This window comes from Streptosporangium sp. NPDC048047, from assembly GCF_040653115.1.
Taxonomy (GTDB): Bacteria; Actinomycetota; Actinomycetes; order Streptosporangiales; family Streptosporangiaceae; genus Streptosporangium.
Window position 1 is genome coordinate 56,637 of record NZ_JBEZNH010000024.1, and the last position, 52,076, is coordinate 108,712.

A 52,076-nucleotide genomic window follows, 5' to 3' on the forward strand; every position below is an offset into this window, starting at 1 on the left:
GGGTCCAGTTCTTCCAGCTGATCTGGGTGGCGGTGTAGGTGGTCCGGAACCGCAGCGCCTTGTCGAACCGCTCGAAGGCGCACGACCTGGTGAAGGTCCGGGCCCGGGAGTCCCAGTCGTCGCCGAGCGTGTAGTAGACCTTGTAGCCGCCGTCCCGCACGCCGCGGACCTTGAACTTCGACTTCTTGCGCACGTAGACGGTGACGGCCTTCTTCTTCCCCCGCACCAGGACGACGACGGCGTCCTGACGGTTGCCGTTGCGCAGCTCCAGGTAGCCGCGCCCGGTGCGGCTCTCGGACCGGATGTAGCGGCCGTTGGGCAGGCGGCGGGTGCGCTGCGCGGCGGCCTTGACCGGCACGACGTCGGCGGGGTACCCGCTCAGCGAGCGCGCGGCCTCGCGCACCGCCGGCAGCTCGTCCTCGCGCTCCATCCTGGTCAGCACGGCCGGGCCGGTGCAGACCTCCTGGTTCTGCGCCTCCTGACGCGCGGTGTCGAAGGCGGCGGCGAACCGGCGCAGCGCCGTCAGGTAGGCGTCGTGCCCGGCCCTGACCTCGGCGGGCGGCGTCAGCTCAGCCAGCCGGGTCACCGCGTCGTTCACCGTGGTCGAGGCCCGCTCCAGCCGCCCGTCGAGGCTCTTCGGCCCGTCGGCCGCGGCGAGTTTCCGCAGCGCGTCGCGCACCGGGCCGCGCGCCTTGTCCAGCTCGCTCCGGTACGCGTCGGCGGTCAGCGCGACGGGGGCCGGCGTTCCGGGAGAGGAGGCCGTCCCGCCGGTCGCGGGCGGGCCGGCGGCGGGCTCGCGCTCGCCGGCGGTGCAGGCGCACAGGGCCAGGGCAGTGATCACGACGCAGGAGAGCAGCCGGGGGGTGGTCACCTGTCCCACTATCGCCTGCTAGATCATCGCACGTCAATGGCGGCGTCCCCGGCCGCGTCCGGCCACAGCCGCCGGACGGCCAGCCCCGCCGCCATGCCGGTGGCCGCCCCGGCGAGCACGTCGCCCGGGTAGTGGACGCCGGTGTAGACGCGGGAGAAGCAGACCCCCGCGGCCAGCGCGCAGATCGGGACCGCGACCGCCGCGGGCGCCTCCAGAGCCACGGCGGTGGCGAACGCGGCGGCGGAGGCGGAGTGGCCGGAGGGGAACGAGGTCGACACCGGCATGCGGATCAGCCGCTCCAGCGGCAGCCCCTCGGCCGAGGGGCGGGTGCGGCCGAAGATCTGTTTGCCCACCAGGTTCACCAGCGGGCTGGCCAGGCTGATCGCGAGCAGGCCGCGCGTCGCGGCGCGGCGCAGCGGCCGGCGCCCGGTGGCCGTCAGCGCCCCGGCCAGTCCGGCCCACAGCAGCGAGTTGTCGGCGGCGCGGGACAGCGCGGGCACGAAACGCTCCAGGCCGGGCAGGTGCGCCCCCGCGACCGCGGCGAAGAGCCTCCTGTCCAGCCGGCTCAGCCATGGCCTGACCCTCATGCCCCTCATGCGCACCACCTTCCCGTACGGCCTCTCGCCTTCCCGCGCGGCCCCTCGCCTTCCCACGTTGCCGGCCGTATCACCGTCCTCCCGCACCGTTTCCCGTACGGCCGGCCGTCGGCTTCCCGTACGGCCGTCAGCCGACGGCGATCCGGAAGAGGGCGTCGCCCGAGGCGCGCCTGCTCACGTCGTCCGGGGGCGTCCGGCCGTCCGGGCAGCGGCGGCAGTTGGAGATCGTGACGGTGGTCGTGCCCGGCCGTTTGGCGTTGAAGACGAAGTAGCGGGCCGGACCCGCGGCGCCGGAGGCGGGGCCGGACTCCTCGCTGATGAAGGAGGCCACCGCGACGTCGGGCAGGTCGCCCATCTCCCAGTCGTCACCGGCCGGCCGGTCGTCGTCCACCGCCAGCGCGAAGCGCGCGCCCGGGGCGACCCGGACGTCCACGGTCCTGCCGACGCTCCCGTGGAAGACCGTGCCGACGTCCTTGACGGCGCTCCCGGAGCCGCAGCCCCCGGCCAGCGCCACCAGCAGCAGGGCGGCCAGCCCCGTTCGGTACATCACCCGGCTCAGCGTAGCGAGCCTGCGGGGGTGTCGTCCCGGAGGGCACCGCCGTACGGCCCGGCGTCCGGAGGGTCCCCGCCCCGGCGGACGGCGCCGGGGCGGGGGTGAGCCGGGACGGGAGTGAGCCGGGGGCCGGGAGCCGCCGGCCGGGCGGTCAGCCGCCGGCGAGGCGGGAGCGGTAGACGCGCCGGGCGCGCTCGTAGAGGGCCAGGTGGTCGTCGAGCTGCCCCGGGCGGTCGAAGACCCCGAGGTCGCGGACCATCGCCTCCAGGCCGTCCAGCCAGTCCAGGCACCAGCGGACGTCCTCGGGCCTGGCCACGTGGCGGCCCGCCACGTCGAGGTAGACCGGGCTGGTGTGGGCGTACACGCCCTCGCCGGTCAGCGAGCGCTCGTGCGGGCCTCCGACGGCCACCGCGACGACGTAGGTGGGGTCGCCGGCGACCAGCTCCGCGGTCAGCTCGCCGGGCGGTCCCTCGGCCAGGACGCCGTCGGCGGTACGGATCTCCAGCCGCTCCACCTCGGGGCCGATCGAGCGCACGACGATCGGGATCCGGTCGCCGGGTGAGAGGTCCAGGGTGTCGCCGGGGCCCCGGCCGCCGGCCGACAGCTCCAGCCAGGGGCCGGTGGTGCCGAAGGTCCGGCCCCGCCGTACGGCCTCGGCGAACGAGGCCGCGGTGAGCGGCCCGTCCACCCGTGCGTAGACGCGGGCCCAGCCGGGCGGGTTGGACTGGTTGCCCCGCCGGGCGAAGGAGATCATCGCGTCGGTGCCCGCGGTGACCGCGAGCCGGTTGCCCGCGCCGATCAGCCGCCGGTAGATCGCGGCGGGCCCGGTGATCGTGGTCTGGCTGAGCACGTCGAGGCTGTCGACCAGACCGAGGGCGGCGTCGGCGACGATCTCCCGGGCGGTGCAGTTGCGGCCCGAGGCCAGGCCCGCCTCGGGGCCGTCGGCGTCGGTGACCGCGGCGTGGAAGGGGTGGCTGTAGCCCAGCAGCGCGCCGAGCCGGCGCAGCTCCTCGCAGCCGGCTGCGTTGGGCGGCCAGTCCGCGTCGCCGGCGAAGCCGGTGTGGAACCGTTCCGGCGGGGCCGAGACGCCGAAGGCGTACAGGTGGCCGAGCAGGTCGTTGCGGTACTCGACGCCGATCCTGGCCAGGTGGGTGGCGTCCGACCACGGCAGGTCCTGTCCCGCCCAGTGCCCCAGCGCCTCGGAGTCGTAGACGCGCGGGGTGGAGACGTTCCCGGCGACCAGGTTGAGCACGTGCAGGTCCTCGCCGTGCTGGATGGCGGCGGCGTGCTCGGGCAGGCCGACCATGTCCCCGGCCCAGTTGAGGTGGACGTGCATGTCGCCGCCGTACCAGCCGCGCGCGGCGGCGTCGTAGAGCCGCTCGGGGGTCAGCTCGACCAGGGTCTCCTCGCCGGCCGCCGGGGTGATCTCCACCTGGGCGGCGCCGTACTCCATGCCCCGGGTCACCCGCACGGTCAGGGGTTCGGCGGGGACGTCCAGCACGACGTCGTCGCCGTGGAAGTAGGGCAGCACGTGGTAGTCGCGGCGGGCGGGGACGCCCTCGGGGTACCAGCCCTGCTCGTGCCCGCCGTGGACGCTCCACCGGCAGGGGAACCCGGCGCGCAGCCGCAGGCGGGCGGCGGCGGCCGGGCGGGTCAGCGCGGAGAGGTCCACGCGGCGGCCGTCGGCGACGACCTCGCTCGCGCTGGTGATCCCGACCAGCCGGGCCCCGCGCGGGGCGATCTCGCAGGTCTCGCCGTCCACCGTGACGGTGGTCCTCTCGTCGCGGGCGGAGTCGAGCAGCAGGGTCGTGCGCAGCGGCCGGTCGTCCAGCACGGCCTGCGGTAGCGCCTCCAGGGTGTGGCCGCCGGGGGTGAGGCGGAGCGCGGCGAGGTTGTCGCGGACCCGGCCGTCCAGGACGCCGCGCACGATCTCGTCCATGTCGAGCCGGACCAGGCGGGTGCGCCGCTCCTGGGGGGACAGCTCCGGGTGGCGGGCGGCGACCATGGCGTGGCAGACGTCCCAGAAGGTGTCGGTGCCCATGAGGTAGGCGTCGGTCGCCATGGACTTGACGTAGAAGATGGGGTTCTCACCCCAGGTGACGCCGTGCTCGGCCAGCAGCCGGCGGTACTCCTCGGTGGCCCGGGCGACGGCGGGCGGCAGGAGTGGGTCGTGACACATCGTTTCTCCCCGTGAGAAGGCGCCTGACGATCGCCGTCATCGTGGCACCCGGACACGGACCGCCACGGCCCCGTCACACTCATTGGGAGGATTTATCACTACTTAGAGGGAAAGAAGCCAACCCATAACGGCCGATCCTCCTCCGGTTCCGGCGGCCCCGGCCAGGGGTGGCCGGCGCCGCGCGGTCCTGGGGGGCCGCGCGGCCGGGAGCCCGGCTCAGCGGCTGCTCGGCGCCGGGCCCAGACGCATCCGCATCGCGTGCTCCACCAGCGTGATCAGGACCTCCTTGCCGGACTCCCGGCGGCGGGCGTCGCACATCACGATGGGGATGTCCTCGTGGAGGGTCAGGCCGAGCCGTACCTCGTCGAGGTCGTAGCGGCGGGCGCCGTCGAAGCAGTTGACCGCGACGATGAAGGGCGTCTCGCGCCGCTCGAAGTAGTCGAGGGAGGGGAAGCAGTCGGCCAGCCTGCGGGTGTCGGCGAGCACGACCGCGCCCAGCGCGCCGAGGGCCAGCTCGTCCCACAGGAACCAGAAGCGCTCCTGGCCGGGCGTGCCGAACAGGTACAGCCGGTAGTCGTCGCCGATGGTGATGCGGCCGAAGTCCATCGCGACCGTGGTCGTCTTCTTGCCCTCCACCCCCGACAGGTCGTCGATCCCGATGCCCTGGTGGGTCAGGGTCTCCTCGGTACGCAGCGGCTCGATCTCCGACACCGACCCGACCAGGGTCGTCTTGCCGGCTCCGAAGCCTCCGGCGACCAGGATCTTGATCGCCTTGGGCAGCGTGACGCGCCCCGCTTCGCGGTCAGAGCGCACGGAGGCCATCCAGCACCGCCTTGTAGAGCTTCTCGTCGTGCATGTCCGTCTCCGAGTGAGGTTCTTGCGTGGCGATGAGTCCCTGGTCGAGCAGGTCGCTGAGCAGGACGCGGACCGTGCCCGCCGGGAGGTTGATGTGCGCGGCGATCTCCGCCACCGACTGGGGCCGGTGACAGAAGCGCACGATGGCCTGGCACTCCGGATCGAGACCGCCCGCCCCCGCGTGGGCGGGGCCCACGGCCACCGCCAGGGTGATCAGGTCGAACCGGCCACGGGTGGGCTCGGTCCTGCCGCGGGTGAGGACGTAGGGCCGGACGATCGCGCCGGCGTCATCCCCCACCCACTGCGTGTCGGGATGCTCGTCGGAGGCGGGCATCACGAACCGTCGTCCCCGGCGAGGTCGGAGCGCGCGGGTGAGGTGAGGTACTGGCCGACGCGGGTGACGAGCATGGCCATCTCGTAGGCCACCAGGCCGACGTCGGCCTGGTGGGCGCAGAGCACCGCCAGGCAGGCCCCCTGCCCGGCCGCGGTCACGATCAGGTACGCCGACCGCATCTCGATGATGGTCTGGCGCACCGCGCCGCCCTCGACGCGGTCGCTGACCCCCCGGCCCAGGCTCTGGATCGCCGACCCCACCGCGGCCAGATGCTCGGCGTCGGCCCGGTCGAACCCCCGCGAGGCTGCCAGCAGCAGGCCGTCGGTGGAGAAGACGATGCCGTGCTCGGCCTCCTCCACCCTCGCGACCAGGTCGTCCAGCAACCAGGCCAGGTCGGTGAAAGATCCTGTTCCCTGCACCACTCGTTGTCCTCTTTCTGCTTAATTCTGCTGAAAGGGCGGTAAATCACCCGCCGCGGCGGCCCCCGACGCCGACGCGGATCGGAGTCGTCACGGAACCGTCATCGGTCTCGTTCCCGCGACGGGCCGCCGGCCGGATCGTCCTCTTCGGAGAGCAGCTGGGCGGCCTCGGACCGGCCCCGGCGCGTGCCGGCCTGGAAGGAGGCCATGGCCGCGCGGATCGCGTCCGGCGAGGGCTCGCCCTCGCCGGGCTCGGCCGGCTCCGCGGGCTCGGCGGACCACTGGCGCTCCTCCTGGAGGGGGGCCGCGAGGTTGGTCTGCGGGACGCGGCGCGGCAGGCCGCCGGGCGTGTGGCTGGTGTCGGGCGGCGGCAGGAGCGGCGGCGCCGCGGGCGTGGCGGGCGCGGCGGCGGCCGTACGGCGCGCCGCCGATCCGCCGGCTCCGCCGTCCATGTCATCCTCGACGCCGGCCGGAGCGGCCGGGGTTGCCGGGGCGGCTCCGACGGCCCCGACGGCCCGGCGCACGGCCTCCCGGGCGGGGCTCTCCCGGAAGGCGGGGCCCGGCGCGGAGGAGGGGTCGGGCACGGAGGAGGGATCCGCCAGGGACGGCCCGGCGGGGAGTCCCGCCCGCGGGGCGGCGGAGAAGACCGCCTCGGGCACCCGTACGGCGTTCTCCATCGTGACGTCGGCGGGGATACCGGCGTCCCCGGGCCTGTCCCGCCCGCCGTTCCCGCCTTCTCCGCCCTCGCTCACCAGCTCCTGGGGGATCAGGACGACGACCGTCGTGCCGCCGTACGGCGAGGTCTTGAACGCCACCCGGATCTCGTGCCGCTCGGCCAGCCGGCTGACCACGTACAGGCCCAGGCGGGCGTTGCCGGCGAGCTTGAGCTCGGGGGGGTTGGCGATCCGCTCGTTGGCGGCGGCGATGTCCTCCGTGCTCATGCCCAGGCCCCGGTCCTCGATCTCCAGGGCGTAGCCGTGGGCCACGACGCCCCCGCTGACCTGCACGGTCGTGTAGGGCGGGGAGAAGGACGCGGCGTTCTCGACGAGCTCGGCCACCAGGTGGATGACGTCGCCGACCGCGCGCCCCTCCAGTTCGGCGTCGCCCAGGGGCAGCACGTCCACCCGGGTGTAGTCCTCGATCTCGGCCAGCGCGCCGCGGACCACGTCGATCATCGGGACCGAGTCGCGCCAGGCGCGGCCGGGTGAGGCGCCCGCCAGCACCAGGAGGTTCTCGGCGTAGCGCCGCATGCGGGTCGCCAGGTGGTCGAGCCGGAACAGGTCCCGCAGCTCCTGCGGGTCGTTCTCCCGGCGTTCCATGACGTCCAGCACGCTGAGCTGGCGGTGGACCAGCGACTGGGTACGGCGGGCGAGGTTGCGCAGGATGTCGGCGATGTCGCGGCGGAGCTGGGCCTGCTCGGCGGCGACCTTGATGGCGGTGCGCTGCACGGCGTTGAACGCCTGGCCCACCTGGCCGATCTGGTCGCTGCCGAACTCCAGCTCGGGGGCCTCGGCCGCGACGTCGACCTCCTCGCCGTGGCCGATCCGCTCGACGACCGAGGGAAGCCGTTCGTCGGCGAGCTCCCGGGCCGCGTCGCGCAGCTTCTCCAGCTGCCGGATCAGGGCGCGGGCGGTGGTGATGGACAGCACGATCGAGGCGATGACGGCGAGCAGGCCGAGTCCTCCGGCCAGGACCAGCCGGACGATGACGCCGGTGGCGACCGGTCCGGACCGCTCGACCACGCCGGCGCCCGAGGCGAGCACGACCTCGGCCAGCCGGGAGTGCGCCGGCTGGGCGACCGCGCTCCACTGCTGGGCGTCGATCAGCCCGGAGGACACCGCCTGGTCGTTGCCGATCAGCAGGGTCTCCAGGGAGCGCAGCCGGGTGAACTGCTGCCCTTCGGACAGCCGCCGGTAGGCGTCCTGGTCGGAGGCGGGCAGCTCGTCCATCGACTGGGTGACCAGAAGCTGCCGGTTGCCGACGAGCTGGGTGAGCTGGACGCGCTCGGCGCCGGTGAGCCGGCCCGCCGTCAGGGCGCCGGCCACCAGGGCGTCCTCCTGGGCCAGGAGGTCGCGGGCCCGGTTCATCCTGATCAGTGCCCGGGTGTCTCCGGCGATCTCCTCGTCGTCCAGCGTCGCCATGGAGTCGTAGACGCGGAAGACCGCGTCGACGGCGCCGGTGAACATGGCGACCGCGTGGGCGCGGTCCATCTGCCCGTCGTCGATCGCCCCGCGCGCGGCGGTCAGGTCGTCGAGCAGCCGGCGGACCTCGCCGATGTGCCTGCCGAGCGTGTCGCTTCCCAGCAGCTCCACGGCGCGGCCGGAGGTGAGCGTGCGGAAGTTCGCGGCGGCGTCGTCGGTGCGCCCGCGCTGGGCGGCCAGCGCCTGCTGCCGCTGGCGCGGCCCGCCGGCCCTGCCCAGGGTGACCGCGGTGAGGCGGCGCTCGGCCTGGAGGGCGACGATGAGCTGCTCGCCGGGGTCGGCCACCTCGGTGCTGAGCGTGGCAACGCCCAGCATGTTGACGCCGTCCCGGACGGTCACCCACGCGGTGAACGCCCAGAGTGCGACAAGTGATACCAGCAGCGCCGTCACCTTGGTCCGCAGGCGTGGATCACGCACGCGCATAGCATCAACCCCGGAAAAAAGCAGAAAAATGGCTGTTTCGTCGCGGACCGATCAGCACATATACGTCGCCGTCGCCGCTTTGCAGGGATAAGTGCTACATCCCCAATGCACCCGCCAAACCCTAGCAATATCCCCAAATACCCTCAAGGCGAGGCATGAGCAAAAATGCCCGTCTGTCCTTTTCGAGAGGTTCACCAGTGGTTTTTCCGGTGCTCACTCCGGCATGGCCCCCGACTCCCTCCCGGAGAGGTGGAGCGCTCCCAGGACGGCCGCCCGCACGATGGCGACCGGCAGGTAGAGGTCCTTGTCGACCCAGAGCGGCGGCGGCCGGTGATCCCGGGCGGCCAGCAGCGCCTCGCGGCCGCGCCGTACCGCGTCCCGCTCCCGCCGTGCCGCGGCCGGCTCCCGCCCGCGGGCGGCGCCGGTCAGCAGCAGGGTCTGCAGCGCGTAGGCGGTCTCCTCGGCGGTGCCCTCCCAGCGGCCCCAGGAGCCGTCCGGGCGCTGGGTGGCGAGCACCCACTCCGCGGCCCGGCCGACCGCCTCCCGCGACTCCGGGCCGCCGAACTCGGCCAGGGCGATCGCGCAGCAGGCCGTGGCGTAGTACGGCGAGACGTGCCAGCGGTCCGTCCACCTCCCCTCGCCGTCCTGGCGGTCGCGCAGCCAGGAGACGAGCTTGGCGACGACGGCCGCGTGCCGGGGCTCGCCGCCGCGGCGGCGCACGTACTCGCCGAAGGCGTCGAGCACGTGGGCGTTGGTCGTCGGGGACATCCCCTCCTCGCCGCGCCAGGTGCAGAAGTGGGTGTCCAGCTCGAACGGCCACAGCCCCTCGGGCTCGCACGGCTCGCCGAGCAGCGCCAGCGCGTGCAGCGCCACGGAGGTGGTGTCGGCGTCGGCCGGCAGCCCCGGCCCGGTGGCGATCCCGTCCGGTCCCAGCCTCTCGCGCAGGCTCGCCGCCAGCTCCGGCGGCGCCTCCACGGGGAGGCCGGCGCGCAGCAGCCAGCTCAGCGTCCAGCCGCGCTCGAACACGGTGATGGGGAGGGCGCACGGCACCGGCCCGCCGGAGACCGACACCACCTCCTCCAGGTACCGCCGCACCGGGGCCGCCGCGCCGGGCGGGCGCGCGCCGTTCCCGGGGCCGCCCGCCGGGGCGTCCCCTTCCGGCCCGGCGCCCGGCGGGGCCGCGGCCAGCCAGGCGGCGCTCGCCGCGGGCGACGCGCCCACGGCCGCCATGCCCGCGGTCATCGGCGTCGGGGCGATCCCCTGCGCGGCCGCCCCTTCCGGGCCCGCCGCCTCCAACGCGTGGACCAGCTTCTGCGGAACGGCCGCGCCGGAGGCCATCCACCGCCTGACCGCGGCCAGCTTGGCGCCGTCCGCGCCCGGGAACGGCCCCGGCGCCGGGCCGAGGCGGCCGGCGGTGTCCGGGTCCTCCGCGTCGAGGTGGCCGCCGATCAGGGAGAGCAGGCAGGGCACGATGAGCTCGATCGCCGGCATGTCCGGCAGCGGTTCCTTCCGGCCCGGGGCCGCCTGGGACCGCACCAGCGCGAGGCCCCGGGCGGCGGCCTTGGCCAGCAGGTCGCGGTCGGCGGAGGACTCCCGGCGGCGCTCGGCCAGCAGCGCCTCGACCGCGCTGAGGGTGGGGACGAGGCCGTGGTGGCCCGGAGGGCCCCAGCCGCCGTCCCCCCGCTGGGTGGCGATCAGGAAGTCGATCCGCCCGGCGTGCCCGGACAGCCACGGCGCCAGGCTCACCACCCGGCCGGTCTCGTACGGCGAGGGCGACACCTGGCCCCAGGGCTCGGCCAGCAGGCCGGCCACCAGCTCCCGCGCCGCGGCGGGCAGGTCGCCGGGGGCGTGGGGCCGGCCGGGCGTCTCCGGGGCGGGCCGGCCGGCGGCGCTCACGGCGCTCACGGCGCTCACGGCGCTCACGGCATTCACGGCGCTCACGGCATTCACGGCGCTCACGGCGCCCGTAGTGCTCACGACGCCGGTCACAGCGTCCCCCAGTAGTCGCCGACCCGGTAGAACCCGGCGCAGAAGTCCATCTGACGCTCCATGTAGCGGGCCAGCTCAGGGTGGGCGTCCAGCGCGGCCAGGAGCTCCCTGGCGTCGGCGGCGAGTTCGGCGGTCCGCCGTTCGATCCCGGCGCGGCCGCCGCCGAGCGGGATCGCGTTGAGGTCGCCCCAGGCGACGTCCCGCTCGTAGGTGCCGAGGTCGTTGAGGAGGCGGATGACCCGCTGCACGGCCCGGCTCGCCTCGCGCAGCGGCTCGGCGTCCGCCACCGCCCCGCCGTCCGCGACGTGGATCCAGTGGGCGGCGAAGACGAAGGAGAAACCGAGGTTGTCGGCGTTGGCGAGATACTCCTCCAGCGTGGGCCGGGCCTTCTCGCTCTTCCAGCGCCACTCGGTGAGCATGCCGTCCAGCATCCGCCGCAGTTCGTCGCGCCAGACCGGCCCGAGCACGCCGTACGCGGGCGAGGCGGACAGCTCGGCGCGGATGTCCGCCAGCATGCGGGTCAGGTCGTCGCCGGGGATGGGCGGGGCGCCCGCGGCCACGTCCGCGCAGCGCCGGGCGATGCCCTCGACCTCCTCCCGGGAGTCGGCGACGTAGTCGACGAGCCAGTCCAGGCCGAAGGCCCACAGGGTGACCTTGTTGGCCATCCGCAGCCGGTCGGCGTCGAGCCACGGCCCGCTGAAGGCCATCGCCAGGGAGAGCGTGCTGTACAGGGCGGCGTCGAACGGCTTGGCGGAGAACAGTTCCGGGTAGGCCGCCGCCCACCCGCGCATGTCCCGCTGGGCGCGGCCGGCCCCGGCGCAGATCGCCCCGCACTCCGCGGCCGGCGGCCAGGCGTCCCGGGCGGGCGCGGCCGTCATCGCCCGGCCCCGACCCGGTCGCGTCCGGCGAAGGACACCTTCAGCATGACCTTCTGCTTCGGGCGCAGCGAGGCCGCCCAGCCCATGGGGTACGGCCCCGGGGTGGGCACCGACACGCGGTACCGGCTGAGGATGGAGGCGACCACGAGCGGCGCCTCGACGTAGAACAGGTGCTCGCCCAGGCACTTGTGCGGCCCGCCGCCGAAGGGGAAGTAGGAGTACCTGTGCCTGCGCTCCCCCTCGGCGGGCGCGAACCGCTCGGGGTCGAACTCGTCCGGGCGCTCCCAGAACGCGTCCAGCCGCTGCGTGGCGTAGGGGGAGATGAACACCGTCGAGCCGCGCCGGATCCGCACGCCGCCGATCTCCGCGTCCTCCATGACCTGCCGCGGCAGCAGCCAGCCCGCCGGGTACATGCGCAGGGTCTCCAGCAGCGCCATCCGGGTGTAGGTGAGCCGCGGGAGGTGCTCGGGCAGGGCCGGGCCGCCGCCGACCACCTCGTCGATCTCGGCCTGGAGCCGGGCCTCGACCTCCGGGTGCTCCTTCAGCAGCAGCCACAGCCAGGTGATGACCATCGCGGTGGTCTCCGAGGAGGCGGCGTAGACGCTGACCAGGGCGTCGCGGATCTGCTTGGCGGTGAGCGGGTCGCCGTTGTCGTCGGTGGCGCGGCAGAGCATCGAGATGACGTCGGTGCTGTCGTCCGGGTGCTCCATGGCACGGCGCACGATCGGGTACACGACGTCGTCGATCCGCTGGACGGCCCTCTCCAGGGCCCGGTCGCGGGGCACCCGGATCGTGTAGGGCATGAACGGCATGAGGAACCGGTAGACGAGCGAGTTGGCGACCGTGTCGAAGGCGGGGATGATGTCCTCCCCGTCCTTTCGGTCCAGCTTGTCGCCGAACAGCACCCGGTTGACGATGTAGGTGAGGATGGTGGACATCTCTGTGGCGGCGTCGAAGCTCTGCCCGGACCGGGCGAGGTCGTCCCACTCCTCGATGCGGCCGGCGACGCGCCGGGAGACCTCCTCGGTGATCGTGGCGATGTACCGGGTGGTGAACATCGGCTGCAGGATCTTCCGGCTGACGTGCCACTGCTCGCCGTCGCCCATGATGCTGTGCCCGAAGAGCCGGTCCAGGGGACGCCAGAACATCCCCACCCGCTGGTAGTTCGTCCACTCCAGGCGCATCACCTGCTGGACGTGGTCGGGGTGGGAGACCAGGTAGGGCCGGAACGGTCCCAGCCCCAGCCGGACGACCTCCCCGCCCGACCGGCGGGCGAGGTCCGCCAGGGCGACCGCGGGGTCGCGGAGCAGGACCGGAAGGGCCCGGTGCATCGGAACGGACCTCGCCCGTCGAGCGGATGAAACGGCCACATCTGTCGGCATCGCCAAGGTCTCCCCACCCGCGCCCCGAATCCGCGCAGCACGAGACCGCCCATGGCGGTGCGAGCCGTACGGGATCCGGGAGCGGGGTCCGGCCACCTCGCCACGGCCGGTTCCCGCGCGGAAGGAACAGGTCAGGACCTGCCGGAGGGCAGCCCTCGCGCGACCTTCCCGCGCACCGTCATGCGCTTTCCGTCCTTGCGGTATTCACTGAGCGCACTATTACGACATTTGCAACTCTTGGCGCGAAACATTACATGATCCACTACTTGTGATCAAGTGGTGGTAAAACCATAAACTGCATCAGTACCGACAACTCCGGGCATTGGCCCCGAATTAACAAGACGGAAACCCCTATATGTCAACTTTCGCCTTGACATTCCACCACATCCAGTGGTCATCTGAGGTCCGGCCCGGACGGTGCCGCCGCCGGGCGTGACCGGCCGGCCGTCGCGGCGGGCCCCCGGCCCGCGGGTCCCCGGCCCATCGGCTCACAGGCCCGGTCCGCGGGGTCCGCTCACTCGCGGAAGGCCGCCAGGATCCGGTCGGCGGCCAGGGACGGCGTCAGCGTCCCGGCCCGCACGTCCCGCTCGATCTCGGCGGTGATCCCGGCCACCCGCGGATGCCCGTGCAGCGCCGCCAGCAGCCGGTCGGTCACCAGCGACCAGGTCCAGCGGACCTGCTGGCGCCGGCGGCGCTCCTCCAGCTCGCCCGAGGCGGCCAGCGCGTCCTGGTGGGCGACGACGTGCGCCCACAGCTCGTCCAGTCCGGCGCCCGACATCCCGCTGCAGGTCAGCACCGGCACCGTACGCTCCGAGCGCAGCAGCCGCAGTGCCCCGGCCAGCTCCCGGGCCGCCTTGCGGGCGTCGGCCTCCCCCGGCCCGTCGGCCTTGTTGACCGCGATCACGTCGGCGAGCTCCAGCACGCCCTTCTTGATGCCCTGGAGCTGGTCGCCCGTCCGCGCCAGGGCCAGCAGCAGGAAGGTGTCGACCATGTCGGCGACGGCGGTCTCGGACTGGCCCACGCCGACGGTCTCCACCAGCACGACGTCGTAGCCGGCGGCCTCCACCACGACCATCGCCTCCCGCGTCGCCCGCGTGACGCCGCCCAGGGTGCCGGAGGTCGGCGAGGGCCGGATGAAGGCGTCCGGGTCGGCGGCCAGGCGTGCCATCCTCGTCTTGTCGCCGAGGATGCTGCCGCCGGTCCTGGTGGACGACGGATCGACGGCGAGCACCGCCACCCGGTGCCCCTGACCGGTCAGCCGCACGCCGAGGGCGTCGATGAACGTCGACTTGCCCACCCCCGGCACGCCGGTCACGCCGACCCGGCGCGCCCGGCCGGCCGACGGGGTCAGCTCGGCCAGCAGCCGCTGCGCCAGCTCCCGGTGGTCGGGGCGGGAGGACTCCACCAGGGTGATCGCCCGTGCGATCCACGCCCGGGAGCCCTCCTTCACCCCGGCGGCGTAGTCGTCAAGCGTCCGCGCCATGGCCCAGCCGGGTGAGCAGGTCGGCGAGCAGCCCGCGGGCGGCGTCGGCGATCACGGTGCCGGGCGGGAAGATCGCCGAGGCCCCGGCGGCGCGCAGCGCGTCGAAGTCGCCCGGCGGGATCACCCCGCCGACCACGATCATGACGTCCTCGGCGCCGAGCCCGGCGAGCGCGTCGCGCAGGGCGGGCACCAGCGTCAGGTGCCCCGCCGCCAGCGAGGAGACCCCGACCACGTGCACGTCGGCCTCGACCGCCTGGCGGGCGACCTCCTCGGGCGTCTGGAACAGCGGGCCGACGTCCACGTCGAACCCGAGGTCGGCGAAGGCCGTGGCGATCACCTTCTGGCCCCGGTCGTGGCCGTCCTGGCCCATCTTGGCCACCAGGATCCGGGGGCGTCGCCCCTCCAGCCGCTCGAATCCGGCGCACAGGTCGCGGACCTCGTCCACGCCGGAACCCACCTCCTCCCGGTACACCCCGGAGATCGTGCGGACCTGGCCGGCGTGCCGGCCGAAGACCTTCTCCAGCGCCTCGGAGATCTCCCCGACGGTGGCCTTGGCGCGGGCCGCCTCCACCGACAGCGCGAGCAGGTTCGCGCCGCCCTCCGCGCCCTTCGTCAGTGCCGCCAGCGCCTCCTCCACCGCGCGCGGGTCGCGCTCGGCGCGCAGCCGGCGGAGCTTGTCGAGCTGCCGGGCCCGCACCGCGGTGTTGTCGACCTTGAGCACCTCGATGGGCTCGTCGGCGTCGGGCCGGTACTTGTTGACGCCGATGACCGGCTGCGCCCCGGTGTCGATGCGGGCCTGGGTGCGGGCGGCGGCCTCCTCGATGCGGAGCTTGGGCAGTCCCGCGTCGATCGCGGCGGCCATGCCCCCGGCCGCCTCCACCTCCTCGATGTGCCCCCACGCCCTGCGCGCCAGCTCGGCGGTGAGCCGCTCGACGTAGTAGGAGCCGCCCCACGGGTCGATCACCCGGCAGGTGCCCGACTCCTGCTGCAACAGCAGCTGGGTGTTGCGGGCGATCCGCGCGGAGAAGTCGCCCGGCAGCGCCAGCGCCTCGTCCAGCGCGTTGGTGTGCAGCGACTGGGTGTGCCCCTGGGTGGCGGCCATCGCCTCCACGCAGGTGCGCACCACGTTGTTGAAGACGTCCTGGGCGGTCAGCGACCAGCCGGAGGTCTGCGAGTGCGTCCGCAGCGACAGCGACTTGGGGTTCTCGGCCCCGAACCCCGACACCAGCCTCGCCCACAGCAGCCGGGCGGCCCGCAGCTTGGCGACCTCCATGAAGAAGTTCATGCCGATGCACCAGAAGAACGACAGGCGCGGCGCGAACGCGTCGACGTCCAGGCCCGCGCCGACGCCGGCCCGCAGGTACTCCAGGCCGTCGGCGAGGGTGTAGGCCAGCTCCAGGTCGCAGGTCGCCCCGGCCTCCTGGATGTGGTAGCCGGAGATCGAGATCGAGTTGAACTTCGGCATCCGCTCACTGGTGTAGGCGAAGATGTCGGAGATGATCCGCATCGACGGCCCAGGCGGGTAGATGTAGGTGTTGCGGACCATGAACTCCTTGAGGATGTCGTTCTGGATGGTCCCGGCCAGCTGTTCCGGCGCCACCCCCTGCTCCTCGGCGGCCACGATGTACAGCGCCAGCACCGGCAGCACCGCGCCGTTCATGGTCATCGACACGCTCATCCTCTCCAGCGGGATGCCGTCGAAGAGCTGCCGCATGTCGTAGATCGAGTCGATCGCCACCCCGGCCATGCCGACGTCGCCGGCCACCCGGGGGTGGTCGGAGTCGTAGCCCCGGTGGGTCGCCAGGTCGAAGGCGACCGACAGGCCCTTCTGCCCGGCGGCGAGGTTGCGCCGGTAGAAGGCGTTGGACTCCTCGGCGGTGGAGAAGCCGGCGTACTGCCGGATCGTCCACGGCTGGGTGGCGTACATCGTCGGGTACGGCCCGCGCAGGTACGGCGCCACGCCCGGGTAGGTCACCGGGAAGTCCAGCCCGTCGAGGTCGGCGGCGGTGTAGAGGGGCTTCACCCCGATCCCCTCGGGGGTCTCCCACACCGGCCCGCCCCCGCCGTTTCCGGAGGCACGCCGTACGGCCGGCCCGGCGGCGCTCCCACCGCCGTCCGGTGGAACCGAGGAGGCGCTCTCACCGCCGTCCAGCGGGACCGAGGAGAAGTCGGGAATCATCGGGTCACCCCCAGGTCGTCGAAGGTCGTGCGGAGCACGCCGAGCGCGTCGCACCCGGCGTACAGGTGGTCGTCCACACCCGGGTACTCCCCCCGCCCGGCCAGCCAGATCCTCCTGGCCCCGGCCGCGCGCAGCGCGGCGGCCACCGGGGCGGCGTGCTCGCCGTACAGGCGGTCGCCGGAGCACAGGCAGGCGACCCGCGCGCCGGAGGCGGTGAACGCGGCGGCGATCTCCTCCGGGTCGGTCAGCGGGCCGCCCGGCACGGTGGCGATCCCGCCGGCCTGGAACAGGTTGGCCGCGAACGACGCCCTGGCGTTGTGCGCGGCCACCGGCCCGATGGTCGCCAGGAACACCTGAGGGCGGACCGGCTGGGCGTCGGCCAGGTCGCGCAATCGCTCGAACTCCCCGGCGTAGTGGACGCCGGAGGCGGGACGCGGGTGCGGGGGGCGCCGCAGCGGGCGCTCGGCCGGGTCGGGGAACTCGCTCACCCCGGTGATCGGGTCGCGGCGGTGCGCGACGGCCTCGGCGCGCCGCTCCCGGGTGGCGGCCAGCCGCCGGGCGACGAGGTCGTCCCCGCCCTCCGACCCCGCGCCGCCGGCGCGCGCGATCTCCCGGAACCACTCCCAGGCCCGCTCGGCCAGGTCGCGGGTGAGGCGCTCGACGTAGTAGGAGCCGCCGGCCGGGTCTGTCACCCGGGCCACGTGGGCCTCCTCCAGCAGCAGCGAGTGGGTGTTGCGCGCGATGCGGCGGGCGAAGGCGTCCGGCAGGCCCAGCCGGGCGTCGAATGGCTGCACGGTCACCGCGTCGGCCCCGCCGGTGCCGGCCGCGAAGCAGGCGAGCGTGGTGCGCAGCATGTTCACCCACGGGTCGCGGGCGGTCATCATGGCCGAGGAGGTCACCGCGTGCTGGCGCTGCCCGGCGTTCCGCGTCACCCCGCACACCTCGGCGACCCGGGCCCACAGCAGGCGCGCGGCGCGGAGCTTGGCGATGGTGAGGAACTGGTCGGCGGTGGCGGCGTAGCGGAACTCCAGCTGCCCGAACGCCTCCTCCTCGCCCAGCCCGGCGCCGGTCAGCACCCGCAGCGCCGCGACGCCCGCGGCCAGGGAGCAGCCCAGCTCGTCGGCGTCGCCGCCGCCGGCGTCGTGGTACGGCGTGGCGTCCACGACGGCCGCGCGCAGCCCGGGGAACTCCGCGGCGCAGCGCCGGGCCAGGTACGCGGCGATCTCCGGGTCGCGCAGCGGGTCCGCGCCCAGGGTGCCGGTCAGGAGACCCGCCGCCGGCCCGCCGCCGTTGCCGGCCGCGGGCTCGCCGGGGCCGCTCCCGGCGGGGCGCTCACGGGCGGCCTGCCCGGCGGCCAGCGTGAACAGGGTCTCGGCCGCCTCGCGGGTGCGCTCCCCGGCGTCCAGCGCGACCGAGATCAGCTCCAGGCGGACCCGTTCCAGGACGCGCGGCAGGTCCTCGGGGCCGACGGCGAGCCACAGCGAGGTGACGCCGTTCTCCAGGTCGGCGAGCACCGCCTCGGGGTCGGCCGTCTCGTGGAGCTGCCGCGTCTCCCAGCCGCCGCCCCCGGGCCGGGAGCCGCGGACGTAGGGGGCGGCTCCCGGCAGACCGGGATCGCCGGGCAGGTCGGAGGCGTCGTAGAGCGGGGCGATGGTCACACCGTCGTGGGTCGTCACGGCCAGCGCCTCCTCGGGCGAGGCCGCCTCCACGCCCGACCTGCGCAGGACCCCGAGCGCCAGTTCCCGCCACCGCTCCCGCGTGGCCGGAGGGAAGCCGGCGGTCCATCGAAGTTCCTCAGGCGGCACCGTCATGCCTGGGATCGTAAGCCCCGCGGCCCGATGACGGCGTCCCGGGGTCCCCGCCCGGGTGTGTCCCGGCCGCCGGCGGCGGGGCTCCCCCGCCCGTCCTCCCCGGCCGGCCGGGGTCCGGACCTGTCAGGTGACGGGCTCCTCCCAGGCGGCGTTCCAGGTGGCGCGGTCGACGGCGCCGGTGGCGGGCAGGCCCTTCTCCTCCTGGAACTTGCGGCAGACCCGCTGGGACTCCTCGCCGTACAGGCCGTCGGCGTCGAGGTCCCAGCCGCGCTCGCGCATCTGGCGCTGCCAGGTGCGGACGTCCGCGCCCTCCATGACCGGCGGGTACTTCAGGACGCGCCCGGGGAAGACCGGGTGCGGCTCCGGCGGGGCGGGGGTGCCGCCGGGACGGGGCGCGCCCCGCTTCACCCACGCGTACAGCGGCTCGCCGGGGCAGTCGGTGGCGTACCCGTCGCGGTGACCCTTGATCTCCCGGCCCGCGCCGCCCTCGGCGCGCAGGTACTCGACCGCGTCGAGGACGGCGTGCAGGATGCCGTCGGTGGGCTTGGTGAGCCCGGTCGAGCCGACCAGGCCCAGCACCGCGTAGTGGCCGCTGTTGAGGCCGGGGCCGTTGGCCGCGGGCAGGTGGTGCAGCCCCCTGCCCTCGAACACCTTCCGGTGCGGACACGCCACCATGCTGTAGCCGATGTCCAGCCAGCCGTTGCCGTCCATGTGCTGGTTCTGGATGGACCTGACCAGGGCGACGCACTTGGCGTGGTCGTCGACGATGCCGGGGTCGACGCGCCCGCCGGTGTAGTGGACCTTCACGCCCTTGGTGGAGGAGATCCGCGAGTACGAGCCGCGGGGGGCGCGGGCGCCCCATGAGCGGCGGGTCACGATGTCGGCCACAGGTGTCTCCAGGGGGAACGCGAACTGCTCGATGTACCGCGCGACCGACGTTATCCGTAGCGTCCCGCGAAGCGGGGCGGGTTTCGCAAATACCACCAGTCGCATCTTCGCCACATGCGGGGCCAATGACGGTTACACCCCGAACATGGACGTATCACTTCCACATCCGGAGAGGTCGAAACCACCGGGCCGGAACGGATCGCCCGGCTACGGCGTCTCGCCCCGGTCGGGGCGGATGACCCGGCGTTCGGTGACGATGGCGGTGATCAGGTCGCGCGGCGTCACGTCGAAGGCCGGGTTCAGCACGGCCGCGCCCTCCGGCGCCAGCCGTACCCCTCGCACGCCGAGCACCTCCTCCGGGTCGCGGTCCTCGATCTCGACGCGGTCCCCGGAGGGGGTCGCCAGGTCCACGGTGGACTCCGGGGCGACGACGACGAACGGCACCCCGGCGCGGCGGGCGCCCAGGGCCAGCGCGTAGGAACCGATCTTGTTGGCGGTGTCGCCGTTGGCGGCGATCCGGTCGGCTCCGATCAGCACGGCGTCGGCCTCTCCCCTGGCCAGCAGGAACGGTCCCGCCGAGTCGACGACCAGCCGGTACGGGGCTCCCATCCGGCCCAGCTCCCAGGCGGTGAGCCGGGCGCCCTGCAGCAGCGGCCGGGTCTCCAGGGCCAGCACCCCGGCCAGCCGTCCCCGCTCGTGCAGGGTCTGCGCGACGCCGAGCGCGGTGCCGCGCTCCACCGCGGCCAGGCCGCCGGTGTTGCAGACGGTCATGATCCGCGGCCGGTCACGGCCGGTCAGCTCGCACACCAGGTCAGCACCCCGCTCCCCCATGGCGCGGCAGGCCGCGATGTCGGCGTCGCGGATCTCCAGCGCGCGGCCGAGCACCGCCTCGAACCCCCCGCCGAGGTGCTTCAGCGCCTCGTCCACGCCCCAGGCGAGGTTGACCGCGGTCGGCCGGGCGGCCCGCAGCCGGGCCGCGGCGGCGGCCGGGTCCGGTTCGGTGGCCGCCGCGAGCGCGACGCCGAGCGCCCCGGCGACGCCGAGCGCGGGCGCTCCCCGCACGGCCAGCCGCCGGATGGCGTCGATGAGGCCGTCCACCGTCGCGACCCGGACGACGACGCACTCGCCGGGCAGCAGGGTCTGGTCCACCAGCTCGACGGCGTCACCGGCCCAGTCGATCGTCCGCATGCCTGGCAATCTACGCCCGCTCCCCGGGGAGGCCGCCACCCCTGTTCCGGCCCGGCGGCCACGACCGCACGACGGCGCGGGGGACAGACCTGGGCGTCGCCGAGGTCAGGGGAACCTGACCCCCCGGACAGGACCGGGCAGGCCGGGCGGGCGCGCACCGCGCCCCGGCGATGACCGGCCGCCCAGGTCAGACGGGTTCTCGCTGCTTCTCCCTGTGCGGCGCGGGCGGAGGCGCCCGTCCGAAGCGCGCCCGCCGTCCTCGCGGCCCGGCGAACAAGTCGGGGCCGCCGTACGTCTCAGAGAGGCATGAGACGATCCAACGGCGCCGGGCGCCTCCCGGCCCTCTCGATGGTGGTGGCGGGCGTGCTGATGGCCTCGGTCGCGTGCGGCTCGGCGACGCCCGTCCAGCGGAACGGCTCCCCGGTGGGGACCGCCGCCGGTGACGCCGCGCCGATCACGGCAGGGGAAGCACGGCCCGCGGACACCGCGCCGATCGCGGCCGGAGGCGCCGTGACAGCGACGACCGGTGACGCCGCGCCGATCACGGCGGGGGAAGCGCGGCCCGCGGACGCCGCCCCGGCGGCGGCCGCCGCCCTCCCGGGCACGGCGGCGCCCGGACGCTGCCGGACCGGCGCGCTCTCGGCCCGGGTCGGGCGGGTGGACGCGGGCGCGGGTCAGCGGTACGCGCCGCTGGTGCTCACCAACAGGTTCTCCGGGACCTGCCGGGTGTACGGCTTCCCGGGCCTGGTCATGATCGACCGCGGCGGCGACGCGTTGCGCACCAGGCCGCGGCGGGAGAACGTCCGCCCGCAGGGGGTGACCCTGCGGCCCGGCGCCTCCGCCCACTTCAGGATGCACTGGACCGAGGTGCCGAGCGGGCGGGAGACCACCTGCCCGGCGGCCGCGCGGCTGATGGTCATCCCGCCGGACGAGACCGCCTACCTGACGATCCCCTTCACCGCGCGGGTCTGCGACGACGGGCGCATCGACCTCACCCCGGCGGCCCCGGGCGCACGCCTCTGACCCCGTCTCCCTCCCCGGCCGCGCCCCCGGGGACCGTTAAGCATGATCGGTTACGCTGGCGGCATGTTGCTGGAGCATCGCGGTGCGCGGCCGGTGGTTCCGGAGTCCGCGTACGTCGCCCCCTCCGCCGTGCTCTGCGGCGCGGTCGTCCTCGGCGAGCGGGCCCGCGTCCTGCACGGCGCCGTGCTCACCGCCGAGAGCGGCGAGGTGCGCGTCGGAGCGGACGTGGTGGTGATGGAGAACGCCCTGGTCCGCGGCCGGGCCGGGCACCCGGCGGTCCTGGGCGACGCCGTGCTGATCGGTCCGCACGCGCACGTCAACGGGGCGGTCGTCGAGGACGAGGTGTTCGTCGCCACCGGCGCCTCGCTGTTCCCCGGGGCGGTGGCGGGCACCCGGTCGGAGCTGCGGATCAACAGCGTGCTGCACGTGAACTCCCGGCTGGCCCCCGAGACCGTCGTGCCGATCGGCTGGATCGCGGCCGGCGACCCGGCCCGGCTGTTCTCCCCCGACCGGCACGAGGAGCTGTGGGAGGTCCAGCGCGAGCTCGACTTCCCCGGCACCGTCTACGGCGTGCCGCGCGGCTCGTCGATGCGCGGCATCATGGCCCGCCAGGTCGAGTTCTACGGCACCCACCTGGAGGACCGCCTGCTCGACGATCCCGGCGGGCACGGAGGCTGACCTCCCGCCGGGCGGCCTCCCGCGTCAGCCCGCCGGGGCGTCGCCGTAGGCGGCCAGGAGCGCGGGGAGCGTTCCGGTGGCCGCGGCGATGGCGGCGGTGTTCTGGTACTCGCGCCATCGCACGACCTTCCCGCCGCGCACGGCGAGCACCCCGACGAAGCCCGCGGCGGCGCGGAGGCCGGTGGTGGTCACCGTCCCGGCCAGCTCGTACTCCACGACGATGGTCCCCGGGTCGTCCGTACGGTGGACCACGACGTCGCGGACCTCCTCGAACCGCACGGGCAGCGCGGCCCGGCCCCGCTCGGCGAAGGCGGTGAACTCCCGGCGTCCCTCGATGCGGCGCGGACGGCCGGGCGGGGCGAACGGGGTCTCGACGACGGCGTCCTCGGCGAGCAGGTCGCCGAAGCCGGCGCCGCCCTCCAGCCACCGCTTCCGCGCGGCCTCGAAGACCTCGACGGGACCGGGCTCGCCGGCCGTTCCCAGCACGTTCTCGGGCATGATGGATCCCCTCCCTGGCGGGCGGATAAGATGAGCTTTGACTCACTTTGATAATCGTGAGCAGAGACTCACTTTGTCAACGCCCGGAAGGAGGACGGTTCCGATGGCCCCGCCGACATCACGGCCGACAGATCCCGCCGAGCCCGGCACCGCGACGGGAAAGCCCACGGGAGAGCCCGCGGACCCGGCGGGCGGCCGGGGGATGCGCGCCGACGCCCGCCGCAACCGGGCCCGCATCCTCGCCGCCGCCGGGGAGGTCTTCGCCGAGAAGGGCCCCGCCGCCTCGACCGAGGAGGTCGCGGCCAGGGCCGGGGTCGCGGTCGGCACGGTCTTCAAGCACTTCCCCGCCAAGCGGGACCTGCTGCGGGCCATCATGAAGGACCTGCTCGCCGAACTGACGCGGGACGTCGCGGACCTCGCGGCCCGCGACGACCCCGCCGCGGCGCTGTTCGCCTTCATGGAGCGCACGGTGGAACAGGCCGCGCACAAGCGGACCGTCGCCGGCCTGCTGGCCGAGGCGGGCGCCGGGATCCAGGTCTCCGATGCCCTGCTGCCCCTGCGAGAGGGCATCGAGGCGCTCCTCACCCGGGCCCAGCGGGCCGGCGCCGTACGCGAGGACGCGTGCGCCGACGAGGTGATCGCCCTGATCACCGGCCTGTGCCAGGGCGCGATGCACGCCGGGTGGGACCCCGGGCTGCGCCGCCGCACCCTCGCCATCGTCGCCGACGGCCTCCGCGCTCACCCTGACGCGCTCACTCCTTCTCCGGTCCGACGAACAGGATGACCTGTCCGTCCGATCCGGCCACCGCGTCGTGGACGTACCACTCCGGCCTCACCTGGTCACGGCGGAGACCGTCGGGGTACGGCCGGTCGGACCCGTTGAACTCGTAGCGGTAATCGACTCCGGTGATCTTCCGCTCGTCCAGGACGGCCCACGCCTCGGCCACCGTACGGCCCGGGACGTCCGTCAGCCCGACGCCCTCTCCGGGCGTGTCGCGGGGTCACCGACCCGGTGTCGCGGACCCCGGGACCGGACGGGGCACCCGCCCGGCCGGTCAGGGAGCGCCGGGGCCGTCCTCGCGGGGCGTGAGCAGGGCGGAGAGCTGCTCCCGGCACAACCGCCGGTAGTCCGCGGAACCGGGTTCGACGCCGAGGATGTCGCGCACCATCTGCGGCAGCGCGATCGGCGCGAAGGCGGCCATGTGCGCGAGCAGCATGACGAACTCGGCGCTCACCTCGCCGGTGAGCTCCCCGGCCCGCTGACGGTCGCGGACGCGGCGCACGCCGTCCTCGACGCGCCGCCGGTACGCGCCGGCCGACTCCCCTGCTCCGTGTCCGGGGCCGTCGCCGAGCGCCTGCCAGATGACGAGGCGCGCCCAGTCCGGCTGATCGAGGGTCGCGTCCAGGTGGGCGCCCAGCGACTCGGCGAAGGTCGCCTCCGGCGGCACGAGCGCGTCCTGCCGGGCCGACCAGCGCCGCCGGAGCTCGTCGAGCAGGCCCTGCTTCCCGCCGAAGTAGTAGGAGATCAACTGCTGGTTCACCCCGGCGCGGGCGGCGATGCCCGCGGTCCGGGCCCCGGAGTAGCCCTTGGCGCCGAACTCGGCCACGGCGGCGTCGAGGATCTTCTCCCGGGTCCGCTCGGCGGCCAGGTCACGCTCTCCCCTGGCGCGGTGCCGGCGTGGCGTCCGCGGCGGCTCCCCGCCGCTCTCCTGAATGGTCACCGGGCCAATATATTCATCAATCAGTTGATTGACAATCATCAATTAATCGATTGATACTGAGCGCCCCCTGATCGAAGAGGAAGGACACGGCATGGCGAGGGTCGTGGTGTTCACCGAGTACGGCGAACCGGACGTGCTGCACGTCATCGACACGGAGGATCCGCGACCGGCGGAGGGCGGGATACGCGTCCGGGTGCGGGCGGCCGGCGTCCAGCCGTTCGACGCCGCCTACCGCCGGGGCGATTTCGCCCGATACCGGCCGGCCGTGTTCCCGGCGAGGCTGGGCAACGAGGTGGCCGGCGTCGTCGACGCGACCGGTCCGGGGGTCACCGGGTTCACCGCAGGAGACGAGGTCATCGCGTTCGTCGACGCCGTCGGCTACGCCGACACCGTCATCGCGCAGGCGGCCTCCGCCGTCCGCAAACCGGCCGCCATGCCGTGGCCGGAGGCCGGGGTGCTGTCGGCCGCAGGGCAGACCGCCGACACCGCGCTCGACGCGCTCGGCGTCACCGCGGGCGACCGCCTGCTGATCCACGCGGCGGCCGGGGGCGTCGGCTCGTTCGCGACGCAGCTCGCGGTCGCCCGGGGTGCCACCGTCATCGGCACCGCGAGTGAGCGGAACCACGCCTACCTCGCCGATCTCGGCGCGCTGCCGGTGACCTACGGGCCGGGGCTCGCCGGCCGGGTCAGGAGGCTGACGCCCGAGGGCGTCACCGCGGCGCTCGACTGCGTCGGCGGTGAGGCCAACGACGTCTCCGTCGAGGTGCTCGGCGCGCCGGACCGTGCGATCACCCTGGTCGACTGGCAGGCCGAACAGCGGATCGGCGTGCGCCGGGTCGGAACCGACCGCTCCGCCGCCCGGCTCGCCGGTCTCGTGTCCCGCTACGAGAAAGGGGAGCTGGTCGTGCCGGTGTGGAGGCGGTTCACCCTCGACGAGGCGCCGCTGGCGCATCGTGAGATCGAGACCGGTCACGTGCGAGGGAAGATCGCGCTGGTGACGACGTGAACCCCCGCGACGACGCCCGCCCCGGGGGCGGCGCGAACATCCGCGACCCCGGCCCCGGAGCCGACGCGGGCCCCGGAACCGATGCGGCCTCTGGAGCCGACCCGGGCCCCGGGAGCGATCCGGCCCCCGGCACCGACACGGATCGGGACGGCGCGGACCCGGCCCCCCTCCCGGCCCTCACCGCAGGCGAGATCGCCTACATCATCGCCCGGCGGCTGGGCCGGCTGGCCACCGTCGCCCCGGACGGCTCCCCCCAGGTCAACCCGGTGTCCTGTTACCACAACCCGGCCACCGGCACGCTCGACATCGGCGGCCACGCCATGGCTGCCAGCCGCAAGTACCGCAACGTCCGGGAGAACCCGCGGGTCGCCGTCGTCATCGACGACATGCCGGCCGGCGTGGAGAGCATCCGATGCCTGGAGATCCGCGGCACCGCCGAGGCCGTCGACGCCCCGGCGGACAGCGCCGCCCGCGTTCCCGGCGCGATCATCCGCATCCGCCCACGGCGGATCATCAGCTGGGGCATCGACCCGCCGCATCTCTCACGCGGCGCCCGCTCCGTCCCAGGGACGTGAGAATCCGGCATCCCCTCCTCTCCGAGGACGTGAAGCCGCGACATCCCCGGGACCCCCCGGCCATCACCGACCCCCAGCAGGCCGCCGCCCACCCGGAACTGGCGGCCCTTTCGATCATGGCCCACGGCCGCGACCGCAAAGTCGTCGAGGCCTTCGCCACGGCGCTCACCGAGCTGCCCGCCGAACACGCTCCGGATTACTATGAATACGCTTACGACATGTCCGCGCCCGAGGTGCGGCGCCTCCTGGAGGAGATCATGAAGTCTGCCACCTGGCCCGTCTACAGCCCCTTCGCCCGCGAGCACTACGGCCGCGGCATGGCGGACGGCGAAGCGAAAGGCAAAGCGGAAGGCAGAACAGAAGGCAAGGCCGAGGAGGCCGCCAGGCTGGTCCTGCTGGTGCTGAACGCCCGCGGCCTCGACGTCCCCGACGACGTCCGCACCCGGATCGCCTCCTGCACCGACCTCGACCTCCTGGAGATCTGGGCGACCCGCGCGGCGACCGCCCGGACCACCCACGACCTGTTCCACGAGACGAGCGAAGAGAACCACTGACGAAAACCCGCCCGCGAGCAGGGGCCGGCTTCCATCGGCCGGCGCGCCGGCTGCGGCTGCGGCTCCGGCTGCGGCTCCGGCTCCGGCTCCGGCGGCATCGGAACTCCTCTCCGGCGGAGACGCCGGGAAGCTCATGGGCTGAGCCGGCATGCGCCGCCGGTACGGTCACCGTACCGGCGGTGTTTCCGCGCTCGGCCGGGAAAACAGTACGGCGTGCCAGAATGCACCATGACGCTGCCGACGCTGACCGTGGTGAGCGGGCCTCCGGGCTCCGGCAAGACGACCCTGGCCCACCGGCTCGCCCGGGAGCTCGGCCATCCGGCGATCATCCGTGACGAGATCAAGCAGGGCATGACCGACGCCGCCGACGGCCGCGACCCCGGGGCGAGCGCGGCGCTCAACCTGCCGGTCCTGAGGGTGTTCTTCGACGTCCTCGGCCTGCTCACACGGGCCGGTGTCAGCGTGGTCGCCGAGGCCGCGTTCCAGGACCGGGTGTGGCGGCCGAACCTTCAGCCGCTCACCGGTCTCGCGCGGATCCGCGTCATCCGCTGCGTCGTCGACGCCGCGCTCGCGGGCGAGCGCATCGCCCGGCGCGCCGCCCATGACGCCCACCGGGCCGCCCATGCCGACCACGACCTGCTGAAGGCGATCGCGGCGGGTGAGCACGACCTGGCCGCCTTCGGCTGGATCAGCATGGAGCTGCCGACGTTGACCGTGGACACCACCGGCGACTACGACCCGCCCCTGCCCGACATCGCCGCCTTCGCCACGGAACGCGCCGCCTCGTGAGACGGGGTCTCCGCGTGCCTCCGGCCCCGGATCCGGGCGGTACGGTCTCCCCGTGACGGAACGACGTGCGATTCTCAGCGGCTCCACCTTCGAGGAGGAGATCGGTTACGCCCGGGCGGTGGTGGACGGGGATCTGGTCCACGTGTCGGGCACCACCGGGTTCGACTACGCGACCATGACGATCTCCGACGACGTGGTCGAGCAGGCCGAGCAGTGCCTGCGCAACATCGGCGCGGCTTTGGCCGAGGCGGGCTGCTCGTTCGCCGACGTCGTGCGGGTGCGGTACCTGCTGCCTGACCGCGAGGACTTCGAGCCCTGCTGGCCGACGCTGCGGCGTCACTTCGGTGAGGTCCGCCCGGCCGCGACGATGCTCGTGTGCGGTCTGGCCGATCCCCGGATGAGGATCGAGATCGAGGTAGACGCGCGCCGCCCCCGGACGCGGGACGCCTCCCCGGCCTGACCACCGGACGAAGCCTGACCACCGGACACCGCATACGGCATGGCCCCCGGGCGTGACCTGAGCCCCGCTCCGTCCGCGCCCGGATCGGGGGTGTCGTTCGCGGGCCGGGCGGACTAGCGTGCTGGATCATGACCGAGGCGGGCGGGCGGATGATCGGGGGGCGTTACCGGCTGGTCGAGGCGGTCGGCGCCGGGGGCATGGGCCGGGTGTGGCGGGGCCGCGACGAGCTGCTGGACCGTGAGGTCGCGGTCAAGGAGCTGATCCTCCCGCCGCACGAGGACGCGGCCCGGCGGCGGACGCTGGAACGGCGGGCGCTGCGCGAGGCGCGGGCGGCGGCCCGGCTGAGTCATCCCGGGATCGTCACCGTGCACGACGTCGTCGCCGGCGACGGTGGCCCGATGATCGTGATGGAGTTCCTCGACGGCCCCTCGCTGTCGGCGGAGATCAGGCGGCTGGGCCGGCTGACCCCGGTCCGGACGGCGCGGATCGGCCTGGCGATGGCCGAGGCGCTGGCGGAGGCTCACGCGGCCGGGATCGTGCATCGCGACCTGAAACCCGCCAACGTGCTGCTCGCCGGGGACCGGGTGGTGATCACCGACTTCGGCATCGCGCACCTGGCCGAAGAGACCGCCCTGACCACCTCCGGCGCGGTGCTGGGCACTCCGGCGTTCATGGCCCCCGAGCAGGCCGGTGACCTGCCGGTCACCGCGGCGGCCGACCTGTGGTCGCTGGGGGCGACGCTGTACGCCGCGGCCGAGGGCCGCCCGCCGTACACCGGGGCGACCGTGCTGGCGGTGCTGGCGGCCCTGATCACCGCCGAGCCCGCCCCGCCCGAGCACGCCGGGCCGCTGCTGGCTCCGGTCCTGACGAGTCTGCTGCGCCGGGACCCCGCGCGGCGCCCGGACGCCCGGCAGGCGGCGCGGGCGCTGGCCTCGATCATGGGCGCCGCGTCCGTCACCGCGACACCGCCTCCGACCCCGGCCCCGACCCCGGCTCCGGCTCCGGCTCCGGCTCCGGCTCCGGCTCCGCCGGCGGCTCCCGCACGATTGGAGGAGGCCCCGGTTCCGGCGCCGTTGGAGGCCCCGGTTCCGGCGCCGTTGGAGAAGGCGGCGGCCAGGGCGAAAACCCACGCGGGAGCCGCCACGCCGGATCCGGTGCGGCCGAAGACGACCACGCCCCCGGAACCGGCGCGGACGTCCGGGGCCTCCCCGTCCCGGCGCCGGATCCTGCTGCTGGGCGGGCTCGGCGTCCTGACCGCCGCCGTCCCGGGCGCGGTGCTCCTCCTCGGCCCGGAGACCGGAGCCGATCCGCAGACCGGAGCCTCCCCCGGAACCGGCGCCCCCGCGGACCGGTCCGGCGCCGGAACCCCGGATACGGCGGGCCGCACCGGCCGCTCCCCCGGCCCGTCCGGCTCCGGGACCCCGGGCCCGGCCGCGACCCCGGCGGTCATCCCGGACCCCGGCGGCACCGCCCCGCCGGGGTCCGGAGCGTGGCGCCCGGCCGCCGTGCTGACCGGTCACGCCGACCACGTCTACGCCGTGGCCTTCAGCCCCGACGGGCGGACGCTGGCCACCGGCGGCGGCGACGGCACGGTACGACTGTGGGACGTGGCGGGTCTCAGGAGCACGTCGGCGCTCACCCACGTCGGCCCCGTCTCCGCGGTGGCGTTCGGCCCCGACGGCAGGCTGCTGGCCGCGGGCGGCGACGACGTGCCGGTGCGGCTCTGGGACGCGAAGAGCCGCGCGCCCGTCGCCTCCCTCGGCGGCATGGGCCCCGGCGCGGCGCTCGCGTTCGCCCCCGGCGGGAGGATCCTGGCCGGGGGCGGCGACCGTGCCGTGCAACTGTGGGACGTGACCACCCGCCGGATCATCGCCACGCTGCCGCACGCCGACTTCGTGAGCGCGGTGGCGTTCAGTCCCGACGGGAGTCTCCTGGCCGCCATCGGCGGCGAGGAGACGGTCCGGCTGTGGGATGTGAAGAGCCGGAAGACCATCGCGGACCTGGCCGAACGCACCCGGGGTGTCTCCACCCTGGCGTTCGGCCCGGACGGGGGTCTCCTGGCCGGAGGCGGCGACGACGAGACGGTGCGGTTGTGGGACGTGGCGAGCCGGAAGGCCGTCGCCGTGCTCACCGGCCACCGCAACTACGTGTCCCGGGTGGTGTTCAGCCCGGACGGCCGACTGTTGGCCTCCGGCGGCGGCGACCGTACGGTGCGGTTGTGGGATGTGGCCGGCCGGAAGGCCGGGGCCGTCCTCACCGGTCACACCGAGGCCGTCTACGCGGTGGCGTTCGCCCCGGACGGCCGGCTGCTGGCCTCCGGCGGCGGCGACCGTACGGCACGGTTGTGGCGAGCCGGCTGACCGCCTGACCGGCGGAGCTGACGGCGCTCCGGAGGCCGGGTGCTCCCAGTGAGTTCACCTCAGCCTGTATGGCCAGGCGCCGGCGACCGCGGCGGGCCGTGGGGACCGCTCTTGGAACGGGGGCGGTGGGCGGTGCATCATCGAGATCCCGCCCCGCGACGGCCCCAGACCGGCCATTCGAAGGAGAACGCCCGTGTCCCAGCGCGCCGACCTGCACGACCTGCACGAGGAGCTCGTACGGCTCCGCCACGACCTGCACCGCGAGCCGGAGATCGGCCTCGACCTGCCGCGTACCCAGGAGAAGGTGCTGGGCTTCCTCGACGGGCTGCCGCTGGAGGTCGGCACGGGCCGGGCGCTGAGCTCGGTGACCGCCGTGCTGCGCGGGGCGCTGCCGGGGCCGGCCGTGCTGCTGCGGGGCGACATGGACGGCCTGCCGGTGACCGAGCGCACCGGCCTGCCGTACGGCTCGGCCGTCGAGGGGGCGATGCACGCCTGCGGGCACGACCTGCACACCGCGATGCTGGCCGGGGCGGCGCACCTGCTGTCGGCGCGCCGGGACCGGCTGGCCGGATCGGTGGTGTTCATGTTCCAGCCGGGCGAGGAGGGGCACGGCGGGGCGAGGATCATGCTCGACGAGGGGGTGCTCGAGCTGGCGGGCGAGCCGCCCGTCGCCGCGTACGGCATGCACGTGATCAGTGCGGAGATCCCGCACGGGCTGTTCGTCTCCAGGGCCGGGACGGCCATGGCTGCGGCGGACAAGCTGGGGGTCACGGTGCGCGGCCGGGGCGGGCACAGCTCGGCGCCGCACCGGGCCAAGGACCCGATCCCGGCGGCGTGCGAGATGGTGACCGCGCTGCAGACGATGGTGACGCGGGGCTTCGACGTCTTCGACCCGGTGGTGGTCACGGTGGGCAGCTTCCACGCGGGCACCGTCGACAACGTCATCCCCGACGAGGCCCGGTTCGAGGTGACCCTGCGGTCGTTCTCGGCCGAGGCGCACGCGCGGGTGCGGGAGGCGGTGCCGACGCTGGTGCGCGGCATCGCGGCGGCCCACGGCCTGGAGGCGGACATCGAGTACGTGGTGAACTACCCGGTCACCGTGAACGACCCGGCCGAGGCCCGGCACGTGGAGGAGACGGTCCGTGAGCTCCTCGGCGAGCACCGCCACCGTCCCATGCCGCGGCCGCTGACCGGGTCGGAGGACTTCTCCTTCGTCGGGCAGCGGGTGCCGTCGGCGTTCGTCTTCCTGGGCGCCTGCCCCAGGGACGCCGATCCGGGCGGGATGCCCTACAACCACTCGCCCGAGGCGTTCTACGACGACGGCGTGCTGGCGGACGGGGCCGCGGTCTACGCCGGGCTGGCCGAGCGGCGGCTCTCGGCCGCCGCACCCGCCTGACGGTCCCGTCACCGGTGTGCCGCCGGCCGTCACTCCGCGGCGGGGCCGGCGGCCTCCCGGAGCGCGGCGAGCAGGTTCCGTACCCGCTCGCGGGTCTCGCCGGGCCCGCCGGAGGTCAGCGCGGATCCCATCCCGCAGGCGACGGCCCCGGCGGCGATCCACTCCGGCGCGGTGTCCGCGGTGACGCCGCCGGTGGGCACCAGCGGCGCCTGGGGCAGAGCCGCCCGCACGTCGCGCAGCCAGCCCGGTCCGAACGCGGAGGCGGGGAAGAGCTTGACCGCGTCGGCGCCCAGTTCCAGGGCCCGCACGATCTCGGTCGGGGACGCCGCGCCCGGGATGACGGGCACGCCGTACCGGTGGCCGGTGCGGATCACCTCGGGGTGCAGGCTCGGCGAGACCAGGAAACGGGCCCCGGCCTCGACGGCGGCGCGCGCGGCGGCCTCGTCGAGGACCGTGCCGGCGCCGACCAGCGCGTCCGGCGGGGCCTGCGCGATCGTCTCGCGGATCGCGCGCAGCGCGTCCGGCGTGGTCAGCGCCACCTCCAGCGTGCGCAGGCCGGCGTCCAGCATGCCGCGCGCCACGTCGGTCGCCTCGGCCGCGCCCGCGGACCTGACGATGCCGATCACCCGTTGCGCGACGGCCCGGCGGGTGATCTCCCAGCGGTACATCTTTGTTTTCTCCTCGTCTCGTTCCGTTCCGGCCGTTCAGCGGTGCACGGTCTCGCCGCCGTCGACGAACGCGGCCAGCGCGCGGTCGCGCTGGGACGCCGACGGCAGGCCCTCGACGTCGGTGACCGACTGGATCGTCAGGGCGGCGACCGTGGCGCCCTCCGCCAGCGCCCGCTCCGGGCCGAGCCCGCGCAGCGTGGCCGACAGGAACCCGGCCGCGAACGCGTCCCCCGCCCCCACCGGGTCCACCACGGGCACCTCGAAGGCGGGCCGGTTCCAGGAGCCCTCGGCGGTCACGGCCGTCGCCGACCGGTCGGGGTTCTTGACCACCACGGTGCCGACGCCGTCCGCCCGGAGCCCGGCGACGGCGTCGGCGGCGCGCCGGCCGGTCAGGAGCTCCAGCTCTTCCGCGCCGGCCAGCAGGATGTCCGCGCGGGACAGCAGCGGCTCCACGACCTCCCGCCACCGCCCGGCGTCGCCGAGCTTGCGGCGGACGTTGGGGTCGAAGGACACCGGGACGCCCCGCTCACGGGCCAGCTCCAGCAGCCGTCCGGTCGCCCGGCGGGTGTCCTCCGACAGCATCGGCGTGATGCCGGTCAGGTGGAGCAGCCGGGCGCCGTCCAGTGCCCCGGGGCCGGGCCAGTCGCCGGAGGCGTGGCAGGCCGCCGATCCGGCCCGGTGGTACTGCACGTCGATCGCCCGGGCGGGGTGGCTGTCGCGGATGAGCACCCCGGTCGGGTGCCGCTCGTCGGTCTGCGCGTGCGACAGGTCGACGCCCTCCGCGCGCAGGTCGGCGAGGACCGCCTCGCCCGCCGGGTCCGCGCCGACCCGGCCCAGCCACCGTACGGCGTGGCCGAGCCGTGCCAGTCCGATCGCAACGTTGCCCTCGGCTCCGGCCACCGAGCGGCGGAAGCTGCGGGCGCGGGCCAGCGGCACTCCGGGCTCGGCCACCATCAGGAGCATGCACTCCCCGTACGTCACGACCTCGGCCACAATCCCACCTCATTAAATATTATTTAATCGACCACTGTTGCCGTGATGATCGCCGCCGTCCCGGCTCCTCCCGCCCCGGGAACCCACGATGGCCGTACGGCGGGGGCCCTCACCGGAAACCGTGTTCCAGCGGGGCGCCCTCGGCCCCGGGGAGGCGCAGCCGCCACAGCGCCCCGCCGGAGTGCGCGGTGACGCTGTCGCCGAGCCGGCCCCCGTCGGTCACGTAGAGCGCGTCGCCGTCGAAGGCGCAGTTGGTGGGCGTCACCGGGCCGGTCAGCCGGGCCGTCTCGCGCCCTCCGGCGTCGAGGACGTGCACCGCCCCGGAGCCGACCCCGGTGACGAACAGCCGCCCGTCCGCCGCGGCGCACAGGCCGTCCACGAGCGCGCGTTCGTCGTCGAAGACGTGCAGGACCCGGATCGCGCCGCCGGCCGTACGGTGGACCACCCGGCGGGTGTACGACTCGGTCCAGATCACCCCGTCGCCGCCGGGGTGGGCGATGATCCCGTTGGGGTACACCGGCCCGAGGTCGGCGACCACCTCGGCCGTCATCTCACGCCTCCCGCGGCGGCGCTTCCCGCGGCCGGTCCCCCGGCGGAGACGTCGGCGGCCTCTCCGCCGGAGGCTTCGGCGGCCTCCGCGGCGGCCCGCCCGCCGCCCAGCCGCCGGACGTCGCGGGTGGCCTCGTCGAGCAGCGCCAGCATGCGGTTCCGCGCGCCCTCGGCGTCCTGGTCGCGTACGGCCTCGGCGACGTCGCGGTGCCACTCGTAGCCGCGCTTGATCGACACGCGGTGGCCGTGGACGTAGCGGTCGCGGGCCTGCAGACCGATCTCGATGACCACGGCGAGCTGCTCCACCAGCTCGTTGTGGGTCGCGGCGATGAGCGCCCGGTGGAACCGCAGGTCGGCGTCGACGATGGACTCGTCGGCGGGGTCGGCCCGCTCCATGTCGGCCAGCGCCGCCTCCATCTCCGCCAGGTCCTCCCCGGTGCGGCGACGGGCGGCGAGGGCGGCCGCCGACGGCTCGACCATGGCCCTGATCTCGGCGAGCTTCTCCAGCATCGACGGGTCGGTGAACGCCTCGAACTGCCAGCGGAGCACGTCCGGGTCGATGAGGTTCCAGGCCCGCCGCTCGCGCACGAACGTTCCCCGCTTGGGCCGGGCGTCGATCAGCCCCTTGCCCGCCAGCACCTTGAGCGCCTCGCGGATCGCGGTCCTGCTGACGTCGAACTCGACGGCGAGGGCGTCCATGTCGAGGGTGTCCCCGGGGACGAGCTCGCCCCTGACGACGCGCAGCCCGACGCCGTCCACGACCCGGCCGTGCATCCCCCGGTCCGGATATCTCCTCATGCCTCCCGCTCTCCTGTCGTCCGCAGGTGGTGATCAGCCATGTTCGACGACCACCCGCCAGGTCGTCCTCCCGGAGGCGGGCACGGCCGCCGTCTCGCCGTCCGCCGCCTGTGAGCGATCATGCACGGCGCCGAGCATAGGCTCCACCCCGAAGCTGCGGTAGGGCGGGCCGCCGTCCCAGGCGTATCCGCCGAGGTTCCGCCAGACGCCGAACCCCACGGGGCCGTGCTCGCTCTCCAGGCCGAACCGCAGCGCCGCCTCCCCCGTGGTGACGCGCAGCGACGCCAGCCCCGGCAGCAGGCAGAACGCCGCGCCGCCGTCGTCGGGGCCGAGCACGTCGAACCGGCCGGTCCCGGCGGGGCGCGGCCAGCGCCCGGTCAGGGGGCCGGGCCCGCCGTACGGCCACACCCGGGCGGGGTGACCGTGCGGGACCTCGACCCGGAGGCCCGGCTCGGGGACCAGCAGCGCGTGGAAGGCCCAGACGAACGGGTATCCCGGCTTCGCGCGCAGCTCGTAGTCCACCGTGATCCGCTCCCCGGCGGTGATCCGGCGCGAGAGGCGGTAGTCGCCGGTCTCCACGGCGGCCTCGGCGGCGTCGCCGGTCCACGGCAGCGCCCAGACCTCGCCGTGGTCGGGCTCGCCGACGACGGTGGGGAAGCACTCCTCGACCCCGCCCACGTCGACGAAGGCCGCACCGGGCGTCACCCCGGCACGCCGCGGGTCGGGCCGGGACCACAGCCACTCGCGCCCGCCGGGGCCGGTGAGCGAGTCCCACCGGCCGCCGCGCCGGACGTCGACCGCGACGCGGAACCCGCCGGGGCCCCCGAGCACGCTCACCATTCGGTCAGGCTCCCGTCGTCGCGCCGCCAGACGGGCGAACGCCAGCGGTGGCCGCGGGCCGCCGCGCGCTCCACCTCGGCGGCGTCCACCTCGATGCCGAGCCCGGGGGCGTCCATCAGCGGCACGTGGCCGTCGGCGTAGGCGAAGACGGTGGGGTCCACCAGGTAGTCCAGCAGGTCGGCGTGCTCGTTGTAGTGGATGCCGAGGCTCTGCTCCTGGATGAGCAGGTTGGGGGTGGCGAAGCCGACCTGGAGGCTGGCCGCCAGGGCGATCGGCCCGAGCGGGCAGTGCGGCGCGAGGGACACGTCGTGCACCTCGGCCAGCGCGGCGATCCGCCGGGTCTCGGAGATCCCCCCGGCGTGGGAGATGTCGGGCTGCGCCACCGCGATGCCCGCCTCCAGGGCGGGGCGGAAGTCCCAGCGGGAGTACAGCCGCTCGCCGGTGGCGATGGGGATGCTCGTCGAGGCGGTCACCGCCGCCAGCTCACGGGTCAGCTCGGGCACCACCGGCTCCTCGACGAAGAAGGGCAGGTACGGCTCCAGCAGCGGCAGGACCCGCCGTGCCATGGGCAGCGTCATGCGGCCGTGGAAGTCGAGTGCGACGTCGACCCCGTCGCCCACCGCCTCACGCACCGCGGCGAGCCGGGCGGCGATCTCCTTCGTCTCGGCGGGCGTGTCCAGGAGCCGCAGCGCCCCCGAGGCGTTCATCTTGACCGCGGTGAAGCCCGCCTCGACCTGGGCGAGCGCCGCCTCGGCGACGTCGGAGGGGGTGTCGCCGCCGATCCAGCTGTAGACGCGGATCCGGTCACGGACCGGGCCGCCCAGCAGGCGGTGCACCGGGACCCCGTACGTCTTGCCCGCGATGTCCCACAGCGCCTGGTCGATCCCGGCGACGGCGCTGGACAGCACCGGGCCGCCCCGGTAGAAACCGCCCCTGGTCAGGACCTGCCAGTGGTCCTCGATGCGCAGCGGGTCGGCGCCCATGAGGTAGTCGGACAGCTCCTCGACGGCCGCCGCCACCGTGGCGGCCCGGCCCTCGACCACCGGCTCCCCCCAGCCGGTGATCCCCTCGTCGGTGTCGATCCGCAGGAACAGCCAGCGGGGGGCGACCGGGTAGGTCTTGAGTGAGGTGATGCGCATGGGTCCTTCGATCAGTCCGAGTCCTTGACGACGCTCCAGCCGCCGTCGACGGTCAGCGAGGCGCCGGTGACGTAGGAGGCCTCGTCGCTGGCGAGGAACGCCACCGCGGCCGCCACCTCCTCGGGCGCGCCGAGCCGTCCGGCGGCCGTGGCGCGGGCGCTGCGCTCCCGGCCGGCCTCGTCGACGCCGTCCCAGGCGGCGGTGAGGACGGGGCCCGGCAGCACGGCGTTGACCCGGACCTCGGGCCCGTACTCCACCGCGAGCTGGCGGGACAGGGACAGCAGGCCGCCCTTGGAGGCGGCGTAGGCGGGCCGGCCGGGCAGGCCGAAGTTGGCGTGCACGCTGGAGACGGCGACGACCGCGCCGCGCGAGCGGCGCAGCTCCCCGGCGAAGGCGGCGACGCCGAGGTATAGGCCGGTGAGGTTGACGGCGAGCTGGGCGTTCCAGTCCGCCAGGCCAACCTCGTGGGCGGCTCCCGCGCGCAGCGTGTAGGCGTTGCCGACCAGCACGTCCAGGCGGCCGTGGAGGTCCAGGACCAGTTCGCGCAGCGCCCGCCAGTCCTCGGGCGAGGAGACGTCGCAGCGGGCGTGGCGGGTCCGCGGCGTCGCGGCGGCGAGCCGCCCGCCGGCCTCGTCGTCGACGTCGGCGACGACCACCGAGGCGCCCTCGGCGGCCAGGCGCCGCACGACGGCGGCGCCGATGCCGTGGGCGCCGCCGGTGACGACGGCGGCCCTGCCCTCGAAGCGCCCGCCCGCGCCGGAGGTCCCGCCGCCGGAGGCAGGACCGTCCACGCCGGAGGCCGGGCCGTTCGTCCCGGGGACCTGGCCGCCCGCCCCGGAGGCCGGGCCGCTCACGCCGGGAGCCCCACGCGGCGCTCGCCGCTGCGGACCTGCTGGATGACCACGGCCACGACCAGCAGGAGGCCCTTGGCGACGTTCTGCCAGAAGGGGTTGATGCCCAGCAGCGTCATGCCGTTGGTGAGCACGCCGAGCAGCACCACGGCCAACAGGGTGCCGCTGACCGCGCCCTTGCCGCCGCGCATGGCGCAGCCGCCGAGCGCCGCGGCGGTGATCGCCTCCAGCTCCAGTCCCTCGGAGCCGGAGATCGGCTGGCCCGAGCCGGTCCTGGCGGTGATCAGCACGCCGCCCAGGGTGGCGATGACGCCGGTCGCCAGGTAGACGCCCAGGATGTAGCGGTTGATGTTGATCCCGGCCAGCCGGGCCGCGATGTCGTTGCCGCCGATCGCGTAGATGTTGCGGCCGATGTCGGTGTACTTCAGCAGCACGTGTACGGCCAGCGCCACGATGATCAGCACCCAGATGAGCGTCGGGATCCCGGCGACGGCTCCCCGGGCGAGGAAGACGAAGACCGGGTCGCTCCCGGTGTAGCCCTGCGCGCGGCCGTTGGAGACGAGCTGCGCCACGCCCTTGAACGCGGCCAGGGTGGCCAGGGTGGCGATCACCGGGTTGACCCGGCCGTAGACGATGACGCACCCGTTGACCAGCCCGCACAGCGCGCCGATCACGAGGGCGCCCAGGATGCCGAGCGGGGCGCTCCCGGTGGTCGCCGTGAAGATCATCGCCGAGCCGACGGACGCCAGGCCCGCGACGGAGCCGACGGAGATGTCCAGGGCGCCGAGGATGATCACCATGGTCTGGCCGATGGCCAGCAGGCCGGAGATCGCCACGGCGGTGCCGATCGTCTTGAGGTTGGCGGTGCCGAAGAACACCGGCTCGCGGGCGCCGATCAGCGCGACGAGCAGCACGAGCGCGATGAGAAGGCTGATGTTCTGCACGCCCGCGCCGTCGAGCACCCGGCGCACCGCCGAACGCCGTTCCGGCGCCGCGGTGGGCGCCTCCACCCGGGTCTGACTCACTGCCCCGCTCCCTCACTGGTGATCTGGTCGGCCATGGCGAGGGCGAGCACCTGCTCCTCGCCGGCCTGGCGCCGGTCCAGCTCTCCGGTGACGCGGCCGTTCTGCATGACGACGATCCGGTCGGCCAGGCCGAGCACCTCGGGTAGTTCCGAACTGATGACGAGCACGGCGACGCCGTCCGCCGCCAGCCGGTCGATGATGGAGTAGATCTCCGCCTTGGCGCCGACGTCGACGCCGCGGGTCGGCTCGTCGAGGATGAGCACCTTGGGCCTCCTCGCCAGCCAGCGCGCCAGGACGACCTTCTGCTGGTTGCCGCCGGACAGGCGGCGCACCTCCGTCTCCACGGACGGCGCCTTGACGCGCAGCCGGTCGGCGTACTCGCGCACCAGCGCCCGCTCGGCGGCCCGCCGTACCAGGTGGAACCGGCTCAGCCGGTCCAGCACGGCCAGTGAGACGTTGTCGCGGACGGAGCGGTGCAGCAGCAGCGCCTGGGCCTTACGTTCCTCGGGGGCCAGCCCGATCCCGGCGCGCACCGTGTCGGACGGGGAGCGCGGCCGCAGCCGGCGGCCCTCCAGCAGCACCTCGCCGGAGCGGATCGGCAGGTCGCCGACGACGGCGCGGGCCAGCTCGCTGCGCCCGGCGCCGACCAGGCCGGCGAGCCCGACGACCTCCCCGGCGCGCACCTCGAAGGAGATGTCGGTGACGTCGTCGGTCGTGACGCCGTTCAGGGTGAGCACGGGCTCGCCGGGCCGGTTGCGCTCCCGCTGGAACATGGCGGACAGGTCGCGGCCGACCATCATCCGGACGAGCTCGTCCTCGCCGGTCTCCGCCGCGGGGCGCACGCCGGCCAGGCGGCCGTCCCGCAGCACGGCGACGCGGTCGGCCAGCCTGAGGATCTCCTGCATGCGGTGCGAGACGTAGACGATCGCGACGCCCTGGTCCCGCAGCCTGCGGATCAGCGCGAACAGCGCCGACACCTCGTGGTCGGAGAGCGAGGAGGTCGGCTCGTCGAAGGCCAGGACCCGCACCTCGCCGGTGAGGGCGCGCAGGATCTCCACGAGCTGGCGCTGGGCCGGCGACAGCCGCTCCCCCGGGCAGCCGGGGTCGATCGCCCCGGCGAAGCCGAGCCGTTCCAGGTCGGCGCGGGTCCGCTCGGCCAGCGCCCGGTGGCTGAACAGGCGGCCCTTGGCCGTCAGGGCGCCGACGTGGACGTTCTCGGCGACCGAGACGTGCGGGATGATCTCGGGTTCCTGGGCGATGACCCGCACCCCGGCGCGGCGCGCGTCGGCCGGGGAGCCGAAGGAGACCTCCTTCCCGCCGAGGAGCAGCCGGCCGTCGTCCGGCCGGTGGTCACCGGTGATGATCTTCAGTAGCGTCGACTTGCCCGCGCCGTTCTCGCCCATCAGGGCGAGCACCTCGCCGGGCCGGACGTCGAGCGTCACGTCGTCCAGCGCCCGCACGGCGCCGAACCGCTTGCCCAGGCCCTCCACGCGGAGGGCCGGGCCGCCCGTGGCCGGTTTCATGGTCGATGTCATGGCCGTCTTCCCACGTCGTACCGCATCGTGCCGGTCAGGTGCAGACCACGCCGGCCTGCTGCCAGGTGCCCGCGTCGACCATCTCCGTCTTGGCGATGGTCCTGGGGGGAAGCTCGGCCTCGCCGCGGACCTTCTTCACCAGCGCCCCGGCGGCGGACCTCCCGACCTCGGTGCCGCTGATGAACAGCGCCGCGCGGTTGCCGCTCTCCTTGCCGGCCTTCCAGTCCTTGCAGGTGAGGTAGGCGCCCAGGCCGACGCCGATGACGTCCTTCGCGCCGAACCCGGCGTTGGCCAGCGCGGTCACCGCTCCGGTCTCGCTCTCGTCGTTGCAGCCCCAGACCACCCAGTGCTTGACGGAGGCGTTGGCGGTGACGGTGGCCGCGGCCTTGTCCTGGGCCCCGGTCACGGTGTTGTCGGCGCCGAGGTCGATCTTCTTCACGCCGGTGACGCCCTCCTTCTGGAAGGCGTCCCAGGCGCCGCCGACCCGGTCCTGGCAGACCGACAGGTCCAGCTTGGTGACGCTGAGCACCGCGGTCTCCTCCGGCTTCCAGCCGGACTCCTTGAACAGCTCGGCGGCCTTCTTGCCGACCTGCTCGCCCATCATCGTGCCGTCGAATCCGACGAACGGGGCCTCCTTGCCGGAGCCGTCCTTGATGACGTCGTCGGAGGCCAGCAGCGGGATCCCGGCGGCGCGGGCCCGGTCGATGACCTGGGGGCCGATCTGCTGGTCGGGGACGACGACGGCGATGGCGTCGAACTTCTGGGCGATCGCGGTGTCGACCGCGCTGATCGCCTTGTCGGCGTCCTCGCCGACGTCGAACACGGTGACCTGGGCGCCGAGCCCCTTGGCGGCCTCCTTGGCGCCGTTCGCCTGGTCGACGAAGTACTGCTGGTCTCCCTGCTTCTGGATATAGGCGATCTTCACGGTCCCGTCCTTCTTGACCGTGGTCTCGCCGGAGGCCGTCTCCTGCCCGGAGGAGCAGGAGGCGGTGCCCGCGGCGAGGGCCAGGAGACCGAAGGTCATGCCGATCAGGCGCATCCGCACATGGATCATGGGGCGCGGTTCCTTCCACCGATGTCCACCCGTCCTCGGCGGGTGGCGAACATTAAATAGTATTTAATACACAGCACAGGAGAGCTTGTAAAGCGGTGAGGAGGGATCCGGCAGCCGGGCCCGGATCCCGGCCCGCGACACGCGGGCCGGGAACGCACCCACCGGACGGGGGCACGCCGGCGGCACATGAACCCGGGGGACGTGCCGCCGGCGTGCGGATCGGGAGCGCGCCCGCGTCACGCGGATCCGTGACGCGTGGACCGGGAGCGCGCCCGCGATACGTAAACCATCCGATGCGCCGCACCCGCCCCAGCGGCAACACTGGGCGGCGTGACCATGTCCTCCTCCGCCGGCGCGCGCCGCGTCGCCCTGCACCGGCGGGCGGACGTGGAGCCCCAGGAGATCGGCCTGGCCGACCACCGTGACCCGTTCGGCGACGCCGTCACGACCTGGAAGTACGCCCGCTGGACCGGTGAGGAGACGCCGATCGGCTTCCCCGCCGCCGAACTGGTGCCGTCATGGACGGCGAGCGCCCCGCCGGGGTCCTGGATCCAGGTCGAGCTGCGGGCCCGCACCGCGTCGGGCGACCTGACCCGCTGGTACGTGATGGGCCGCTGGGCCGAGGAGGACGGCGACATCCACCGCACCTCCCTGCCCGGACAGGGCGACGAGCACGGCGACGTCGCCGTGGACACCTACGTGGCGGCCCGCCCGGTGACGGCCTACAGGCTCAGGTTCACCCTGTACGGCTCGGGCGCGCGGGTCCACGGGACCGCGGTGATGGCCTCGGCCCCGGCGGACGCCGCTCCTCCGGACGCCGGGACCGTGCCGGCCGGGCACGTCGAGCTGGACGTGCCGTGCCGGTCGCAGAAGGTCCACGCCGGGCACTTCCCGCAGTGGGACGGCGGCGGGGCCAACTGGTGCGCCCCCGCCTCGACGAGCATGGTGCTCGCCTACTGGGGCCGCGGGCCCGCCGCCGCCGATCTGGACTGGGTCCCGCCGGACGACCCGTGCCCGGCCGTGGACCACGCCGCCCGCGGCATGTACGACCACGGCTACCAGGGCACCGGCAACTGGCCGTTCGGCGTCGCCTACGCCGGCCGCTACGGCCTCACCGGGTTCGTCACCCGGCTGCGCTCGCTCGCCGAGCTGGAACGCCTGGTCCGCGCGGGGATCCCGGTCATCACCTCGCAGTCGTTCCGGGAGCACGAGCTGCCCGGCTCCGGCTACTCCACCGGCGGCCACATCATGGTCGTCGCCGGCTTCACCGCGGACGGCGACGTGATCGTCAACGACCCCGCCGCCCCCGGCGACCACGAGGTGCGCCGGGTCTACCCGCGGGCCGCGTTCGGCGACGTCTGGCTCCGCTCGTCCGGCAGCGGGGGGATCGCGCACGTGATCCACCCGCCCGGCTTCTCCCTGCCCCCTTCCGACGGCAATTGGTGATCATGCTGAACGACTCTCCCATCCGCCCCGTCGACGTGGCCCGGGTGGACGACCGTCCCCTCTGGGTCGAGATCTCCGGGGAGGAGGTGTGGTGGGACGAGCCGCGTCCGCACGAGGGCGGGCGCAGGTGCGTGGTCCGGCGCGGCCCGGACGGCGTGCCGCGCGACGCGATCCCCCAGGGCTGGAACTCCCGCAACCGCCTCATCGAGTACGGCGGGCGCTCCTGGCGGCCGCTGCCGGACGGCGGCGTGGTGTTCACCGATTGGTCCGACCAGCGGATCTACCGGTACGGCGGGCGAACCGCGCCGGACGCCGCCGCCTCCGCCCCGGCCGGCGTCCCGGGCGCCGCGCCCGACGCCGTCCGGGACACCGCGCCGGACGCCGCCCCGGTGCCGCTGACCCCCGGCGACGGCGCCCGCTACGGCGACCTGTACCTGCCGCCGGGGCGCGCCGAGGTGTGGGCGGTGCGCGAGACGCACCCCGCCGGGCCCCGCCGCGACCTGGTGGCGGTCCCGCTGGACGGCGGCCCGGTGCGGGTGATCGCCTCCGCCCAGCACTTCCTGGCGAACCCGCGCCTGTCCCCCGGCGGCACGCACGTCGCCTGGATCGGCTGGGACCACCCGAACATGCCGTGGGACGGCACCGAGCTGTGCGTGGCCCCGCTGGACGCCGCCGGTACGGCCGGGCCGTACCGGGTCGTGACGGGCGGGCCCGAGGAGTCGGTGGTCCAGGCCGAGTGGCGCGACGACGGCGCCCTGTACGCGCTGACCGACCGCGACGGCTGGTGGAACCTGCACCTGGTGCCGCTGGACGGCGGGGAGCCTCGCAACCTCGCCCCGCTCGACGAGGAGTGCGGCGACGCGCCGTGGCGGCTGGGCAACACCTGCTTCGCGCTCGCGGGCGACCGGATCGTCCTGCTGCACGGCACCCCGGCCCGCCGCCGCCTCGGCGTGCTGGACCCGGAGACGGGGCGGATCGAGGACGTCGAGGCGCCGCCGACCTACTGGAACCCCACCGTCTCGGCCTCGGGTGACGTGGTGGCGGGCGTGGCGGCCTCGCCGTACACGCCGTTCGAGGTCTTCCGGGTGGACCTGCGGACCGGCGGGCACGAGGTGCTGTCGGCGCGCAAGGAGCTGCCGCCGCGCGAGGCGCTGCCGGAGCCGGAGGCGGTGACGTTCGACGGCGTGCACGCGCACGTGTACCCGCCGCGCGGCGTCACCGGGCCCGCCCCCTACGTGGTCTTCGTGCACGGCGGCCCGACCAGCGCGAGCACCATGGTCCTGGACCTGGAGATCGCCTACTTCACCAGCCGGGGCATCGGCGTGGCCGACGTGAACTACGGCGGCTCCACCGGGTACGGCCGCGCCTACCGCGAGCGGCTGCGCGGCGGGTGGGGCGTGGTGGACGTGCGCGACTGCGAGACGGTGGCGCGCGGCCTGGTCGCCGCGGGAAAGGCCGACCCGGACAGGGTCGCGATCCGGGGCGGCAGCGCGGGCGGCTGGACGTCGACGGCCGCGCTGGTGCACAGCACGGTGTTCCGGGGCGCGGTGGCCCACTACGCGATCACCGACCCGGAGGGCTGGGCGGCCGAGACCCACGACTTCGAGTCGCGCTACCTGGACGGGCTGATCGGCCCGCTGCCCGAGACCCGGCAGCGCTACCTGGACCGCTCCCCCACGCTGCACGCGGACCGCGCCTCCGGCCCGGCGCTGCTCATGCACGGCCTGGAGGACGCGATCGTCGACCCGGTCCAGGCCGAGCGGTTCGTCGCGGCGCTGGACCGCGCGGGCACGCCGTGGGCGTACATCACCTTCCCCGGCGAGCAGCACGGCTGGCGCCGCGAGGAGACGATCGTCGCCGCCCTGGAGGCGGAGCTGGCCTTCTACGGCCTGATCTTCGGCTTCCCGACACCCGAGGTGCCGCCCCTGGCGCTTAAGGGTATGCACCAATAATCCACTTTCGGGGGAGTTTTTTCGATGAACGAGGTCGCCCAGATCTGCTCGGACCTGATCAGGTTCGACACCACCAACCCCGGCTCGGGCGAGCGCCCGGCGGCCGAGCACGTCGCCGAGCTGCTGACCGACGCCGGCGTCGAGCCGGTGGTGTTCGAGTCGGCCGAGCGCCGTACCAGCGTGGTCGCCCGCATCCCGGGCGACTCGCCCGAGGCCCTGCTGATCCACGGCCACCTGGACGTGGTCCCGGCCGAACCGGCCGACTGGCGGGTCCACCCCTTCTCCGGAGAGGTCGCCGACGGCTGCGTCTGGGGGCGGGGCGCGGTGGACATGAAGGGCACGGTCTCCATGACGCTCGCCCTGGTCCGCGACTGGGCCCGGCGCGGCGTGCGGCCGAAGCGGGACCTCGTGCTCGCCTTCCTGGCCGACGAGGAGGCCACCGGCGAGTACGGCGCGCGCTACGCGGCCACCCGGCACCGGGAGCTGTTCGAGGGCTGCACCGAGGCGATCAGCGAGTCCGGCGGCTACAGCGTCCAGGCCCCCTCCGGGGCGCGGATCTACCCGGTCGCGGTGGGCGAGCGCGGCACCGCGTGGATGAGGCTCACCGCGACCGGCGTCGCCGGCCACGGTTCCAAGCCGCCCAAGGACAACGCCGTGGCCGAGTTGTGCCACGCGCTGTCCAGGATCGCCGCCCACCGCTGGCCGGTGCGGCTCACCCCGGGGGTGGCGGCGCTGCTCACCGAGCTGGGCGACATCCTGGGCGAGCCGATCGACCTCGACCGGCTGGAGGAGGAGGCCGACCGGCTGGGCTCGGTCGGCGCGCTGTTCGCGGCGCAGATCCGCAACTCGGCGAACCCGACCATGCTGGAGGCCGGTTACAAGGTCAACGTGATCCCCGGCACCGCGAGCGCGCACGTGGACGGCCGCTTCCTGCCCGGATACCGGGAGGAGTTCCTGGAGACGATCGACCGGCTGCTCGGCCCGAAGGTCACCCGCGAGTTCGTCAGCTTCGAGGACGCCCCCTCCGCGCCGGTGGACTCGCCGTTCTTCGACCGGCTCTGCGAGGCGCTCGTCGCCGAGGACCCGGCGGCGCGGCCGGTGCCGTACGTGATGTCGGGCGGCACGGACGCCAAGTCCTTCGCCGACATCGGCATCAGGGGGTACGGCTTCGCGCCCCTGATGCTCTCCCCCGACCTCGACTACTACGGCATGTTCCACGGCGTGGACGAGCGCGTCCCCGTCGAGGGCCTGGAGTTCGGCGTCCGCGTCCTGGACCGCCTGCTGGCCGCCTGACCGTCCGGCCGCGCACCGGGAGCGCCTCCGGGGCCCGGTGCGCGGCCGGAACAGCTCAGAAGGGCGCAGAAGACGCATCAGATAACTTACGTACTTCCTATTTAGGTTGGTTTGCGGCAGTCTGTGCGTGGAGGAGACATGGATCAGATCACCCTGAGCCCGCGCCACCTCCACGCGTTCACCGAAGTGGGCTTCCAGATCGCCGGGCGCGGTGGCGCGGCCGGCGCGATGCGCGCCCTGCGCGAGGTCGTCCCCCTGGACGCCTACGAGTTCGTCGCCTACGACCCCGTGACCGGCCGGCACCGCAGCCTGGTCGCAGGCGGCCACCCCCGGACGGACGACGACGCCGCGGAGGAGTACGCCCGCCTCGCCCCCTACCGCCGGGCCATGGACCTGCGGACGCCGCTGCCGATGGGCGCCCCCGGCACCGAGCGCTACTTCCGCCGCCACCTGGAACCGTACGGCTGGCGCTCCGGGCTGACCGCGCCCCTGTTCCTGGCGGAGGGCGGCGGAGACGGCCGGTACACCGGCCTGCTCCACCTGAACGCCCGCGACCCCGCCGCCTTCACCCCCGGGACCGGCACGCTGATCGGCGCCGTCTCCCCCGTCCTGGCCCACGTCACCGACCTGAGCCGCTGCGTGGTCAACCCGGTCGGCGTGCCGCCGGGCTTCCGCGCGGCGGCGTTCGACCGCAACGGCGACCGCCGGGACGTCGCCGGCGCCCCGCACTCGGCGGCCGTCGCCGCCGAGCCCGCCATGGCCGGGCTCGCCCGGGAGTTCATCGACTCGCGCGAGCTCAACCGGCGGGGCCTCTGGCTCGACGCCACCGGATGCTGGCACGAGGTACGGCTGATGCGCGCCGGGGTCGGGCCGCACGGCGCCCTCCAGGGGGCGGTGATCGCCGAGCGGCCGTGCGCGCCGCCGTACGAGCTGACCGCGCGGGAGGTCGAGGTGATCACCCGGGTCGCCCTCGGCGACTCCAACCCGCAGATCGCGGCGGCGCTGGTGCTGAGCGTCCGCACCGTCACCACCCACCTGGAGCACATCTTCGCCAAGCTGGGCTGCGAGAGCCGGACCCGGCTGACCACCAGGGCCCTGGCCGAGGGGCTGTGCCGGCTGTCCGTGTGACGGCCGGGGTGGCCGTGCGGGGTGCGGAACGGCCGTCCGCGTGAAGGCCGGGGGCGGGATGCCCGGGTGAGGCCGGGCCGGGGGCGGAGTGCCCGTGTGAGATCCGGGCCGCCGGCCGCGCCTTCGCCGGGCGGCCGTCGAGGTCAGCGGACGCCGGCCAGCCGGGGCTCGGGCACCGCGGCCGGCTCCAGCACGAGCTCGAACCAGACCCGGTTGGACCCGGCCTCCCTGACCAGGCCCCAGCGGTGCGCCAGTGCCTCCACCAGCGGCAGGCCGCGGCCGCCGGTGGCGTCGGCCGGGGCGCGGCACACGCACGGCGCCGCCGCCGACCCCTCGTCCTGGACGCAGACCCGCACCCCCGAGGCGGAGCAGGCGACGGTGACGGTGAACGCCCCGCCGCTCCCCGACCGGGAGTGGACGATCGCGTTGGTGGCGAGCTCGCTGGTCAGCAGCACGCAGTCGTCGTGGAGCGGGTGGTCGCGCCCGAGCGTGACCGACACCAGGCGGCGTGCCCGCACCACCTGGTCGGGAGAACCCGCCAGGCGGAGAACCCATTCGCCGCCGTCGTACTCCGATGAGACGTCCATCTGGCCCCCTCCGAGGTGGTCCGCGCACTGAGAGGACGCGACGCTCCAAGAGGGAGATGTCTCACAAAAGTAGGAATCCGATGGCCCACCGGACAGTCAGGTCGGGCTTGCCAGGAGGGCCGCCGCCTGCATGGCCGCCTCCCGGACACCAGAAGGCCGCATCCGTCCCAGACGGATGCGGCCTTCCGGGGAAAACGCCGGTGGCGCGCTCCCCGCCCGGCGTCCGCCGCGCTACACCCGGTGCCAGCGCGCCTCGAAGAAGCAGTAGACCGCGAAGAGGAGCAGGCCGATCGCGATGAGGGCGAGCAGCCACGGGCCCGCGGGGGCGTCGGCCAGGGCGCGCAGCGTCGAGTCCATCCCCTTGGCCTTGTCCGGGTCGTAGGTGACCGCGGCCTGGATGACGAAGACGCCGGCGACCGCGGCGATCACACCCCGGGCGATGTAGCCGGCCATGCCGAGCTTCTCGGCCAGGTTCCGCACCTTCGGCGGCATCTCACCGGTGCGCATGTTCTTGAGGAACTTCTTCTTCCATCCCCGGTACGCCCAGTACGCGCCGAGGGCGATCAGCCCGAGCCCCGCCAGGCCGACCAGGAACTGCCCGCCGGGCAGGTCCATCGCCTTGGCGGTCAGGTCGTGGGAGCTCTTGTCGGTCGAGCTTCCCGGGTCTCCCTTCAGCAGCGTGCTGACCAGTGCCGCCACGATGAGCCCGTAGACCACCGTGCGCGCGACCGACTCGACGCGGTCCTTGGTCTCGCCGCGGCCGATGACGGCCTCCGACAGCTGCCAGAGGGTCAGCGCGACGAAGCCGGCGACCATCAGCCAGAGCAGCACCGTGCCGAAGGGCTGCTCGGCCACCGTCTCGATCGCGCCGGTCTTGTCGGCCTCCTTGCCCCCGCTGCCGCCCTCGAAGGCGATCTGCAGGGCCAGGAAACCGATCAGTCCGTAGAGGACGCCACGACAGGCCAGTCCGAGCCGGGTCAGCCTCTCCAACGTCCGACTGTTCGCCGCCCTGTGCGCGGCGCCTTCCACCTCTGCCTGAGCGCTGTTCATACTCATTCGCTCTTACCGGTCAAAGGGAGAGTAAACTTCACCCTCAGCTTTCCGGCATCGCGTCCAGCCGCCGGAGGATGACGCCCTCGCGCAGCGCCCACGGGCATACCTCCAGTTCGCCGACGCCCAGGAGGTCCATCGCCGCGTCGGCGACGATCGCCCCGGCCGGGAGCTGGGGCGCCCGCCCCTCGGACACCCCGGGCAGCGCCGCCCGCTCGCGCGCGCTCATCGCGACCAGCCGTCCCACCCATTCCACCAGGTCGGCGTGCCTGAGCACCCGGCGGACGCCGAGCCCCTCGGTGGAGGGCGCGGCCCCGGCGATCCTCGCGAGCTGGCGGAAGGTCTTGGAGGTGGCCACCGCGTGGTCGGGCCGGCCGTACCGGGTGGCAGCGGCCACGACCCGGGCGATCTCCGCCCGCACGTGCCGGCGCAGCTCCCGCGCCTCGGCGGGCGGGGGCGGGTCGGCGGTGAACCGGCCGCGGGTGAGCCGCCCGGCGCCCAGCGGCAGCGAGACCGCGACGTCCGGCTGCTCGTCGATCCCCGAGGCGATCTCCAGCGACCCGCCGCCGATGTCCAGCACCAGCAGCCGGCCGGAGGACCAGCCGAACCAGCGCCGCACCGCGAGGAACGTCAGCCTCGCCTCGTCCTGGCCGGACAGCACCTCGAGACCCACCCCGGTGGCGGCCCTGACCCGCCCGAGGACCTCCTCGCCGTTGGCGGCCTCCCGGACGGCGGAGGTCGCGAAGGCCATGAGGTCCTCGACGCCCTTGTCCTCGGCGATCCGCACGGCGTGCTCGACGCACTTGAGCAGCCGCTCGGCCCCGGCCTCCGACAGCCGCTCGCCGTCCTCCATGTGCTCGGCGAGCCGCAGCTCCTCCTTGTGGGAGTAGGCGGGCAGCGGCCTGGCGCCCCGATGGGCGTCCATCACCAGCAGGTGCACCGTGTTGGAACCGATGTCGAGAACGCCCAGTCGCATGGGATGAAATTACTACTGTTCGTCCCCTCGCCGGGCCGTACGGAGTCTCCCCCGGCAGGGCGTAACGGTCCTCCGCACGGGGTACTCACGTTGAAAAAGGACATAAATCCCTAAATGATGAAAGAAGGGATAAATATGAACGATGCTCGGGGGCCGACCGTGGGCATCCTCGGCTCGTACGGCGGCCGCAACCTCGGGGACGAGGCCATCCTGACCAGCATCCTCGACGGCATCCGGCGGGAGCGTCCCGACGTGACCCCCCTGGTCTTCTCCCGCTGCCCCGGCTACACGCACGCCCACTACCCCGGCGTCGAGGTGACCGGATGGGAGGGGATGAGCCGCGAACCCGTCTCCCAGGTCATCGCCCGCCTGGACATGCTGGTCCTCGGCGGCGGCGGCATCCTCTACGACACCGAGGCCCGCCGCTACCTGCGGGTGGCCCAGCTCGCCCTGGAACGGGACGTCCCCGTCTTCACCTACGCCCTGGGAGCCGGACCGCTCACCACCCGCACCGACTGCACGATGACGCGGGAGACCCTGACCTCCGCCGTCGCCGTCACCGTCCGCGACGAGGAGTCCCGGCTGGCGCTGGAGGAGGCCGGTGTGATGTCCCCGATCATCGTCACCGCCGACCCCGCCCTGCTGCTCGAACCCGAGCCGTTCGGCCGGGACATGCTGCGCGCCGAGGGCATCAGGGAGGGCACGCGGCTCGTCGGCATGAACGTGCGCGAACCCGGCTGCGCCGCCGAGCACCTCGACGTGCAGGGATACCACGAACTGCTCGCGCACCTCGGGGACTTCCTGGTCAACCGGCTCGACGCCGACGTCGTCTTCGTGCCGATGGAACGCGACGACATCCGGCACTCCCACGCCGTGGTGTCCCACATGAACGCCGCCGGCCGCTGCCGGGTGCTGCACGGCGACTACCGGCCCCGGCAGATCCTCGGCCTGACCCGGCACCTGGACCTCGCGGTCGGCATGCGGCTGCACTTCCTGATCTTCGCCGCGATGCGCGGCGTCCCGCTGCTGCCGCTGCCGTACGCGGGGAAGGTCTTCGACTTCGCCCAGCGGATCGGCGCGCCGGCCCTGCGGGGCGTGGTCAGGGAGGCCGCCGGCCCGCTGCTGGCCGAGGTCGACCGGGTGTGGGACGAGCGGCCCGCGCACACCGAGCGGATCAAGGCCCGCATCCCGGCCCTGCGCGCCATGGCCGCCACGACGGCCGAGTACTTCCTGGAACAGCTCGACCGCCTCACCCCGCACGCCGCCGTCTGGAGCCGGACGGCCTAGGACCTGTTTTGTGGATCTTCGCCGTGGCGAGGATCGGTCAGGTGGTCCCTCGCAAGGCGGAGGAGGAGGCCATAGCGGAGCTATGGGTGACGCGATTCCGGGGTCCCCGCGGAGAACGCGGAGCCTGCGGAGCGTTTCCGTGGGGCAGGGCGACAACGCGGCGAGGGGCCACCTGGGCGACCGCAGTAGGCGGAAAGATCCACAAAACAGGTCCTAGCCGGCGCCTCACGCCGCACCCCGCCCGGAGCCGGATGACCCGGCCGGAGCCCGGCGGGCGACGCGGAAGCGGGGTGATCCGGCCGGAGCCCGGCGGACGACGCGGGAGCGGGGCGGCCTCGCCGTACCGGTCCCGGGTGGCCCCGCCGTACCGGCCCTACCAGCCCAGCCGGCCCTTTCCGGAGATCAGCGCGCGGGCGATGACCATGCGCTGGACGTCGTTGGTGCCCTCCCCGATCGCCATCATCGGCGCGTCGCGGTAGAGCCGCTCGACCGTGAACTCCGGCGAGTAGCCGTACCCGCCGTGGACGCGCATCGACTCCAGCGACGCCCTGATCGCGACCTCGGAGGCGAAGTACTTGGCCATGCCCGCCTCCATGTCGGCCCGCTCCCCCGCGTCGGCCCGGGTGGCGGCCCAGTAGGTGAGCAGCCGGGCGGCCTGGATCTCGGTCGCCATGTCGGCCAGTTTGAGCTGGATCGCCTGGAAGTCGGCGATCGGCCGCCCGAAGGCGGCGCGCTGCCGGGAGTAGTCCAGCGCGGCGTCGTACGCCGCCTGGGCGACGCCGACCGCGCGGGCCGCGATGTTGATCCGGCCGAGCTCCAGCCCCGACAGGACCTGCTGCATGCCGCGCCCCTCGACGTCGCCCAGGAGGTTCGCGGCCGGGACCCGCACGTCGTCCAGCACGACCTCGCACGACTCGGTGCCCTTGTAGCCGAGCTTGGGGAGGTCCCGGCCCACGGTGAAGCCCTCGGCGGAGGCGTCCACCAGCAGCACCGACATGCCCCGGTGCGCCGGCTCGGTCCGGGACGTCTTCACCAGCACCGGCAGCGGGTCGGCGTGGCGGGCGTTGGTGATCCACGTCTTGACGCCGCGCACCACGTAGTGGTCCCCCTCGCGGCGGGCGGTCGTGGTGATGCCCTGAAGATCGGTTCCGGCGCCCGGCTCGGTCAGCGCGATACCGGTACGGCGGGCGCCGGTGGCCAGGTCCGGCAGGTAGGCGGCCTTCTGCTCGGCGGTGCCGTACCGGGCGATCATCGAGCAGGCCAGGGAGTGCGAGCCGATCGTGCCCGCCACCCCCATCCAGCCTCGGGAGATCTCCTCGAAGACCAGGGCGAAGGAGACCATGTCCGCCGCCAGCCCGCCGTACTCCTCGGGGACCGACAGTCCGAACAGACCCATCCGCTTCATCGTCTCGACGATCTCGGCGGGATGGCGGCCCGAGCGCTCCCACTCCGCGGCGACCGGCACGATCTCCCTGTCCACGAACGCGCGCAGCGTCTCGCGGAACGCCCGCTGCTCCTCGGTCAGTTCGAAGTCCATGTCGCTCCTCGGGAGGGGACCTAATACTCCAGCATCACTTTGTGACCTCTGGCTGTCTTCGCCGATAGTGGCTGATCTT

48 protein-coding genes (1 of these 48 only partly in view) are annotated in these 52,076 nt (G+C 74.3%); 15 read left to right on the top strand and 33 right to left on the bottom strand.

Annotated features, from left to right (window positions below; translation table 11 throughout):
• From AB0D67_RS21390 to mtnA, 16 genes are all read right to left on the bottom strand, one after another.
• On the bottom strand, nucleotides 1-871 hold the 5' portion of the coding sequence (locus AB0D67_RS21390) for a hypothetical protein (protein ID WP_362938215.1). Its footprint begins 71 nt before the window's first position; the window shows 871 of its 942 coding nt (coding positions 1-871); the start codon lies at nucleotides 869-871; its stop codon lies off the left edge, out of view.
• Nucleotides 872-894: 23 nt separating this feature from the next.
• Complete coding sequence (locus AB0D67_RS21395) at nucleotides 895-1,467, bottom strand: phosphatase PAP2 family protein (RefSeq protein ID WP_362938218.1); 573 nt, start codon at nucleotides 1,465-1,467, stop codon at nucleotides 895-897.
• Nucleotides 1,468-1,594: 127 nt separating this feature from the next.
• On the bottom strand, nucleotides 1,595-2,014 hold the full coding sequence (locus tag AB0D67_RS21400) for a hypothetical protein (protein ID WP_362938359.1): 420 nt from the start codon (nucleotides 2,012-2,014) through the stop codon (nucleotides 1,595-1,597).
• A 157-nt stretch (nucleotides 2,015-2,171) separates the two neighbouring features.
• Complete coding sequence (locus AB0D67_RS21405) at nucleotides 2,172-4,199, bottom strand: CehA/McbA family metallohydrolase (RefSeq protein WP_362938221.1); 2,028 nt, start codon at nucleotides 4,197-4,199, stop codon at nucleotides 2,172-2,174.
• A 216-nt stretch (nucleotides 4,200-4,415) separates the two neighbouring features.
• Nucleotides 4,416-5,021 (bottom strand): ATP/GTP-binding protein, encoded by a 606-nt coding sequence (locus AB0D67_RS21410; protein ID WP_362938224.1) that lies wholly within the window; start codon nucleotides 5,019-5,021, stop codon nucleotides 4,416-4,418.
• The gene (locus tag AB0D67_RS21415; RefSeq protein ID WP_362938227.1) at nucleotides 5,002-5,388 is read right to left on the bottom strand and encodes a DUF742 domain-containing protein; all 387 of its coding nucleotides are present in this window, start codon (nucleotides 5,386-5,388) and stop codon (nucleotides 5,002-5,004) included. Before AB0D67_RS21415 ends, AB0D67_RS21410 begins: the two co-directional genes overlap by 20 nt.
• Nucleotides 5,388-5,810 (bottom strand): roadblock/LC7 domain-containing protein, encoded by a 423-nt coding sequence (locus AB0D67_RS21420; protein WP_362938230.1) that lies wholly within the window; start codon nucleotides 5,808-5,810, stop codon nucleotides 5,388-5,390. The genes AB0D67_RS21415 and AB0D67_RS21420 overlap by 1 nt, the downstream gene beginning before the upstream one ends.
• Before the next feature lie 98 nt (nucleotides 5,811-5,908).
• Nucleotides 5,909-8,431: a nitrate- and nitrite sensing domain-containing protein gene (locus AB0D67_RS21425; RefSeq protein WP_362938233.1), complete on the bottom strand. Its 2,523-nt coding sequence runs from the start codon at nucleotides 8,429-8,431 to the stop codon at nucleotides 5,909-5,911.
• 213 nt (nucleotides 8,432-8,644) lie between these two features.
• Nucleotides 8,645-10,345 (bottom strand): prenyltransferase/squalene oxidase repeat-containing protein, encoded by a 1,701-nt coding sequence (locus AB0D67_RS21430; protein WP_362938236.1) that lies wholly within the window; start codon nucleotides 10,343-10,345, stop codon nucleotides 8,645-8,647.
• Nucleotides 10,346-10,416: 71 nt separating this feature from the next.
• Nucleotides 10,417-11,298, bottom strand: a complete 882-nt coding sequence (locus AB0D67_RS21435; RefSeq protein ID WP_362938239.1) for a terpene synthase family protein — start codon at nucleotides 11,296-11,298, stop codon at nucleotides 10,417-10,419.
• Entirely contained in the window at nucleotides 11,295-12,629 is a 1,335-nt protein-coding gene (locus AB0D67_RS21440; protein WP_362938242.1) for a cytochrome P450, read from the bottom strand. Before AB0D67_RS21440 ends, AB0D67_RS21435 begins: the two co-directional genes overlap by 4 nt.
• Before the next feature lie 565 nt (nucleotides 12,630-13,194).
• The gene (gene meaB, locus AB0D67_RS21445; RefSeq protein ID WP_362938245.1) at nucleotides 13,195-14,163 is read right to left on the bottom strand and encodes a methylmalonyl Co-A mutase-associated GTPase MeaB; all 969 of its coding nucleotides are present in this window, start codon (nucleotides 14,161-14,163) and stop codon (nucleotides 13,195-13,197) included.
• Complete coding sequence (gene scpA / locus AB0D67_RS21450) at nucleotides 14,147-16,342, bottom strand: methylmalonyl-CoA mutase (RefSeq protein WP_362938248.1); 2,196 nt, start codon at nucleotides 16,340-16,342, stop codon at nucleotides 14,147-14,149. Before scpA ends, meaB begins: the two co-directional genes overlap by 17 nt.
• Entirely contained in the window at nucleotides 16,339-18,153 is a 1,815-nt protein-coding gene (locus AB0D67_RS21455) for a methylmalonyl-CoA mutase family protein (protein ID WP_362938251.1), read from the bottom strand. Before AB0D67_RS21455 ends, scpA begins: the two co-directional genes overlap by 4 nt.
• A gap of 123 nt (nucleotides 18,154-18,276) precedes the next feature.
• The gene (locus AB0D67_RS21460; protein WP_362938254.1) at nucleotides 18,277-19,041 is read right to left on the bottom strand and encodes an N-acetylmuramoyl-L-alanine amidase; all 765 of its coding nucleotides are present in this window, start codon (nucleotides 19,039-19,041) and stop codon (nucleotides 18,277-18,279) included.
• A 207-nt stretch (nucleotides 19,042-19,248) separates the two neighbouring features.
• A complete protein-coding gene (gene mtnA, locus AB0D67_RS21465) occupies nucleotides 19,249-20,229 on the bottom strand; it encodes an S-methyl-5-thioribose-1-phosphate isomerase (RefSeq protein ID WP_362938257.1) in 981 nt (326 codons plus the stop codon).
• A 306-nt stretch (nucleotides 20,230-20,535) separates the two neighbouring features.
• On the opposite strand from mtnA, the gene AB0D67_RS21470 reads away from it, so the two are divergent.
• Together AB0D67_RS21470 and AB0D67_RS21475 are read left to right on the top strand one after the other, a co-directional pair.
• On the top strand, nucleotides 20,536-21,252 hold the full coding sequence (locus AB0D67_RS21470; RefSeq protein WP_362938260.1) for a DUF4232 domain-containing protein: 717 nt from the start codon (nucleotides 20,536-20,538) through the stop codon (nucleotides 21,250-21,252).
• 63 nt (nucleotides 21,253-21,315) lie between these two features.
• The gene (locus AB0D67_RS21475) at nucleotides 21,316-21,930 is read left to right on the top strand and encodes a gamma carbonic anhydrase family protein (RefSeq protein ID WP_362938263.1); all 615 of its coding nucleotides are present in this window, start codon (nucleotides 21,316-21,318) and stop codon (nucleotides 21,928-21,930) included.
• 24 nt (nucleotides 21,931-21,954) lie between these two features.
• Here AB0D67_RS21475 and AB0D67_RS21480 read toward each other — a convergent pair whose 3' ends face one another.
• Nucleotides 21,955-22,428 carry a nuclear transport factor 2 family protein gene (locus AB0D67_RS21480; RefSeq protein ID WP_362938266.1) on the bottom strand — a complete coding sequence of 158 codons (474 nt, stop codon included), beginning with the start codon at nucleotides 22,426-22,428 and terminating at the stop codon, nucleotides 21,955-21,957.
• Nucleotides 22,429-22,531: 103 nt separating this feature from the next.
• Here AB0D67_RS21480 and AB0D67_RS21485 point away from each other — a divergent pair, with 103 nt between their 5' ends.
• The gene (locus AB0D67_RS21485) at nucleotides 22,532-23,212 is read left to right on the top strand and encodes a TetR/AcrR family transcriptional regulator (protein WP_362938269.1); all 681 of its coding nucleotides are present in this window, start codon (nucleotides 22,532-22,534) and stop codon (nucleotides 23,210-23,212) included.
• Here the strand turns inward: AB0D67_RS21485 and AB0D67_RS21490 are convergent.
• Complete coding sequence (locus AB0D67_RS21490) at nucleotides 23,181-23,375, bottom strand: hypothetical protein (protein ID WP_362938272.1); 195 nt, start codon at nucleotides 23,373-23,375, stop codon at nucleotides 23,181-23,183. The two genes, AB0D67_RS21485 and AB0D67_RS21490, sit on opposite strands and share 32 nt — an antisense overlap.
• A gap of 108 nt (nucleotides 23,376-23,483) precedes the next feature.
• Nucleotides 23,484-24,149, bottom strand: coding sequence for a TetR family transcriptional regulator (locus tag AB0D67_RS21495; protein ID WP_362938275.1), 666 nt, complete (start codon nucleotides 24,147-24,149; stop codon nucleotides 23,484-23,486).
• 91 nt (nucleotides 24,150-24,240) lie between these two features.
• Here AB0D67_RS21495 and AB0D67_RS21500 point away from each other — a divergent pair, with 91 nt between their 5' ends.
• The 7 genes from AB0D67_RS21500 (at nucleotide 24,241) to AB0D67_RS21530 (ending at nucleotide 31,289) form a co-directional block, all read left to right on the top strand.
• Nucleotides 24,241-25,155, top strand: coding sequence for an NADP-dependent oxidoreductase (locus AB0D67_RS21500; RefSeq protein WP_362938278.1), 915 nt, complete (start codon nucleotides 24,241-24,243; stop codon nucleotides 25,153-25,155).
• Nucleotides 25,152-25,730: a PPOX class F420-dependent oxidoreductase gene (locus AB0D67_RS21505; RefSeq protein WP_362938281.1), complete on the top strand. Its 579-nt coding sequence runs from the start codon at nucleotides 25,152-25,154 to the stop codon at nucleotides 25,728-25,730. The genes AB0D67_RS21500 and AB0D67_RS21505 overlap by 4 nt, the downstream gene beginning before the upstream one ends.
• A gap of 29 nt (nucleotides 25,731-25,759) precedes the next feature.
• Nucleotides 25,760-26,284 carry a hypothetical protein gene (locus AB0D67_RS21510; protein ID WP_362938284.1) on the top strand — a complete coding sequence of 175 codons (525 nt, stop codon included), beginning with the start codon at nucleotides 25,760-25,762 and terminating at the stop codon, nucleotides 26,282-26,284.
• Between the two features lie 228 nt (nucleotides 26,285-26,512).
• The gene (locus tag AB0D67_RS21515; RefSeq protein ID WP_362938287.1) at nucleotides 26,513-27,073 is read left to right on the top strand and encodes an AAA family ATPase; all 561 of its coding nucleotides are present in this window, start codon (nucleotides 26,513-26,515) and stop codon (nucleotides 27,071-27,073) included.
• A gap of 52 nt (nucleotides 27,074-27,125) precedes the next feature.
• Nucleotides 27,126-27,533 carry a RidA family protein gene (locus AB0D67_RS21520; protein WP_362938290.1) on the top strand — a complete coding sequence of 136 codons (408 nt, stop codon included), beginning with the start codon at nucleotides 27,126-27,128 and terminating at the stop codon, nucleotides 27,531-27,533.
• 128 nt (nucleotides 27,534-27,661) lie between these two features.
• Nucleotides 27,662-29,893: a protein kinase gene (locus tag AB0D67_RS21525; RefSeq protein ID WP_362938293.1), complete on the top strand. Its 2,232-nt coding sequence runs from the start codon at nucleotides 27,662-27,664 to the stop codon at nucleotides 29,891-29,893.
• Between the two features lie 193 nt (nucleotides 29,894-30,086).
• Nucleotides 30,087-31,289, top strand: coding sequence for a M20 family metallopeptidase (locus AB0D67_RS21530; protein ID WP_362938296.1), 1,203 nt, complete (start codon nucleotides 30,087-30,089; stop codon nucleotides 31,287-31,289).
• Between the two features lie 29 nt (nucleotides 31,290-31,318).
• Here the strand turns inward: AB0D67_RS21530 and AB0D67_RS21535 are convergent, their stop codons facing one another.
• The 10 genes from AB0D67_RS21535 to AB0D67_RS21580 all read right to left on the bottom strand — a co-directional run bounded on the left by AB0D67_RS21535 (nucleotide 31,319) and on the right by AB0D67_RS21580 (nucleotide 40,741).
• Nucleotides 31,319-31,957, bottom strand: a complete 639-nt coding sequence (locus AB0D67_RS21535) for a bifunctional 4-hydroxy-2-oxoglutarate aldolase/2-dehydro-3-deoxy-phosphogluconate aldolase (RefSeq protein ID WP_362938299.1) — start codon at nucleotides 31,955-31,957, stop codon at nucleotides 31,319-31,321.
• A gap of 36 nt (nucleotides 31,958-31,993) precedes the next feature.
• On the bottom strand, nucleotides 31,994-32,950 hold the full coding sequence (locus AB0D67_RS21540; RefSeq protein ID WP_362938302.1) for a sugar kinase: 957 nt from the start codon (nucleotides 32,948-32,950) through the stop codon (nucleotides 31,994-31,996).
• 109 nt (nucleotides 32,951-33,059) lie between these two features.
• Nucleotides 33,060-33,500 (bottom strand): SMP-30/gluconolactonase/LRE family protein, encoded by a 441-nt coding sequence (locus AB0D67_RS21545; protein WP_362938305.1) that lies wholly within the window; start codon nucleotides 33,498-33,500, stop codon nucleotides 33,060-33,062.
• Nucleotides 33,497-34,297: an FCD domain-containing protein gene (locus AB0D67_RS21550; protein WP_362938308.1), complete on the bottom strand. Its 801-nt coding sequence runs from the start codon at nucleotides 34,295-34,297 to the stop codon at nucleotides 33,497-33,499. The genes AB0D67_RS21545 and AB0D67_RS21550 overlap by 4 nt, the downstream gene beginning before the upstream one ends.
• A gap of 33 nt (nucleotides 34,298-34,330) precedes the next feature.
• Nucleotides 34,331-35,137 carry a hypothetical protein gene (locus AB0D67_RS21555; protein WP_362938311.1) on the bottom strand — a complete coding sequence of 269 codons (807 nt, stop codon included), beginning with the start codon at nucleotides 35,135-35,137 and terminating at the stop codon, nucleotides 34,331-34,333.
• Nucleotides 35,131-36,276, bottom strand: a complete 1,146-nt coding sequence (dgoD, locus tag AB0D67_RS21560) for a galactonate dehydratase (RefSeq protein WP_362938314.1) — start codon at nucleotides 36,274-36,276, stop codon at nucleotides 35,131-35,133. Before dgoD ends, AB0D67_RS21555 begins: the two co-directional genes overlap by 7 nt.
• 11 nt (nucleotides 36,277-36,287) lie before the next feature.
• Nucleotides 36,288-37,130: an SDR family oxidoreductase gene (locus tag AB0D67_RS21565; protein WP_362938317.1), complete on the bottom strand. Its 843-nt coding sequence runs from the start codon at nucleotides 37,128-37,130 to the stop codon at nucleotides 36,288-36,290.
• Entirely contained in the window at nucleotides 37,127-38,152 is a 1,026-nt protein-coding gene (locus AB0D67_RS21570; protein WP_362938320.1) for an ABC transporter permease, read from the bottom strand. The genes AB0D67_RS21565 and AB0D67_RS21570 overlap by 4 nt, the downstream gene beginning before the upstream one ends.
• A complete protein-coding gene (locus tag AB0D67_RS21575; RefSeq protein ID WP_362938323.1) occupies nucleotides 38,149-39,687 on the bottom strand; it encodes a sugar ABC transporter ATP-binding protein in 1,539 nt (512 codons plus the stop codon). Before AB0D67_RS21575 ends, AB0D67_RS21570 begins: the two co-directional genes overlap by 4 nt.
• 34 nt (nucleotides 39,688-39,721) lie before the next feature.
• The gene (locus AB0D67_RS21580; RefSeq protein WP_362938326.1) at nucleotides 39,722-40,741 is read right to left on the bottom strand and encodes a substrate-binding domain-containing protein; all 1,020 of its coding nucleotides are present in this window, start codon (nucleotides 40,739-40,741) and stop codon (nucleotides 39,722-39,724) included.
• A 336-nt stretch (nucleotides 40,742-41,077) separates the two neighbouring features.
• Between AB0D67_RS21580 and AB0D67_RS21585 the strand changes: the two genes are divergently transcribed.
• From AB0D67_RS21585 to AB0D67_RS21600, 4 genes are all read left to right on the top strand, one after another.
• Nucleotides 41,078-42,187, top strand: coding sequence for a C39 family peptidase (locus AB0D67_RS21585; protein WP_362938362.1), 1,110 nt, complete (start codon nucleotides 41,078-41,080; stop codon nucleotides 42,185-42,187).
• A 2-nt stretch (nucleotides 42,188-42,189) separates the two neighbouring features.
• Nucleotides 42,190-44,139, top strand: coding sequence for a prolyl oligopeptidase family serine peptidase (locus AB0D67_RS21590; RefSeq protein WP_362938329.1), 1,950 nt, complete (start codon nucleotides 42,190-42,192; stop codon nucleotides 44,137-44,139).
• 24 nt (nucleotides 44,140-44,163) lie between these two features.
• Nucleotides 44,164-45,432 (top strand): M20/M25/M40 family metallo-hydrolase, encoded by a 1,269-nt coding sequence (locus AB0D67_RS21595; RefSeq protein ID WP_362938332.1) that lies wholly within the window; start codon nucleotides 44,164-44,166, stop codon nucleotides 45,430-45,432.
• Nucleotides 45,433-45,570: 138 nt separating this feature from the next.
• Nucleotides 45,571-46,560: a LuxR C-terminal-related transcriptional regulator gene (locus AB0D67_RS21600; RefSeq protein WP_362938335.1), complete on the top strand. Its 990-nt coding sequence runs from the start codon at nucleotides 45,571-45,573 to the stop codon at nucleotides 46,558-46,560.
• Nucleotides 46,561-46,703: 143 nt separating this feature from the next.
• Here the strand turns inward: AB0D67_RS21600 and AB0D67_RS21605 are convergent, their stop codons facing one another.
• The 3 genes from AB0D67_RS21605 to AB0D67_RS21615 form a co-directional block, all read right to left on the bottom strand.
• Nucleotides 46,704-47,147, bottom strand: a complete 444-nt coding sequence (locus tag AB0D67_RS21605) for an ATP-binding protein (protein WP_362938338.1) — start codon at nucleotides 47,145-47,147, stop codon at nucleotides 46,704-46,706.
• A gap of 231 nt (nucleotides 47,148-47,378) precedes the next feature.
• Nucleotides 47,379-48,137, bottom strand: coding sequence for a DUF1206 domain-containing protein (locus AB0D67_RS21610; RefSeq protein WP_362938341.1), 759 nt, complete (start codon nucleotides 48,135-48,137; stop codon nucleotides 47,379-47,381).
• Nucleotides 48,138-48,240: 103 nt separating this feature from the next.
• Nucleotides 48,241-49,173 carry a Ppx/GppA phosphatase family protein gene (locus AB0D67_RS21615; protein WP_362938344.1) on the bottom strand — a complete coding sequence of 311 codons (933 nt, stop codon included), beginning with the start codon at nucleotides 49,171-49,173 and terminating at the stop codon, nucleotides 48,241-48,243.
• 135 nt (nucleotides 49,174-49,308) lie between these two features.
• Here AB0D67_RS21615 and AB0D67_RS21620 point away from each other — a divergent pair, with 135 nt between their 5' ends.
• The gene (locus AB0D67_RS21620; protein WP_362938347.1) at nucleotides 49,309-50,460 is read left to right on the top strand and encodes a polysaccharide pyruvyl transferase family protein; all 1,152 of its coding nucleotides are present in this window, start codon (nucleotides 49,309-49,311) and stop codon (nucleotides 50,458-50,460) included.
• A gap of 373 nt (nucleotides 50,461-50,833) precedes the next feature.
• Here the strand turns inward: AB0D67_RS21620 and AB0D67_RS21625 are convergent, their stop codons facing one another.
• Nucleotides 50,834-51,997, bottom strand: a complete 1,164-nt coding sequence (locus tag AB0D67_RS21625) for an acyl-CoA dehydrogenase family protein (protein ID WP_362938350.1) — start codon at nucleotides 51,995-51,997, stop codon at nucleotides 50,834-50,836.
• Nucleotides 51,998-52,076: the final 79 nt, after the last annotated feature.

Excerpts from the sequence above, each read along its gene's own strand:
- AB0D67_RS21395 (WP_362938218.1), bottom strand. The coding sequence starts at position 1,467 with ATGAGGGGCATGAGGGTCAGGCCATGGCTGAGCCGGCTGGACAGGAGG.
- AB0D67_RS21400 (WP_362938359.1), bottom strand. The coding sequence starts at position 2,014 with ATGTACCGAACGGGGCTGGCCGCCCTGCTGCTGGTGGCGCTGGCCGGG.
- AB0D67_RS21405 (WP_362938221.1), bottom strand. The coding sequence starts at position 4,199 with ATGTGTCACGACCCACTCCTGCCGCCCGCCGTCGCCCGGGCCACCGAG.
- AB0D67_RS21410 (WP_362938224.1), bottom strand. The coding sequence starts at position 5,021 with ATGGCCTCCGTGCGCTCTGACCGCGAAGCGGGGCGCGTCACGCTGCCC.
- AB0D67_RS21415 (WP_362938227.1), bottom strand. The coding sequence starts at position 5,388 with ATGCCCGCCTCCGACGAGCATCCCGACACGCAGTGGGTGGGGGATGAC.
- AB0D67_RS21425 (WP_362938233.1), bottom strand. The coding sequence starts at position 8,431 with ATGCGCGTGCGTGATCCACGCCTGCGGACCAAGGTGACGGCGCTGCTG.
- AB0D67_RS21435 (WP_362938239.1), bottom strand. The coding sequence starts at position 11,298 with ATGACGGCCGCGCCCGCCCGGGACGCCTGGCCGCCGGCCGCGGAGTGC.
- AB0D67_RS21440 (WP_362938242.1), bottom strand. The coding sequence starts at position 12,629 with ATGCACCGGGCCCTTCCGGTCCTGCTCCGCGACCCCGCGGTCGCCCTG.
- meaB (WP_362938245.1), bottom strand. The coding sequence starts at position 14,163 with ATGGCGCGGACGCTTGACGACTACGCCGCCGGGGTGAAGGAGGGCTCC.
- scpA (WP_362938248.1), bottom strand. The coding sequence starts at position 16,342 with ATGATTCCCGACTTCTCCTCGGTCCCGCTGGACGGCGGTGAGAGCGCC.
- AB0D67_RS21455 (WP_362938251.1), bottom strand. The coding sequence starts at position 18,153 with ATGACGGTGCCGCCTGAGGAACTTCGATGGACCGCCGGCTTCCCTCCG.
- mtnA (WP_362938257.1), bottom strand. The coding sequence starts at position 20,229 with ATGCGGACGATCGACTGGGCCGGTGACGCCGTCGAGCTGGTGGACCAG.
- AB0D67_RS21470 (WP_362938260.1), top strand. The coding sequence starts at position 20,536 with ATGAGACGATCCAACGGCGCCGGGCGCCTCCCGGCCCTCTCGATGGTG.
- AB0D67_RS21475 (WP_362938263.1), top strand. The coding sequence starts at position 21,316 with ATGTTGCTGGAGCATCGCGGTGCGCGGCCGGTGGTTCCGGAGTCCGCG.
- AB0D67_RS21480 (WP_362938266.1), bottom strand. The coding sequence starts at position 22,428 with ATGCCCGAGAACGTGCTGGGAACGGCCGGCGAGCCCGGTCCCGTCGAG.
- AB0D67_RS21485 (WP_362938269.1), top strand. The coding sequence starts at position 22,532 with ATGGCCCCGCCGACATCACGGCCGACAGATCCCGCCGAGCCCGGCACC.
- AB0D67_RS21500 (WP_362938278.1), top strand. The coding sequence starts at position 24,241 with ATGGCGAGGGTCGTGGTGTTCACCGAGTACGGCGAACCGGACGTGCTG.
- AB0D67_RS21515 (WP_362938287.1), top strand. The coding sequence starts at position 26,513 with ATGACGCTGCCGACGCTGACCGTGGTGAGCGGGCCTCCGGGCTCCGGC.
- AB0D67_RS21525 (WP_362938293.1), top strand. The coding sequence starts at position 27,662 with ATGACCGAGGCGGGCGGGCGGATGATCGGGGGGCGTTACCGGCTGGTC.
- AB0D67_RS21535 (WP_362938299.1), bottom strand. The coding sequence starts at position 31,957 with ATGTACCGCTGGGAGATCACCCGCCGGGCCGTCGCGCAACGGGTGATC.
- AB0D67_RS21545 (WP_362938305.1), bottom strand. The coding sequence starts at position 33,500 with ATGACGGCCGAGGTGGTCGCCGACCTCGGGCCGGTGTACCCCAACGGG.
- AB0D67_RS21550 (WP_362938308.1), bottom strand. The coding sequence starts at position 34,297 with ATGAGGAGATATCCGGACCGGGGGATGCACGGCCGGGTCGTGGACGGC.
- AB0D67_RS21555 (WP_362938311.1), bottom strand. The coding sequence starts at position 35,137 with ATGGTGAGCGTGCTCGGGGGCCCCGGCGGGTTCCGCGTCGCGGTCGAC.
- dgoD (WP_362938314.1), bottom strand. The coding sequence starts at position 36,276 with ATGCGCATCACCTCACTCAAGACCTACCCGGTCGCCCCCCGCTGGCTG.
- AB0D67_RS21575 (WP_362938323.1), bottom strand. The coding sequence starts at position 39,687 with ATGACATCGACCATGAAACCGGCCACGGGCGGCCCGGCCCTCCGCGTG.
- AB0D67_RS21580 (WP_362938326.1), bottom strand. The coding sequence starts at position 40,741 with ATGATCCATGTGCGGATGCGCCTGATCGGCATGACCTTCGGTCTCCTG.
- AB0D67_RS21585 (WP_362938362.1), top strand. The coding sequence starts at position 41,078 with ATGTCCTCCTCCGCCGGCGCGCGCCGCGTCGCCCTGCACCGGCGGGCG.
- AB0D67_RS21590 (WP_362938329.1), top strand. The coding sequence starts at position 42,190 with ATGCTGAACGACTCTCCCATCCGCCCCGTCGACGTGGCCCGGGTGGAC.
- AB0D67_RS21595 (WP_362938332.1), top strand. The coding sequence starts at position 44,164 with ATGAACGAGGTCGCCCAGATCTGCTCGGACCTGATCAGGTTCGACACC.
- AB0D67_RS21600 (WP_362938335.1), top strand. The coding sequence starts at position 45,571 with ATGGATCAGATCACCCTGAGCCCGCGCCACCTCCACGCGTTCACCGAA.
- AB0D67_RS21605 (WP_362938338.1), bottom strand. The coding sequence starts at position 47,147 with ATGGACGTCTCATCGGAGTACGACGGCGGCGAATGGGTTCTCCGCCTG.
- AB0D67_RS21615 (WP_362938344.1), bottom strand. The coding sequence starts at position 49,173 with ATGCGACTGGGCGTTCTCGACATCGGTTCCAACACGGTGCACCTGCTG.
- AB0D67_RS21620 (WP_362938347.1), top strand. The coding sequence starts at position 49,309 with ATGAACGATGCTCGGGGGCCGACCGTGGGCATCCTCGGCTCGTACGGC.
- AB0D67_RS21625 (WP_362938350.1), bottom strand. The coding sequence starts at position 51,997 with ATGGACTTCGAACTGACCGAGGAGCAGCGGGCGTTCCGCGAGACGCTG.